Raw genomic sequence first — 50,794 nt, 5'->3', positions numbered from 1 at the left:
GAGCCAGCCGGCCGTGTCGCAGTGGCTGGCCGAGGTCGAGGCGGCGCTGGGCGTGCCGCTGTTCCTGCGGGGTCGGCAGATCCGGCCCAGCCCCTATCTGCCTGTGGCGCTGCGCCATGCGCGGCGCGTGGTGGCGGACTCACGCCAGCTGCAGCAGGAGCTTGCGGCGGTGGCGGCCGGCACGCTGGGCGCGGTGCGCATCGGCAGCATGCTGGTAACCAGCGCCTACCTGCTGCCGCGCGCGCTGCTCGCGCTGGAGAAGCAGCCGCAGCCGCTGCGCATCGAGGTGGTGGAGGATACGGCCGCGGGCCTGTGGGCACGCTTCGAGCGCCGCGAGCTGGACCTGATCGTGGGCCGCCTGGACGAGCGGGCCTTCGGGCCCCACGTGCACAGCGAGGCGCTGTTCAAGGACCCGCATTGCGTGGTGACGGGCCGCAGGCATCCGCTGCTGCGCGCCGCCGGGGTGACGTGGGCGAAGGCGGCGGCCCATCCGTGGATCCTTCCGCCGCGGCACACGGCGCTGCGCCGGGCGATCGACGCCACCTTCGTCGAGCAGGGCCTCGCGCCGCCCGAGCCCTGGATCGAATCGACCTCCCCCACGCTCAACCAGGCGCTGATGCGCGAGAGCCGCTGCATCGGCGTGCTCTCCGGTGCCGCGGCGCACCACTACCAGCGCTTGGGGATGCTGGCGATCCTGGCGCTGTCGCTGGGCTCCGACGTGGGGCCGGTGGGCATGGTGTGGGACCGGCAGGAGCCCAGCCCCGCGCTGGCGCGGGTGCTGCAGGCCCTGCGCGAGGCGGCGTAGATGGCGGCCTGCATCGGGCAGAACCTTTAGCATCGGCAGCTTTGGCCTGATGCTTTCCGCCACTCTCTTCTGCCTGGTCGTCGCCATCAGCGACGGCGACTCCCTCAGGGTCCGCTGCGGCGAGCCTGGCGCCTATCGCCAGCTCACCGTGCGGCTGCATGCCATCGACGCGCCCGAGCTGAAACAGCCCTTCGGCCGGCGCGCCAAGCAGGCGCTGTCCCAGATGGCCTACCGCAAGACGGCGCGGCTGGACTGCAAACACGACGAGGACCGCTACCACCGCCGCGTTTGCCGCGTGCAGGTGGCACCGAACTCCTGTTCCGAGGCCCGCTGCGCGAAGACGCTGGATGCCGGCCTCGCAATGCTCACCGTCGGCATGGCCTGGTGGTCGCGTGCCTATGCCGACGAACAGAGCCTCACCGAGCGCGGCCAGTACGAGTTCGCGGAGTTCGAGGCCAAGGCCCGGCGCGCGGGGCTGTGGGCCGACCGCCGCCCGGTGCCGCCCTGGAGGTGGCGCGCCGAGCATCCGCGGCCGCGCTGAATCGGGGAGAGCCTTCGTTCGCGCTTCCGCCAGCGTGCGCTGTCCTCAGGCCGCCACGTTCTGGGCCGCCGCGGCTATCGAACGGGCCAGCACCCGGTCGATGCGCTTGCCGTCCAGCGCCACGATCCGGAAGCGCCAGCCCTCGCAGTCGATTTCCTCGTTCACCTCGGGCAGGTGGCCGGCCACGAAGATCAGCAACCCGGCCACCGTGTTGTAGCGGCCGCGGTCCTCGTCGGGCAGCTCGCGGATGCCCAGGCGCGCACGCAGCTCGGCCACGGGCATCAGCCCGTCGAGCTCCCACACGCCATCGGGCCGCTTGTGGGCCCACGCGTCGCCCTGGGTGGCGGTCTGCAGCTCGCCGGTGATGGCTTCGAGCAAGTCGCCCGGCGTCATCAGCCCCTGCACCACGCCGTACTCGTCGACCACGAACACCAGGCGCGCGGCGCGCGCGCGGAACTGCTCGAGCAGCTCCATGCCGGTGAGAGTCTCGGGCACGAAGATCGCCGGCTGCGCCGCTTCCTCGATGGTGCCGGTGTGCGCGAGGCCCAGCGCCAGCAGCCGGGCCACGCTGATGGTGCCGACCACGTCGTCCAGCGACCCGCGGCACACCGGGTACCACGAATGGACCTCGTCGCGCACCGCGTCCACCGACACCTTCCGAAGGGCCTCCTCGACGCTGGCGGAAGCTTCCAGCCAGTCGATGTCGGCGCGCGGCACCATCAGCGAGCTGAGGCGCCGGTCGTCCAGGTGGAACACGTTGCGCACCATCTGGTGCTCGTGCATCTCGATGACGCCGGCGTCCACGCCCTCCTCCAGGCTGGCCGAGATCTCCTCCTCCGTCACCATGCGGCCGGCGTTCAGGTCGATGCGCAGCAGCTTGAGGATTGCGGCCGTGGCGCCCGACAGCAGCAGCACGAAGGGCTTGGCTGCGGCGGCCAGCATGTGCATCGGGCGTGCGACGTGGCGTGCCACCGGCTCGGGATAGAGCTGGCCGATGCGCTTGGGCACCAGCTCGCCGAAGATGATGGTGAAGAAGGTGATGCAGCTCACCACCACGGCGGTGGACACGAAGCTGGCTGCCCCCGGACCCATGCCCGCGCCCTCCATCCAGATGGCCAGCGGCCCGGCGAAGGCGGCCTCGCCGACGATGCCGCTCAGCATGCCGATCGAGGTGATGCCGATCTGCACGGTCGAGAGGAACTGCGTGGGCGACTCCATGAGGTCCAGCGCGGCCGCGGCGCCCGCATCCCCCGTTTCGGCCAGCGCGGCAAGGCGCGCCCGGCGGCTGGTGGACAGGGCCATTTCGGACATTGCGAACAACGCGTTGAGCGTGGTCAGCAAGGCCAGGAGAAAAACATCCATGGAGGCGGGGGAGAATGGGGACCCATGGCACTTTACTTGATCGGCGATGTGCAGGGCTGCGACGAACCCCTGGCGCGCCTGCTCGACCGCATCGCCTTCTCCCCCAGCCGCGATCAGCTCGTCCTGCTGGGCGACCTGGTCAACCGCGGCCCCGACTCGCTGGCCGTGCTGCGGCGCATGCAGCGCCTGGACGGCGCCGCGCAGAGCCTGCTGGGCAACCACGACCTGCACTTGCTGGGCGTGGCCCAGGGCGCGCGCAAGCACGGCCGCAAGGACACCCTGGGCGAAGTGCTGGCCGCGCCTGACCGCGAGGCCCTGCTCGACTGGTTGCGCCGGCAACCGATGGCATTGCATCGCGAACTGGCCGATGGCGAGCTGCTGATGGTGCATGCGGGCGTGCTGCCGCAATGGAGCCTTGCGGACACGCTTGCGCTGGCGGCGGAGCTCGAATCGGTGCTGCGCGGCCCCGCCTGGACCGAGTTCCTCCAGACCATGTACGGCAACGAACCCGCGCAGTGGAGCGATGCGCTCAGCGGCAGCGCACGCCTGCGCGTCATCGTCAATGCCCTGACGCGGCTGCGCTTCTGCAGCGCGGAGGGCGTGATGGAGTTCGAGACCAAGGACGGATCAGGCGCGCCCCCCGCGGGCTTCATGCCCTGGTTCGACGTGCCGGGGCGGCGCACTGCGAAGCTCACGGTCGCCTTCGGCCACTGGTCGACGCTGGGCTGGCTGTCGCGGCCCGACCTGCTGTCCACCGACACGGGCTGCGTCTGGGGCGGCTGCCTGAGCGCGGTGCGCATCGGCGCGACGGCGGCGGATCGGGAACTGATCCAGGTGCGCTGCGCGCAGGCGCAGAAGCCCGGCTGAGCGCAGCGCGGGTTCAGTTCGGCTGCGACTCCGAGGCCTTGAACAGCGCCGGGACCTTGCGCTTGCTCTTGATGTTGCTCGAGAGGCCTCGCGCAGGCGTTGCCTTGGCAGCAGCCTCCCAGGAAGGCGCAGCCTCCCGCTCCGGGCTCTCGTAGGGCTTCTCGAAGAACGGATCGCGCGGCGCAGCGGGTGCGCGGTGCGGCCGTGCGCCGCGCCCGAAGCGGGCTTCGCCGTTGCGCTCGCGTGGCTGGTCGAGCACGTCGCGCGCGTCGCCGGCCTCGCCCTCTTCGCGCCAGTGGCGGCGCCCGTCGTTGATGCGCCCGCGCGGTCGGTCTTCCTCGAACTCCACCGGTTCCAGCTCGATCTTCTTCTTGATCAACTTCTCGATGTCGGCGACCAGCCGCACGTCGTTGCCGCCGCTGGCGAAGCTCACCGCCAGGCCCGAGGCGCCGGCGCGGCCGGTGCGGCCGATCCGGTGAACGTAATCCTCGGCGTTGAAGGGGATGTCGAAGTTGAAGACTGCCGGCACGTCCTTGATGTCGAGGCCGCGCGCCGCCACGTCGGTGGCCACCAGCAGGTCGACCTCGCCGGCCTTGAAGGCGGCCAGCGACTTCAGGCGCTCGTCCTGGCTCTTGTCGCCGTGCAGTGCCGTGGTGTTGAGCCCTTCGCGCTCGAGCGAGCGTGCAAGCCGCGCACAGCCCAGCTTGCTGTTGACGAAAACGAAGGCCTGCTTGAGGCCACGCTGCCGAAGGATCTGCTTCAGCGCGCGGCGCTTGTCGTCGTCGCTGACGCTGTAGAAATGCTGCTCCACGGTGGAGGCCGTCTCGTTCGGACGCGCCACCTCGATGGTGACCGGGTTCTGCAGGTAGCTGCCGGCCAGGCGCCTGATCTCGGGAGAGAAGGTGGCCGAGAACAGCAGGGTGGTGCGCTGCTTGGGCAGGTACGAGAGGATGCGCTGCAGGTCAGGAAGGAAGCCGATGTCGAGCATGCGGTCGGCCTCGTCGAGCACGACGTACTCGACCTGGTTGAGCACCGCGTTCTTGGCCTCGATGTGGTCCAGCAGCCGGCCCGGCGTGGCCACGAGGACCTCGACACCCCTCTTGAGCTCCAGCGTCTGCGGCTTCATGTCGATGCCGCCGAACACCACTGTGCTTCGCAGGTTGGTGTACTTGGCGTAGAGCTTGACCTGCTGCGCGACCTGGTCGGCCAGCTCGCGCGTGGGCAGCAGCACCAGCGCACGCACCGGATGGCGCGCCGGCGAAGTCGAGCTGTTCTCGTGCTTGAGCATGCGCTGGAGCAGGGGCAGCGAGAAGGCCGCCGTCTTGCCGGTGCCGGTCTGCGCAGCGCCCATCACGTCCTGACCCGCGAGCACCACCGGAATGGCCTGCTCCTGGATCGGCGTCATGCTCTCGTAGCCCATTTCGGCCACCGCGCGCGCCAGCGGTTCGGCCAGGGAAAGATTGGAGAAGGAACTGGTCATGAAGCCCGCTATTGTCGCACTGCGGCAAAAAACGGGGATGACAGTGCGGTGACTGGTCCGATTGCTCTCTTTTGGATAGCACCCGAGCTCCGCCTCAAAGGCTCCGCGCGGCGAAGGTGTCGCAATCCTGGATCTTGCCGCTCTTGTAGCCCGCTCCGAACCAGCGCTGGCGTTGCGCGCTGGAGCCATGGGTGAAGCTGTCGGGGACCACGGCCCGGCCGGCCGAGCGCTGGAGGGCGTCGTCGCCGATCTTGGCCGCGGCATTCATCGCGGCCTCGATGTCGCCCGGGTCCAGCCAGCGCTTGGACTCCTGGGAATGGTGGGCCCAGACGCCGGCGAAGCAGTCGGCCTGCAGTTCGACGCGCACGCTCAACGCGTTGTTCTGCGCCTGGCTCAGGCGGCCGCGCATCTGGTCGACCTTGCCGGTGACGCCCAGTTCGTCCTGGACATGGTGGCCCACCTCGTGCGCGATCACGTAGGCGCGGGCGAATTCGCCGGGCGCGCCCAGTTGGCGCGAGAGGGTGTCGTAGAAGCTCAGGTCGATGTAGACCTTCTTGTCGCCCGGACAGTAGAAGGGGCCCATGGCTGCCTGGCCGGCGCCGCAGGCCGTGGGCGTGGCGCCGCGGAACAGCACCAGGCGCGTCGGCGTGTACGTGCTGCCGTTCTGGCGGAAGATGCCGCTCCACACCACCTCGGTGTTGCGCAGCACGGTGGAAACGAAGGCGGCCTCGCGATCCTCCGCCGGCGGCTTCTGGGCCGGGCCCTGCTGCTGCACCTGGGCCGGCGGCTCGCCGCCGCTCATCATCCCCAGCAGGGTGAGCGGATTGATGCCGAAGATCCACCCTGCAATAAGGGCGACCACGATGGTGCCCACCCCGACGCTGCGCCCACCGATCGGCAGCCCGCCGAAGCCCCCGCCCCCACTGCGGCGGTCTTCGACGTGGTCCGATTGTTCGTTGCCTTCCCATCTCATGACGCGTCTCCTTGCCGCCCGCGAACGGCTGCTGCTCGCCGATGGTACGCGCTCGATATGGAGCACATCCCTGGCCAAAAATTCTTGCGCAGGCCAGATGGGGCCGCACAGGCGGGGAGGCGCGAGCGCGTGCAGGACAGCGCCGCGAGAATCCGATCAGGCCTTGGGCAGGGTCACGCCGCGCTGGCCCTGGTACTTGCCGCCGCGGTCCTTGTAGCTGATCTCGCAGACTTCGTCGCTCTCGAAGAAGAGCACCTGGGCGCAGCCCTCGCCGGCGTAGATCTTGGCCGGCAGCGGTGTGGTGTTGCTGAACTCCAGCGTCACGTAGCCTTCCCATTCGGGCTCGAAGGGGGTGACGTTGACGATGATCCCGCAGCGCGCGTAGGTGCTCTTGCCCAGGCAGATGGTCAGCACGTTGCGCGGGATGCGGAAGTACTCCACCGTGCGGGCCAGGGCGAAGCTGTTGGGCGGGATGATGCAGGAGTCGCCGTGGAAGTCGACGAAGCTCTTCTCATCGAAGTTCTTCGGGTCGACAACCGTGCTGTGGATGTTGGTGAAGACCTTGAACTCGGGTGCGCAGCGGATGTCGTAGCCGTAGCTGGAGGTGCCGTAGCTGATGATGCGGTGGCCGTCCTGCTCGCGGATCTGCCCCGGCTCGAAGGGCTCGATCATGCCGTTCTTCTCGGCCATGCGCCGGATCCACTTGTCGCTCTTGATGCTCATGTTCGGGGTCCTTCCTTGGGGCCGCTATTCTAGGCAGCGGCTCCCGCCCGCCCGACCGCCTCAAGTGTCCGAGGCTTCGGAGATCACGGTGCGCTCGACCAGCCGATCGTCCCCCAGGACGATCATCGCGAACAGCAGTTCCTCCAGGCTGTCCGCCCGCGCCGTCTTGCGCGCGAGCATCGGCGTGGCCTTGGGGTCGAGCACCAGGAAATCGGCCTCGCAACCCGGCTGCAGGTTGCCGATGACGCCCTCCAGCCCGAGGGCCCGCGCCGCGCCGCCGGTGTGGCGCCACCACAGCTGGGAGGGCGCGATGCTGACGCCCGGCTTGGTCTGGCCCTCGCGGCCCACGTAGTAGGCGGCCAGCATGGTCGAGAAGGGGCTGAAGCTGGTGCCGCCACCGACGTCGCTGGCCAGGCCGTACGCGCAGCCGATGCGGTCGGCCCCCTCGAAGTCGAAGAAGCCGCTGCCGAGGAACAGGTTGCTGGTCGGGCTCACGGCGGCAGCGGTGCCGGTCTCTCGCATCAGGCGCCGGTCGTCGTCGTCGAAATGGATGCAGTGGGCATACACGGCGCGCTCGCGCATCAGGCCGAAGCCCTGGTAGACGTCGAGGTAGGAACGAGCGCCCGGGAAAAGCTCACGCGCCCACTTCACCTCGTCCTTGTTCTCGGCCACGTGCGAGTGGATCCAGGTGTCGGGGTATCTGGCGGCCAGCTCGCCCGCGCCGCGCAGCTGTGCGTCGGTGCTGGTGGGGGCGAAGCGCGGGGTGATCGCGTAGCCCAGCCGGTCCACGTCGTGCCAGCGGCGAATCAGCGATTCGGTGTCGATCAGGCTCTGTTCGGTCTGGTCGCGCACACCGTCGGGCGAATGGCGGTCCTGCAGTACCTTCCCGGTGATCATCCGCAGCGAACGGCGCTGCGCCTCCTCGAAGAAGGCCTGCACCGAGGCCGGATGCGAGGTCGCGAAGGTCAGGGAGGTGGTGACGCCGTTGCGCAGCAGCTCGTCGAAGAAGACCTCGGCCACCTCGGCCGCATGGGCGGGCTCGGCGAAGCGGCTCTCGGCCGGAAAGGTGTAGTTCTCGAGCCAGGGCAGCAGGCCCTCGGAGGGCGCGCCGATGATGTCGGTCTGCGGGAAGTGGATGTGCATGTCCACGAAGCCCGGCGCGATGATGCGGCCCGGCCAGTGCGTGACCGCCACGCCCGGATGGCGGGCGGCGACACTTGCGAAGGCGCCGGCATCCTGCACCCGCTGGCGGCCGGCGTCGTCGGGGCCGACGACCAGGAGGCCGTCCTGGTCGAAAACCGGCTGGCCGGCGGCGTCGAATCGCAAAAGGGAAGCACGGTAGGCTTGCATGGGCTGTGAGGGTAAGGCAGCGAGGCCCGGTACGAAATGTGCGAGCGCATATGGAGGCTATATGACAGCCCCCGCGTCCGTGGTCCACCCCCCAGGGTGCCCCTGCCGCTAGAACATAATTCTTTTTTCACCCCAACAGGAAAAGCGATGACTTCACGCGACGCAGACCGCCGCGCATGTCCAACATGAAAGTGCTCCTCATCGGGAACTACGTCCCCGACGGCCAGACCAGCATGCTGGCCTTCAAGCGCATCCTTGAACGCGAACTTCCCCGCAACGGCTGCGAGCTGCGCGTTCTGACGCCGCCGCGGCGCGTGCTGCGGGTGCCCACCTCCTCGCGGCTGTGGAAGTGGCTGGGATACGTGGACAAGTTCATCCTCTTCATCCCCACTCTCTCGCGCCACCTGCGCTGGGCCGATGTCGTGCACGTCGCGGACCACTCCAACGGCATGTACATCCCCTGGGTGAAGTCCAAGCCCAACGTCATCACCTGCCACGACGTCATCGCGGTGCAGGCCGCCAAGGGCATGGTCGATGGCTGGAACGTGGGCTGGACGGGCCGGCTGTTCCAGCGGCTCATTGCCAAGGGGCTGCGCACGGCCGACCTGGTGGCTTGCGTCTCGCACCTGACCCGGCGCGAGCTGCTGGCGCTGGGACTGGCCGAGGAAGCGCGGGTCACCGTGGTGCTCAACGGGCTCAACGACGATTTCCGGCCGGTGCCGCCCGAAGAGGCCCAGGGCCTGATCCGGCGCTTCGGTATCTCGGCCGGGGACAAGTTCCTGGTCCATGTCGGCTGGGACCTGGCGCGCAAGAACCGCCGCAAAGTGTTGGAGACCTTCATCGCGCTGCGCGAGCGCGCGGCGGCGAGCGGCCGGCCCGCGCCGGTGGAGCAACTGCTGTTCATCGGCCCGGAACTGGTGCCCGAGATGGCCGAGCTGGCTTGCAAGCACGGCGTGGCCGACCAGGTCAAGACCGTGCAAGGCGTCTCGCACGAGGAGTTGCGCGCGCTCTACGCCAGCGCGACCGCCCTGCTCTTCCCTTCGCTGCAGGAAGGCTTCGGCTGGCCGGTCATCGAGGCCCAGGCCTGCGGCTGCCCGGTCTTCACCTCCGACCTGGCGCCGATGAACGAGATCGGCGGCGAAGGCGCGGTCTACGTGGACCCCGACGACGCCGACGCCATGGCCGCCGCCATCGAGAACGCAGCACCGCGCTTTGCCGAGATGCGCCGGCTGGGCATCGAGAACGCCGCGCACTACTCGGCGCAGCGCATGGCCTCGAACTACGTGGCGACCTACCGCCGCGTGCTCGACGAACGGAAGGCCGCCCGGTGAAGCGGCTGCTGGGCCTCCTGGTGGTGTTCCTGCCCTGGACACTGAAGCGCGCGGTGCTGCGCCGCTTCTGGGGCTACGAGATCGCCGACGGCGCGCGCATCGGGCTCTCCTATGTCTTCCCGGGCCACCTGGTGATGGGCGAAGGGGCGTACATCGGCCACTTCAACGTCGCAATCCACCTGGGCCGGCTCGAGTGCGGCGCGCACTCGGTCATCGACCGCTCGAACTGGATCACCGGCCACCCGCCCGCCGGCGCCCATTTCAGGCATCGCACCGACCGCGACCCGACGCTTTCGCTGGGCGAGCATGCGGCCGTCACCAAGCAGCACATCATCGACTGCACCGACCGCGTCGACATCGGCGCCTTCACCACCGTCGCGGGCTACCACTCCCAGCTGATCACCCACGGCATCAACGTGCAGGAGAACCGGCAGGACTGCAAGCCCATCCGCATCGGCGCCTACTGCCTGGTGGGCACGCGGGTGACGGTGCTGGGCGGCGCCGCCCTGCCCGACCGTTCGATGCTGGGAGCGGGGTCGGTGCTCAACAAGGCGCACGGCGAGCCATACGCGGTCTATGCCGGCGCGCCGGCGGTGCAGGTGAAGAAGCTCGACCCCGAGGCTGCGTACTTCCACCGCGAGCGCGGCTTCGTGCACTGAGACGGCACGTCGGCGTCAGCGTGCGACTCGCCCCTCGACGCCCTCGACCAGCCAGTTCATCATGAGGATCTGGTCGTCGCGCAGCCCCGTGCCCTTGGCGATGACGACCCTGCCCTCGTTGTCGCGCACATCCTGGGCCGCGCGGAAGACCTGCAGCTTGCCGCTCGCGATGTCCTGCTGCCGTGCCAGCACCTCTTCCTGCACGGCCTTGGGCACCTTTGTGCCGAAATCGCCGACGCGGATCATTCCTTCCTTCACACCGCCCCAGATGCTGACCGGCTTCCAGGTGCCGTCGAGCACCGCCTTCGCGCGCCGGGTGTAGTAGCCGCCCCACTCGTGGGTGACGGCGACGATCTGCGCATCGGGCGCGACCTTGCGCATGTCGGAGTGGTAGGCCACAGCCAGCTTGCCCCGCTCCTGCGCCGCGGCCATCACGGCGGTAGAGCCGGTGTGGAAGGCGATCACGTCCACGTCCTGGTTGAACAGCGTCATCGCGGCGTCGCGCTCCCTCGGCGGATCGAACCAGGCGTCCAGCCACACGACCTTGACCCGCGCCTTCGGATCGACCGAGCGCATGCCCAGCGTGAAGGCATTGATGCCCTGCAGCACCTCGGGAATCGGAAAGCCCGCGACGTAGCCCGCGACATGGGTCTTGCTCATGCGACCCGCCGCCACGCCCGCCAGGTAGCGGCCCTGGTAGTAGCGGGCGTTCGCGGTGGCGACGTTGGATGCGGGCTTGTAGCCTGTGATGGACTCGAACTTCACGTCGGGGAAGTCGCGCGCCACCTTGAGGGTGGGCTCCATGTAGCCGAAGCTGGGCGTGAAGATCAGCTTGTGGCCCTGCTGCGCGAGATCGCGAATCACGCGCTCGGCATCGGAGCCCTCCGGCACGTTCTCGACATAAGTGGTCTTGACCTGGCCGCCGAGCGCCGCCTCGACGGACTTGCGGCCCTCCTCGTGCTGCCGCACCCAGCCGGCATCGGTGACGGGTGCGACATACACGAAGCCGATCTTGAGCGGATCGGCCCGGGCGTCGGATTGCGAAAAAGAAGGCGAAATGAAAAGACAGGCGGCCGCGAGCGCGGCGGCGAGGTTTTTGTACATGGTGTTCCTCTACATGGCCCCGAACAAAGGATCGGCGCTGCGGGGCAGCAGCGCCGGGGGCAGCATTTTAGGCGACGCGGAGGGCCGTGACTTCGTGTCGCTGCGCGGCCGCTTTGTGGCGCCGAAGCCGCGCGCCGGCGTCCGGGCACGCGCACAATGCGGGCGTGCAGGAATCTGCACCCACGCCCTGCGCCTGCCCCGGGGCACCTGCTCAACCACCGCCCGCGAGGATCATTTCCAGTGACTGCCCCGATCAGAGCCGACGCCGCTTTCCCGGGCGATGACTCGGTCTTCACGATGGCCTTCCAGCCCATCGTCGATCTCGCGCAGCGGGAAATCTTCGCGCACGAGGCATTGGTGCGCGGCATTTCCGGTGAAGGCGCTTCCGAGGTGCTCGCCCGCGTGGGCCCGCAAGACCGCTTTGCGTTCCACGAGGCCTGCCGCGTGAAGGCCATCGAGCTCGCGGCCGCGCTGGGCATGGAGTCCAGGCTGAGCCTCAACGTCATGCCCAACGACGTCGCCGGCCAGGAGGCCTGCTTCCGCACCGCCATGGCCACCGCCGGGCGCTGCAACTTCCCGATCCAGCGCCTGATGTTCGAGATCACCGAAGGCGAGCGCGTCGATGACCTGCCCGGCCTCGCCGCCACCTTCCGCACCTTCAAGCGCTACGGGTTCACCTCAGCGATCGACGATTTCGGCGCCGCCTATGCGAGCTTCGAGCTGCTCGCGGCCTTCCAGCCCGACGTCGTGAAGATCGACATGAGCCTGGTCCGCGACATCCACCTGGACCCGGTCCGCATCGCCATCGTGAAAGGCTTCGTGGCGACCTGCGACGAGCTCCAGATCCGCGTGATCGCGGAAGGGGTGGAGGCCTCGGAAGAAGTCCGTGCGCTGCGCGCGCTGGGCGTGGATCTCTTCCAGGGCTTCCTGTTCGCCAGGCCCGCCATCGCCGCACTGCCCGCCGTGGCATGGGACGCCGCCTAACCCGGCCCCGAGCCGATTGAGAAGGGGCCCGTACCGGCTCAGGCGTTGCTGGTCGCGCGCACCTCGTCGATCGTGGTCTGGCCGGACAGCACCTTGGCGATGCCGTCCTGGCGCAGGGTGCGCATGCCCTCGCGCAACGCCGCCTGCTGCAGCTCTTCCGCGCGGGCGCCGGCCTGCACCAGGCGGCGCAGTCCCTTGGACATCGTCATCAGCTCGTGGATGCCGACGCGGCCGCTGAACCCGGTGTCCTTGCAGTGCTTGCAGCCGGCGCTCGAGAAGCTCATGAGGCGCCCGTCGCTGGCATGGCGGCGCTGCCAGGAAGCGACCACCGCCTCCCGATCGGCCTGCGAGGCCTTCGCCGCGAAGGCATGGAGGTAGTCGGACACCAGCTCATCGATCTCCTCCGCCGTCAGGGGACGGCTGCTGATGCAGTGCGTGCAGAGGCGGCGCACCAGCCGCTGTGCCAGCACCGCCAGCAGCGAGTCCGCGAAATTGAAGGGGTCCATGCCCATGTCGAGCAGCCGCGTCACGGTCTCGGGGGCGCTGTTGGTGTGCAGGGTGGACAGCACGAGGTGCCCCGTCAGCGAGGCCTCGATGGCCATCTTCGCGGTCTCCTCGTCGCGGATCTCGCCGACCATGATCACGTCCGGATCGGCGCGCACGAAGGCCCGCAGCGCCTTGGCGAAGGTCCAGTCGATGCGGGGATTGACCTGCACCTGCCGCAGCCCCGGCTGGGTGATCTCGATCGGGTCTTCCGCGGTCCAGATCTTGCGCTCGGGCGTGTTGATGTGCATGAGCGCGGAGTGCAGCGTGGTGGTCTTGCCCGACCCGGTCGGCCCGACGCACAGCACCATGCCGTAGGGGCGCTCGACAGCCTCGGTGAGCCGCGCCAGGTTGCGCTGCGACAACCCCAGCGCATCGAGGGCGAGGGGTTTCGCCGACACCAGCAGGCGCATCACCACGTCTTCCAGGCCGCCGGTGGTCGGGACGGTCGCGACGCGCAGCTCGATGGGGTGCTGGGGCGAGAACTTGGCGAAATTGATCTTGCCGTCCTGCGGCTTGCGCTTTTCGCTGATGTCGAGGTCGCACATGATCTTCACGCGCGCGACGATCGCGTTGCGGTAGCTGGGCGGGAGCTCGAGGTAGGTGTAGAGCCTGCCGTCCCGGCGAAAGCGGATGCGCGTCTTCTCGCGCCCGGGATAGCTCTCGATGTGGATGTCCGACACGCCCTCGCGGTGCGCCTCCAGGATCATGCTGTTGATCATGCGCACCAGCGAGTTGTCCGACTGCTCGATCGGGGAGTCGTCGTCGACCGGTGGGCGAACCTCCTTCTCGAGGGTCTCCAGCAGTTCGCTGGTGCCCGCCAGGTCGAAGTCGATGCTCATCGGGTCGGCCGCGCCTGCACGCCCTTCGGCCTGGGCGCCGATCTTCTCGTAGGCCTTCTGCAGCACTGCGTCCAGATCGCGGCACTGGCCGATCACCGGCACCACCTTCATCTGCGCAATGAACTCGACCTCGTCGATGGCGGCGTGCCGGCTGGCAGGGTCGTCGAGCGCGAGCACGAGGCGGCCTTCGTGGATCATCAGCGGCATGACCTGCAGGCGCCGCGCGACGCCGTGACCGATCTTGCGCAAGGCCTCGGCCGCGGCCGTGAAGCGCTGGAGGTCGACCAGCGGGTAGCCCATCTTGCGCACCAGCGCAACCTGCAGCTGGGAGCGGTTGACCACGCCCATGCGCACCAGCGTCTCGCCAAGCGGCACGTTGCGATCGAGTTGCTGCTGCGCCAGCGCGGCCTCCAGTTGCTTCTCCGTGACCATGCCGAGCGAGACCAGCGCCTGGCCGATGCGCATGATCGGCATGCGGCTCTGGGCCTCGAGCTCCTTCAACAACTGATCCGGTGTGATGACTTCCGCAGACGACATGGCTTTGACCTCTTGTTCAGTTTTGCCTGGGGGATTCCGAGGTCCCCCGGCACGATTTCAGCACAGCTGCGCACGGCGCACGGGCGCACCCTTCGCGGCCATGAAAAAACTCAGTCCGCAGCGAGTACGAAAGTATTGCGCCCCGCCGCCTTGGCGCGGTAGAGCGCAGCGTCCGCGCGGGCCAGCAGTTCCGCCGTCGTGACGGTGGAGCCGGCGGGCAGATGGAAGGCGACGCCGATGCTGGTGGTGACGTCAAGGCTTCGGCCATCGAGCTGGAAGGCGGCTGCGTTGACGCATGTGATGACTTTCCTGGCCACCGTCGAGGCCGCCTCCGGCCGGTCGAGGTTCTCGAGCACGATCACGAACTCGTCGCCGGCCAGCCGGACCACGGTGTCGGTGCTTCTGACGCTGGCCTGCAGGCGCCGGGCAAACTCGGCCAGCACTTCGTCGCCCATTGCATGGCCGAGCGTGTCGTTGATGGACTTGAAATGGTCGATGTCGAGGAACATCAGGGCGAGCGCGCTTTGCGCGCGCGTGGCGCGTGCGATCGCCGCCGGGAGCAGCTCGTTGAAGGCCAGGCGGTTCGGCAGGCCGGTGAGCGTGTCCACCCGCGCCAGTTCGATCAGCTTGCGCTCCACCGCCTTGAGCTCGGTGATGTCCAGGCTGAGCGAGAAGATGCCATGGGTCGCCCCGTCGGGCCCGATGTCCGGCACGTAGATGACGTGTGTGACGCGATCGAAATCCCCCCGCCGGGTGGCCGCCTCGAACTCGACGCGCTCCCCCGCGAGTGCCCTCTCGATAGTTGCCCTGCGCGATTCGTACAGCTCGGGTCCCGCGACGTCACGGATATGGTGTCCCACCAGCTTGGCGGGATCGAGCCCCAGCCACTCCCGGTAGGTGCCGTTCGCGAAGGTGATCTTCTGCTCCCGGTCGATGTAGGTGATGAGCGCCGGCAGGTTGTCCGTGATGGTGCGCAGGCGCATCTCGCTCTCGGCCAGCAGCATCTCCGCCTCCTTCAACGCGGTGATGTTGAAGGTCATGACGTAGAAGCCCAGCACGCGTCCCTGAAGGTCCTTGTCCGGAATCAGGTTCACCTGGAAGTAGCCGTTCTTGCCGTGCAGCGGCGCCTCGACCGGGAAGCGTGCGGCCTCTCCCGCCAGCACGGTCGGAAGAAAGGGCAGGTGCTGCGCGTACACCGCCTCTCCCACCGCGGCGCGCAAGGTCACGCCGTCGAGCGGCCCATCGCCCAGGCCCGCCATCTGCCGTGCCCGGCTGTTGCCGTAGAGGCAGTTCTCATTGCGATCGAAATACCCCACCAGCGCCGGAATGCTGTCGGTGACGTCGCGCAGCCGCTTCTCCTGCTCGCCCAGGGCCTTGCGGACGTTCACCTCGTCGGTGATGTCGAAGGTCATGGAGAACACGCCTTGAACCATGCCGACATCGTCCTGGTCGGGGATGTAGTGGGCCTTGTAGGTCCGGCCACCGATCCCGAGCGCCGCATCGCCGGCCTTCTCGACGATCACTGTCTCCCCGGCGAGCGCGCGCCGATAGTAAGGCTCGACGACCGCGAAATCCGACGGGCCGCGCACCTGCGACATCGGCAGGCCCACGAACGCGTCGGACTTGTGCAGCGCCTTGACCTTGGCATTGACGAAGGTGTAGCGCAGCGAGGCGTCCACGTGCGAGACCAGCGCCGGAATGTTGTCGGCGATGATGCGGATCTGCGCCTCGCTGTGCGCGAGGCTCAGCTCGATGCGCTTGCGCTCCGTCACGTCGGAGGTCATCGCGTAGTAGCCGCGGACCGTGCCCGTCCGGTCCCGGTCGGGGATGAGCTCGGTCTGGAAGAAGCGGGGCTCCTCGCCCTGCCTGATGGAGCCCCGGCGTTCGAAGGTCACGGGCTCGCCGGCCAGCGCCCGCCGAAGATAGCGCTCCGGGATCACGCTGTAGTCGGCACCGCGCGCGTCCCGCATGGGCTTGCCCAGGAGATCGGCCGCGCTGCGGCCCAGCTTCTCGCACAGGCGGGCGTTGACGAAGGTGTAGCGGCCTTGCGCATCCGCATGCCACACCATCGCCGGCAGGTTGTCCGTGATATCCCGCAGGAATTTTTCGCTGGCTCGCCGCTGCTGCATGAGCTCGTCGAAGGTCCGCCAGAGGTCGCCGATCTCGTCGCGGGCATAGTTGCGGGGCGCGGTGGCCTCCGCTGGCGCGGCCTGCGCATCGAGCATGCGCCGGTGCAACTGCGAAAGCGGCTGCAGCTGACTCCGCACCACGGCCAGCGCGGCCGCGCCAGCCAGCATGGCCAGCACGATCGCCCCGCCCCAGGCCACGCGCTCGATGGCATCGATGTGCGCGAAGGCCTCCTTCTGCGGGTACACGGCACCCAGGATCCAGTCGGCCTGGCGGATGCGCTTGAAGGCGTACAGGGCACGCGCCCCGTCCTGGTCCAGCCCCTCGGTCGCGCCCTCGAACCCGGCGATCGCGCGCTGGATTTCGGTCTTGCCGGCACCGCCGGCGCCGGCTCGATCCAGCACCAGCTCCGGACGTGGATGATCGATCAAGGTGCCGTCCTTGGAGAGAATGAACAGGTGGCCCGTCTTGCCGAACTTGACCTCGGCCAGGTCGCCCAGGATGTTGCGCTCCTTCAGGTTGATGGAGCCGGAGATCACCAGGCGCACCTGGCCGGCGGCGTCCCGAACCGGCTGCGTGATGGCGACCTGTGCCAGGCCGTTGATCCGGTTGCGGTAAGGCGCCGAGATCACACCGGCGCCGGCGGAGAGCGTGTCCGCGAAATAGGAGCGGTCCTTGACGTTCGCGCGTCCGATGTTCTGCGCCCCGTTGAGGTTGGCGACGATCTCGCCGTCGATGTCGATGAACGCGACGTTGTCGAAGGCCTCGCGCAGCGACTGGTGCTTCTCCAGCAGGTGCTGCAGCGGCGCGGCGTTCGGGCCATCGTGCGACTGCACGCTCTCGGCGAGGGCCTTCAGCAAGGTCCGCCGGCCGACGAACTTCTGGTCGACCGCATCGGCGATGGCCGTCACCCGCGCGAACTCCTCGTTCGCGATCGATCCCTGCATGCTGGCCTTGGCAAGGTGCAAGGCAACGGTGGCGATCGCGAACGTCGCGGCCAGCACCACCGCCGCCACGCCGGCGCTCAGGCGCGTGTTCAAGCTGATGCGGAGGTTGCTGAAACCCGATTTCATCGACATGGTGGACCGGGCAGCATAAGCCAGACGGGCACACCGGCCACGGATGGGATGCACGGAGTCCAGGCCTTTGCCCCCGGTCAAGCTGAAAAGCGTGTGCGTGGCGCGGACGCCACCGCACCGATGCGAATCCGCAACTCCGTGGCTGCTCCCGGCACTACTTCACGCCGGTGCGATGCAACTGCCTCGATGCGGCAGTACCATGCCGATGACGAACCCTTCAGCGTTCGTGAAGCGGCAGGTCCTCATGAAAGCGCGTGTTGAATTGGGAGCATTTCTATCGGCGTCCGTCATCGGTATCTCCATGCCGGTCGAGGCCCAGACGGCACGACAGCCGGCGGCGCCCCATGCCGCGGAGCAGCAGGAAGCCGACTACCGCGTGATCGCGGCACGCTGTGGCACGCCAGCCTTCGAGAAAGGCTTCTTCAAGGACTCCAGGGCGGCAGTGGCAGCCGGGCTGGTCAACAAGAACCGGATGCCGGCCGACGTCGAGAAATCGGTCGAGGCGCTGCGGCGCAGCCCCTTCGTGCTGGTGGCGACCAATGCCGACTGCCCGAGCCAGCTGGCGCAGCTGAAGGAAGTGCAGAAGGCGCGCAAGGAAGCCATCCGCACCGGGCGCGCACGCAGGCCGTAGCGGCTGCTCTTCGACTGCGAACTGCCGCAGCGGCAGAAATACACGCTGTACCGAGGCGCTCGAGGCTCGGCCAGCCTGTCCCCTGTCGCATGACCAAAGTGCCTGGCGTTCCCGCAAGCAGAATGTCAGCCGAGGCGGCGCGTTCCTTCAGTTCGGCGTACTGTGTCCTGAATGCCGGCTCCTGCGGGCGGTTCAAGGTGCCTGGTGCAGGACTTCAGTTCCCAACAAGATCCATCTTTATGGGGTAACTTTGAACGCGGGCTCAGCGCGTTCACACCTTCTCACGCCTTGCCGAACTGCGCAAAGCTCTCGTTCAACCGGGCCATCCAGCCTGCCTTGGTCTGCGCATCGACGAAGCTGCCCTCGAAGCTGTTCGCCGCCAGCTGCCACGCATGCTGTGCCGTCAAGCCGGTTGCCGCGAAGGTCTGGACGAAGTTTTCGTTCATGTAGCCGCCGAAGTAGGCCGGGTCGTCCGAGTTCACCGTAGCGACCAGGCCGGCATCGAGCAGTTGGCCGAGGTTGTGCCGTGCCAGGTCAGGAAAGACGCAGAGCTTGAGGTTGGACAGCGGACAGACGGTCAGCGGGATGCGGTCCTGCGCCAGACGCTTCATCAGCGCCGGGTCCTTGGTGCTCTGCACGCCATGGTCGACCCGCTCGACCTTCAGCACGTCGAGCGCGCTCCACACGTAGGCAGGCGGCCCCTCTTCGCCCGCATGGGCGACCAGGTGAAAGCCCAGCTCGCGGCAGCGCGCGAACACGCGCGCGAACTTCTCGGGCGGGTGGCCGACCTCGCTGGAATCGAGGCCGATGCCGACGATCTTGTCTCGAAACGGCAGCGCCTGCTCCAGCGTGGCGAAGGCCTCCTCCTCGCTCAGGTGCCGCAGGAAGCACAGGATCAGCGCGGCGCTCACGCCCAGCTTCGCCTTCGCGTCGACGCAGGCGCGGTGCAGGCCGTCGATCACCGTCTGCATCGCGACGCCGCGCGCGGTGTGCGTCTGCGGGTCGAAGAACATCTCGGTGTGGACCACGTTGTCGGCGGCGGCGCGCTCGAGGTAGGCCCAGGCCATGTCGTGGAAGTCCTGCTCCTTCAGCAGCACGCTGGCACCGGCGTAGTAGATATCGAGGAAGCTCTGGAGATTGGTGAAGGCATAGGCGCGGCGCAGCTCCTCCACGCTGGCATAGGGAAGGGCCACGCCGTTGCGTTGCGCCAGCGCGAAGATCAGCTCGGGCTCCAGCGAGCCTTCGATGTGCATGTGCAGCTCGGCCTTCGGCATGGCGCGCAGCAGCGCGGGGAGGCGGTCGGCGGGGATGGGCGGAAGTGCGGGGGTCGTCATGGTCAGCAGACTCCGAATGTGATGCCGCGCGCCCTCAGGTGCCGGCGGTAGAAGGAGGAAGCCTTGTCGGCCGCAGTATGCAGCTCGGCGTGCAGGTCCAGCGGCAGGCTGCGCGGGCGCTGCGATTCGAGCACGGGCTTGTCCTGCAGGAAGATGGTGTCCTGGAAGGCGCGCAACTGCGCGTCGTCGCGCTCGAAATCGGCCGTGGCGAAGCGGAACCAGACGCGGCAGCGCTCAGGCTCCATCGGGCAGATGAAAAGCGCGATCGACTCCTGGTAGCCCTCGATGCCCACGCTCGCCGCCTCGGGCACCTTGGTCAGCACCGCGGCATAGGGCGCCGTGACCTCGTAGCGGTATTCGACCAGCGCGGGCGCGGTGGAGTTGATGGTCGACTGCGGCTGCCAGGCCTTGCAGCCGGTGGCGAGCAGGCCTCGGGGCGTGGCCTCGACGCGGTAGTCTCCGATGACCGTCATTTCGCGCGCGCCCAGCCAGCCTTCATGGACGAAGCCGAAGTGCGCCATGTCCAGGAAGTTCTCGACCAGCCGCGGCGCGCTGGTCTGGACCTCGTAGGGGCCGCAGTCGAGCTTGCGCAGGCGCGCATCGTGTTCGGCCGGGAAGGCCGGCAGCTCGCCGCCCTCGCCTTCCAGCCGAACCCACACCAGGCCATAGGCCTCCTGCGCCGCGTGGACGGTGGCGCGATGCGTGGCGGGCGGCACGAAGTCCGGCAGCGCCGGCACGTAGACGCTGCGTCCGCCGCTGGCGAATCGCCAGCCGTGGTACGGGCATTCGAGCGTGGCGCCGCCGTCGCAGACGCGCCCGAGCGAGAGCTGTGCGCCGCGATGCGGGCAGCGGTCGGCCCAGGCCTGCACGGCGCCCGCGGCGTCGCGCCACAGCACCAGGCTTTCGCCCAGCAGTTGCACCGCGAAGGGCGCCTGCGCGATCTCTCCGGCCAGTGCGACCGGATGCCAGAGTTCTCTTTCGATCATCGTGGGGAACGGAAATGCAAAAAGGGTTGCCGCTGCGGCAACCCTTCCAGGCGAAATCCGGGCCGGACGCCGCCGGGCCGGGGGGCCATGTCTACTTCTTGTCGCCGCCGGGGACCTTGCCTTCCACGCCCTTGACGTAGAAGTTCACTCCCGACAGGAACTTGTCGTCGGCGGCGGCGCCGGCAGCCACGAGCTCCTTGCCGTCCTGCCCGACGATGGGGCCCTTCCAGATCGAGAAGCTGCCGTCCTTCAGGCCCTTCTTGACCTCTTCGACCTTGGCCTTGGCCTCGGCCGGCACGTCCTCGGCGATGGAGACGATGTCGATCGCGCCTTCCTTCACGCCCCACCACGTCTGGCCGGTGGCCCACTTGCCGTCCAGCGCATCCTGCACCGCCTTGGTGTAGTACGGCGTCCAGTTGATGATGGCCGAAGCCAGGTGGGCCTTGGGGCCGTAGGCCGTCATGTCCGAGTCCCATCCGAAGGCGCGCTTGCCCTTTTCCTGCGCGGTCTTGAGCACGGCCGGCGAATCGGTGTTCTGGAACAGTACGTCGGCACCGCCGTTGATCAGCGCCGTCGCAGCCTCGGTCTCCTTCGGCGGGCTGAACCACTCGTTGACCCATACCACCTTGGTGGTGATCTTCGGGTTGACCGACTGCGCACCCATCGTGAAGGAGTTGATGTTGCGCAGCACCTCGGGGATCGGCACCGAGCCGACCACGCCCAGCGTGTTGCTCTTGGTCATCGAGCCCGCAATGATGCCGGCCATGTACGCGCCCTCGTAGGTGCGGCTGTCGTAGGTGCGCATGTTCTCGGCCGTCTTGTAGCCAGTGGCATGCTCGAACTTGACTTCCTTGTTGTCGTTGGCGACCTTGAGCATCGGCTCCATGTAGCCGAAGGTGGTGCCGAAGATCAGCTTGTTGCCCTGGCCCACCATGTCGCGGAACACGCGCTCGGCATCGGCCGACTCGGGCACGCTCTCGACGAAGGTGGTCTTGATCTTGCCGCCGAATTCCTTCTCGATGGCCTTGCGCGCGTTGTCGTGCGCAAAGGACCAGCCGCCGTCGCCCACCGGGCCCACATACGCGAACGCGACGTTCAGCGGTGCGGCGGGCGCGGGCGCCGCGGCGCTCGGCGCGGGCGCCGGTGCAGCGGGGGCCGGCGCCGGCGCTTCTTCCTTCTTGCCGCAGCCGATGAGCGCGGCGGAGGCCACCGCAGTCAGGGCAGCCATCTTGAGCAGGAGACGTTTGTTCATATCGTTCATTGGGGGAATCCTCGAAGGATGTTTGTCGGAAACAATTGTCAACGCGATTATGAGCCGGGGTAGAAGGGTTTCCCGATGGAAGCCGGCATGTTGATGCGGATGAAGGCGGGGTTGCGCGAGATCAGCGCCAGCACCACGATCGGGGCGATGTACTGCAGCATGCTGAGGAACTGGCTGGGCACGTCGACGCCCGTGCTCTGCAGGTGGAAGCCCAGCATCGAGACCCCGCCGAACAGATAGGCGCCCAGCAGCACGCGCACCGGCCGCCATGTCGCGAAGGTGGTGAGCGCCAGCGCGATCCAGCCGCGGCCGGCCACCATGCCCTCGACCCACAGCGGCGTGTAGACGGTCGAGAGATACGCGCCAGCCAGCCCGCACAGCGCGCCGCCCGCGATCACCGCCATGAAGCGGATGCGCCGCACCGGGTAGCCCAGCGCATGCGAGGACTCCGGCGACTCGCCCACCGAGCGCAGCACCAGCCCGGCGCGCGTGCGGTACAGGAACCAGATCAGCCCGATGGTCAGCAGCACCGCGAAATACACCATCGGGTGATGCCGGAACAACGCCGGCCCGACCAGCGGGATGTCCCCCAGCAGCGGCAGCGCGTAGCTGGTGCTCTCGGGCAGCTTGGCCTGCACGAAGTTGATGCCCGCGAAGGCCGAGAAGCCGACGCCGAAGAGGCTCAGTGCCAGGCCGGTCGCATACTGGTTGGTGTTGAGCCAGATCACCAGGACACCGAAGACGGCCGCCAGCAACGCGCCTGCCGCCATGCCGGCCGCGAAGCCCAGCCAGGGGTTGCGGGTGGTCACGACGGTGGCGAATCCGGCAATGGCGGCGCACAGCATCATGCCCTCGGCGCCGAGATTGACGATGCCGGCCTTCTCGTTGATCAGCAGGCCCAGCGCCGCGATCGCGAGCACGGTGCCGGCGCTGAGCGTGGAGCCCAGGAGGAGTGCGTAGCTTTCCATCATGCCTCCCGCCGGGCCGCCCCAAGGGAGGCATCGGCCCCCTCGGGGGGCAGCCAATACACGAACTGATGAGCGTGGGGGTTCATTAAATTGCTCCTTCCGTAGCCTGGACAGTGACAGGCGCCGTCAGCGGCGTGCTCGCCTGCAGCGACGAGGTGCCTGCAGGCGCGGCCACCGGCTTGGGTGCCGACTTGCGCCGGATGCGGTAGGCGATCAGCGTGTCGCAGGCCAGCAGCGTGAACAGCAGCAGCCCCTGGAACACGCCGGTCAGCGACTTGGGCAGCCCCAGGCGCGACTGCGCCAGCTCGCCGCCGATGTAGAACATGCTCATCAAGATGGCCGAGAAGATCATGCCCACCGGATGCAGCCGGCCGACAAAGGCCACGATGATGGCCGCGAAGCCGTAACCGGCCGGCACGTAGGGCGTGAGCTGCCCGATCGGGCCTGCCACTTCCAGCGCACCCGCCAGCCCGGCCGCGCCGCCCGAAGTGAGCAGCGCGATCCAGATCGCCCGCCGCGCCGAGAAGCCCGCGTAGCGCGCCGCCGCCGGCGCCAGCCCGCCGACCTGCTGTGCGAAGCCGGCCCGCGTGCGGAACAGGAACACCCACAGCGCCGCCGCGCCCAGCAGCGCGATGACGAGTCCGATGCTCACGCGCGAGCCCTTCATGAGCCGCGGGATCTGCGTCACCGCCTCGAAGGTCTTGGTCTGCGGGAAGTTGTAGCCCATCGGGTCCTTCCACGGGCCGTAGACCATGTAGCCCAGCAGCAGCGTCGCCACGTACACCAGCATCAGGCTCACGAGGATCTCGTTGGCGTTGAACCTGTCGCGAAGGAATGCGACGATGCCGGCCCACACCATGCCGCCCAGGATGCCGGCCACCAGGATCGCGGCCACGATCCACGAGCCGGTGGTCTTGTCGGCCATCAAGGCCACGCCGCCGGCCGCGATGGCGCCGAAGACGAACTGGCCCTCGGCGCCGATGTTCCACACGTTGGAGCGGAAGCACACGGCCAGGCCGAGCGCGATGATGAGCAGCGGCGTTGCCTTGACCATCAGCTCGCCCAGCGCATACCCGCTCTTGATGGCCTCCCAGAAAAAGACCGCGAGCCCCTTGACCGGGTCCTTCCCCAGTGCCGAGAACAGCGCCATGCCGATCAGCACCGTGATCAGCAACGCCAGGATCGGCGAGCCGTAGCTCCAGAAGCGCGAGAGCTGCGGACGGGGTTCGAGCTTAAGCATGGGCCACCTCCTCTTTCTTCGTCGCCTGGGGCGGGGCGCTCCAAAGGCCGCTCATCCACTCGCCGATCTGCGGCACCGTGGCGGCGGCGCGATCGACGGAGGGCGAGAGCCGGCCCTTGGCGATCACGTGCAGCCGGTCGCTGATGTCGAACAGCTCGTCCAGCTCCTCGCTCACCACCAGCACGGCGCAGCCGGCGTCGCGCAGGGCCAGGATCTCGCCGCGGATCAGTGCCGCCGCGCCGACGTCCACGCCCCAGGTGGGCTGGGAGACCACGAAGATCTTCGGGTCGGCGTCGATCTCGCGGCCGACGATGAACTTCTGCAGGTTGCCGCCCGAGAGCGAGCGCGCCGCCGCGCCCGGCCCGCCGGCCTTGACCTTGAAGCGCTCGATGATCCGCCCCGCATGCTGATGCAGCGCGCCGGTGCGGATCCAGCCCCCCTTCCCCACCGCGTTGCTGCGCGTGAGCAGCATGTTGTGCGCCAGGCTCAGCGTCGGCACCGCGCCGCGGCCCAGCCGCTCCTCGGGCACGAAGTGCAGGCCCAGCGCGCGCCGCCGGCGCGGACGGAAGTGCCCGGCCGGCTGGCCGAAGACCTCGATCATTCCGGCCTGGGCGCGCGTGTCCTCGCCGGAGAGCGCGTACAGGAGCTCCTTCTGGCCGTTGCCCGACACGCCCGCGATGCCCACCACCTCGCCGGCGCGCACCTCGAGCGAAACGCCGTCGAGGTCGACGCCGAACTGGTCCTCTCGCGGCAGCGTCAGGGCCTGGACCCGCAGAGCCACGGCCCCTGCATGCACCGGCCGGTGCTGCAAGGGCGGTGGTTCCGCACCGATCATCAGGCGTGACAGCGATTCGTTGCTCTCCTGGCGCGGGTCGCACACGCCCGTCACCTTGCCCCCGCGCAACACCGTGCAGGCGGTGCACAGCTCGCGAATCTCGTGCAGCTTGTGGCTGATGTAGAGGATGCTGCAGCCGTCGGCAGACAGCTTCTTCAGCACCACGAAGAGCTTCTGCACGGCCTGCGGCGTCAAGACCGACGTCGGCTCGTCGAGGATCAGCAGCTTGGGATCGGTCAGCAGCGCGCGGATGATCTCGACCCGCTGCATTTCGCCGACCGACAGCGTATGGACCGGCCGTGACGGGTCGATGTCGAGCCCGTACTCGCTTGCCTTGGCCGTGATGCGGCGCGTGACCTCGGCCAGGGTGAGGCTCTTGTCGAGCCCGAGCCAGACGTTCTCGGCGACGGTCAGGGTGTCGAACAGGCTGAAGTGCTGGAACACCATGCTGATGCCCAGCGCCCTCGCCTCCTGCGGGTTGCGCACGCTGACGGGCTGGCCGTTGAACATCACGCTGCCCTCGTCGGGTTTGACCGAGCCGTAGATGATCTTCATCAGCGTGGACTTGCCGGCGCCGTTCTCGCCGAGCACGGCATGGGTCTCGCCCGCCGCAACCGCAAGCGATACGTCGCTGTTGGCGACGACCGAGGGATAGCGCTTGGTGATGTTCGAAAGCTGGAGTCTGTGGATTGTCATGCCTATGCCTGGCCTCTGGGTTTCTGGATCGCCCTGCGTCGCCTTGGGGGCGACCGCGTTATTTTCTGCCGTTCAGTGCCCGCCTATGTAGATGAACTTGAAGAGGAACACGCCGCCGATCAGCCACACCATCCAGTGCACCTGCCTGGCGCGCCCGGTGAACAGCTTGAGCACCGCATAGGTGATGAAGCCGAAGGCCAGGCCGTTGGCGATCGAATAGGTGAAGGGCATGGCCAGGGCGGTCACCGCGGCCGGGATCACCTCGGTCGTGTCGTCCCAATCGAGTTCGGTAATGTCCCTCAGCATGAGGCATGCCACGAAGAAGAGCGCGGGCGCGGTGGCGTAAGCCGGCACGGCGCCGGCCAGCGGCGAGATCGCCAGCGCGGCCAGGAAGAGCACCGCGACCGTCAGCGCGGTGAGCCCGGTGCGGCCGCCGGCCTGCACGCCCGCCGCGCTCTCCACGTAGGCCGTGGTGCTCGACGTGCCCAGCAGCGAGCCGGCGAAGATCGCGCCGCTATCGGCCAGGAGCGACTTGTTGAGCCGGTCCATCTTGCCCGGCACCAGCAGGCCGGCGCGCCGTGCCACGCCCATGAGAGTGCCGGTGGCGTCGAACAGCTCGACCAGGAAGAACACCAGGATCACGTTGAGGATGCCGCCCGACAGCGCCGACTTGATGTCCAGCTGCAGGAAGGTGGGGGCGATCGACGGCGGCGCCGCGAACACGCCGTGGAAGGTGTTGCCGGCGAAGAAGAAGGACAGCACCGTCACCCCGAGGATGCCGATCAGGATCGCGCCGGGCACCTTCAGCCGGTCGAGCACCACGATGGTGAAGAAGCCCAGCGTCGCCAGGACCACCTGCGGCGTGTGCAGGTCGCCGAGCGTGATGTAGGTGGCCTTCGACGGCGCCACGATGCCCGCGCTCTTGAGCGCGATGATCGCGAGGAAAAGCCCGATGCCCACCGTGATCGCCAGCCGTATGGACTGCGGGATGCCCCGGATGATCAGCTCGCGCAGCCGGAACACCGTGACCAGCAGGAACAGGCAGCCCGAGACGAAGACCGCGCCCAGCGCCGCCTGCCAGGTGAAGCCCATCTGCAACACCACCACGTAGGCAAAGTAGGCGTTGAGCCCCATGCCCGGCGCCAGCGCGATCGGGTAGTTGGCGTAGAGCGCCATGATGCCGGTGCCCAGCGCCGCGATCAGGCAGGTGGCCACGAACACCGCGTCCTTCGGCATCCCCGCGTCGCCCAGGATCGAGGGGTTGACGAAGATGATGTAGGCCATCGTCAGGAAGGTGGTGAGGCCCGCCACGATCTCGGTGCGCACCGTGGTGTTGTGCTCCCTGAGCTTGAACAGGCGTTCCGTCCAGCCGGTCGCGGGCTGCTGTCCCTGCGTGGTGATGATCGGCGTGTCGTGCTCGGGCATGCCGAGCACCTGCTCTGTACGGTTCATCGCTTTGTCTCCGAGTCTTTTCTGTCGTGGCGTTGGGGAGATGTCGCGACGCCGGGCGCGAGTCGGTAAGGAGGCCGGCTAGCCGGAGCCGGCCGCGGAAGGTGCGGGCCGGAGCGAGGCCGCCACCGATTTGGTCCGCTCGCGCAGCCAGCGCGCCGAGCTGGAGGAATGGGTGCGCTCATGCCAGAGCTGGTAGTACATGAGGCGCGGCAGCTCGACCGGGCACGGGAGGATCGCGACCGGCAGCCGCTCGACGAAACGCTCGCAGTACTGCCGCCCGGTGGTGAGCACCAGCAGGCTGGAGGCCACCATGTCCGGGATCAGCCCGAAATGCGCGCAGCGCGCCGTGATGTTGCGCTGGCGGCCCACCTCGTCGAGCATCTGGTCGATGATGCCGCGCGCGCCCGGGTGCAGCGGCGTGGGCGCCACGTGCTCGGCCGCGAGCCAGCTCTCCAGGTCCCAGCCGCGGCGCACGGCCGGATGGTCCTGGTTGACCAGGCAGACGATCTCGTCGCCGAACAGCCGCGCCATGTGCAGGTCCTCGGGCGGCTTGAGCCAGTTGCCGATGACCAGGTCGACCTGCCCGAGCGACAGGTGCGCGTGGTAGTCCGAGTCGGACGAGAGCGCATGGATCTCGATGCGGCACAGCGGCGCCTGCGCCTTGACCTGCGCCACCAGCATGGGCAGGAAGAGCGGGTCCAGGTAGTCCGAGGCCGCGATGCGGAAGGTGGTCTGGGCGGTCTGCGGATCGAAGCCCCGCGCGTCGGAGAACAGCATCTCCGCCGCCCGCAGGATGCTGGCGGCCGGGTCGATCATGCGCAGCCCCGCATCCGTGGGCACCATGCCCGAGCCCGAGCGCACCAGCAGCGGGTCGCCCGAGAGCTCGCGCAGGCGCTTCAGCGCGGCCGACACGGCCGGCTGGTACATGCCCAGGCGGATGGCGGCGCGCGAGACGCTGCGGTCTGTCAACACGGTATGAAGCACCCGGATGAGGTGCAGGTCGATCTTGTCCAGAAGCGCTTGGTCTCTCATGAGCTGCCCGCAGGGTGATGCCTATGTCCGGGCAGTTATACAGCGCGGCATTCACATCGATCCCCTTGTTCGACGGGCTGCTTCAGGCCGAGGCCGACTGCACGGCGGTGACCGCGCGCAGGATGGACTCGCTGGTGGCCGGTGCCGTCAGCGGCGGGTCCACCCGGTGCTCGCCCACCGCCGACACCGCATCGCGGATCGCGAAGAAGACCGAGAAGGGCAGCAGGAGCGGCGGCTCGCCCACCGCCTTGCTGCGGTGGATCGAATCCTCGAAGTTCTGGCCCTCGAACAGGCGCACGTTGAAGACCGGCGGGCAGTCGTTGGCCGTCGGGATCTTGTAGGTGCTGGGCGCGTGGGTGGTGAGCAGGCCGGTCTTCGGGTGCCACACCAGCTCCTCGGTGGTGAGCCAGCCCATGCCCTGGATGAAGGCGCCCTCGACCTGGCCGATGTCCACCGCCGGGTTCAGCGACTTGCCGGCGTCGTGCAGGATGTCGGCGCGCAGCAGCTTCCACTCGCCGGTCAACGTGTCGACGATCACCTCGCTCACCGCGGCGCCGTAGGCGTAGTAGTAGAAGGGGCGGCCCTGCATCTTGTCCTTGTCCCAGCTCAGGCCGGGCGTGGCGTAGAAGCCGTCGGACCACAGCTGCACGCGGTCGAGGTAGGCCTCGCCGACGACGGTGCTGAACGACAGCGAGCGACCGGCGACCTCGACCTGGTCGTTGGCGAAGCGCACGTCCTCGGCCTTGCCGCCATGCCGCGCGGCGGCGCAGGCGGCCAGGCGCTCGCGGATCTGTCGTGCCGCATCCTGCGCGGCCTTGCCGTTGAGGTCGGCGCCGGTCGACGCAGCGGTGGCCGAGGTGTTGGCCACCTTCTGCGTGTCGGTGGCGGTGACGCGTACGCTCTCGAAGCTCACGCCCAGCTCGTGCGCCACCACCTGCGCCACCTTGGTGTTGAGGCCCTGACCCATCTCGGTCCCGCCGTGGTTCACCAGGATCGAGCCGTCGGTGTACACGTGCACCAGCGCACCGGCCTGGTTGAAGTGCTTGACGTTGAAGGAGATGCCGAACTTCAGCGGCGCCAGCGCGATGCCGCGCTTGAGCACCGGGCTCGACCTGTTGAAGGCCGCGATCTCCTCGCGCCGCGTGCGGTAGGCGCTGGTGCCTTCCAGCTCGGAGACCAGCTCATGGATGATGTTGTCGGTCACGACCTGGCCGTAGGGCGTGACGTTGCGCTCGCCCTTGCCGTAGAAGTTGACGCGCCGCACGTCCAGCGGATCGCGGCCGAGCTCGCGCGCCACGCTGTCGAGGATGTTCTCGATCGCGATCGCGCCCTGCGGCCCGCCGAAGCCTCGGAAGGCGGTGTTGCTCTGCGTGTTGGTGCGGCCCGAGTAGCCGTGCATCGACACGTCGGGCAGCCAGTAGGCGTTGTCGAAGTGGCACAGCGCCCGCGTCATCACCGGACCCGAGAGGTCGGCCGAGTGGCCGGCGCGCGAGACCATGCTGATCTCGGCGCCGAGGATGCGGCCGTCGTCGTCGAAGCCCACTTCGTACTCGTACCAGAAGCAATGGCGCCGCCCGGTGATCAGGAAGTCGTCGTCGCGGTCCAGCCGCAGCTTGACGGGGCGCTGCAGCTTGCTCGCCGCCACCGCCGCTACGCAGGCAAAGAGCCCCGACTGCGACTCCTTCCCGCCGAAGCCCCCGCCCATGCGCCGGCACTCGACGTGCACCGCGTTGGCATGCAGGTGCAAGGCATGCGCGACCAGGTGCTGCATCTCGCTCGGGTGCTGGGTCGAGCAATGCACGTGCATTGCGCCGCCTTCCTTCGGGATCGCATAGCTGATCTGGCCCTCGAGGTAGAACTGCTCCTGTCCGCCGACATCGAGCGTGGCCTTGAGCCGGCGCGGCGCCTTGGCGATCGCGGCCTGCGCGCCACCCTCGTGGGTGCTGCGCACCAGGTGCATCGGCGGCAGCACGTACTGGCCCTTTTCGTGCGCCTGCTGCGGCGTGATGACCGGCGGCTCGGCCTCGATGTCCAGCGCGTCCTTCGCGCGGGCGGCGGCGCGGCGCGCGGCGTCGCGCGTCTCGGCGACCACCGCGAACACCGGCTGGCCCAGGTAGCGGATGTCGCCGCTGCAGAGGATCGGGTCGTCGTGGACGATCGAGCCGCAGTCGTTGCTGCCCGGGATGTCGTCCGCGGTCAGCACCGCCACCACGCCGGGCATGGCGCAGATCGCCTCCAGGTTCATGTTCTTGAGCCGCCCGTTCGCCACCGGCGACAGGCCGAGCGCGCAATGCAGCGTGCCCGCGAGCTCGGGGATGTCGTCGATGTAGGTGGCCTCGCCGGCCACGTGCAGGTGCGCCGACTCGTGCGGGCGGCTGATGCCCACGCGCGCGCCGTCGTCGTGCGCCTTGGCCTCGGCATGCACGTCGATGCGCGCGGCGGTGTTCTTCAGGTAGTCGGCGAAGGCTTCGGCCGATTGCAGCAGTGCGGGGTCGAGCGGCTTGTTCATGTTCAGACTCCTTCGGAGGCAGCGACTGCGTGCGGCATCACGCTCCACACGCTGGTGGCTTCCACCGGCAGCGGCTCCTGGGTGCGCGTTTCCAGCCACAGGCGCTGCAGCAGGTTCTGCGCCACGAGCAGGCGGTAGTCGGCGCTGGCGCGCATGTCGGTCAGCGGCTTGAAGTCCTGCGCCAGCGCCCGCTTGGCGGCATTGACGCTGGCCTGCGTCCAGGGCTTGCCCACGAGCGCGGCCTCGGCCTGCGCTGCGCGCTTGACGACCGCGGCCATGCCGCCGTAGGCGAGCCTCACTTCCCGGACGATGTCGCCGTCGAGCTCGACCGCGAAGCCGCCGCACAGCGCCGAGATGTCGCAGTCGAAGCGCTTGCTGATCTTGTAGGCGCGCACCTGGCGCTTCATCGCCGCCAGCGGCACCACCAGGCCCTGCACGAACTCGCCGGGCTCCAGCTTGTTCTTCATGTAGTCGACGTAGAACTCGGGAAGCGGCATGCGGCGCACGCGCTCGCCGCGGCGCAGCTCGATCTCGGCATCCAGCGACATCAGCACCGGCGGCGAGTCCCCGATGGGCGAGCCGTTGGCGACGTTGCCGCCCATGGTGCCGGCGTTGCGGATCGGCGGCGAGGCGAAGCGCAGCCAGACGTCGGTGAGTGCGGGCACCCGCGCCGCCAGCGCGCGGAAGGCGTTCTCGAGCGAGGCGCCAGCGCCGATGTAGAGGGCGGGGCTGCCGTCTACCTCGCGCTCCTCCACCACCTTCATCTCGGACACATCGCCCACGTAGATGATGTCGCCCAGGTCGCGGAACTGCTTGTTGACCCACAGGCCGACATCGGTGGAGCCGGACAGCAGCTGGGCGGCCGGCTTGGCCTCGCGCAGCGCAGCCAGCTGCGCGAGCGTCGTCGGCGCATGGAAATGGTCCAGCCGCTGGCCCAGCGGCGCGACGTAGTCGAAGCTCGCCTGGTGCTTGAGGCTCTGGAGCGCGGCCACCACCGGTTCGGTGTCCAGGCGAACCGCCGGCAGGTCGAACATGCGCTGGCCGGCGTCGAGGATGGGCCGGTAGCCGGTGCAGCGGCACAGGTTGCCCGAGAGATCGTCGGCCAGTCGCTGGCGTGTGGGCTGCGTGCCCGCGTTCCGGTGGTGCTCGTAGGTGGACCACAGCGACATCACGAAGCCGGGCGTGCAGAAACCGCATTGCGACCCATGGCAGTCGACCATGGCCTGCTGCACCGGATGCAGCTGGGTCGCCGCCTGCTTGTCGCGCGGAGCCCGGTCGCGCCGGCCGGTGCACTGCGCCTTGAGGTCTTCGACCGTGAACAACGCCTTGCCGTTGAGCGTGGGCAGGAACTGGATGCAGGCGTTGACTGTCTGCAGCCGCAGGCCACCGACCGCGTCCTTCTCGCCGGGCTCGGCCAGTTCGCCGATCGCCACCGTGCATGCACCGCAATCGCCCTCGTTGCAGCCTTCCTTGGTGCCGGTGCAGCGCGCGTCCTCGCGCAGCCAGTCCAGTACGGAGCGGGTGGGATGCACGCCGCTCACGTCGACGATCCGGCCGCGGTGGAAGAAGCGGATGGGTTGGGTGCTGGCGTTCATGCTCATGGCTGGTGGGGCGGTCTTCTTGGCGATCAAAAATCGTGCCTGCAAAGGTATTCCTTTGCGAGGGCGTACGCATACGGACGCGCCCATACGGCCTATGTGGGGCTTGCTATATAACGGCCGGGAAAACCCTGGTTTCAGGGTGTCCGGACGCCGCAGGCGGCACACTGGGCAGGTCCGACGGAATCCAGCATGAGCCTGAGCACGCAACAAATCAACTTCCAGGTCGGCGACCATGGCACCGTCTCGGGACTGGTGCAGGCGCCGGCCGATCCCCTCGCCTGCTACGTCTTCGCCCACGGCGCGGGTGCGGGCATGGGGCACGCGTTCATGGGCGCGGTGTCCGAGGGGCTCGCGGCACGCGGCATCGCCACCCTGCGCTACCAGTTTCCGTCGATGGAGCTCGGCAAGAAGCGGCCCGATCCGCCGCCTGTCGCCCATGCCGCCGTGCGCGCGGCGGTGGCGCAGGCGGTGGAGCGCTTCGGATCGCTGCCGCTCTTCGCCGGGGGCAAGTCGTTCGGCGGGCGCATGACTTCGCAGGCGCAGGCGCTCGATCCGCTGCCACGGGTGGCCGGCCTCGTGTTCGTCGGCTTTCCGCTGCATCCGGCGGGGACGCCCTCGACCGCGCGCGCCGACCATCTGTCGGATGTGCACGTGCCGATGCTGTTCGTGCAGGGCACGCGCGACGAGCTGGCCGACCTGGCCAGCATCCGCGCCGTGGTCTCGAAGCTGGGCGCCTCGGCGACGCTGATGGAAATCGCCGAGGCGGACCATGCCTTCCACGTGCTGCGCCGTTCAGGCCGCAGCGACGAGGAGGTCCTGGTGGAAATGCTCGACGGCATGGCGGCCTGGATGCGGGCATAGCCGATGTTCGCCTGCAACTCGCACGCGCAGTCCGCGCTCTTCGTCGTCTTCAACGTCCATTCGGGGCGCGGCAGCGCGCAGGCCGTGCGCGAAGCGATCGCGCGCGCCTGCGCTGCGCAGGGCCGGACGTATCGGCTGTTCGAGGTCTCGCGCCTGCACCGCCTGTCCGACCGGATCCGCGAGGCGGTCGACGCGGCCCGAGCCGAAAGCGGCGTGGTTGTCGCGGCCGGCGGCGACGGCACGATCAACGCCGTCGCGCAGGCGGTGCTGGGCAGCGGCTGCGCGATGGGCGTGCTGCCGAAGGGCACCTTCAACTATTTCGGCCGCACGCATGCCATTCCCACCGACATCGACGAGGCGCTGCGGGTGCTGCTCGACGGGCAGCCGGTGCCGGTGCAGGCAGGCCTGGTCAACGATCGCGTCTTCCTTGTCAATGCCAGCCTCGGCCTCTACGCGCGCGTGCTGGAAGACCGTGAGATCTACAAGTCGCGCTATGGCCGCAGCCGGTGGGTCGCGCTGTGGGCGGCGATGGTGACCGCGATGCGTCCCCACCCCGGCTGGGATCTGCGTATCCAATGGCGCGGCGAGGAGCGCCTGGTGCGCACACCGACGCTCTTCGTCGGCAACAACGCGCTGCAGCTGCAGCAGGTCGGCATGCCGCGGCCCGAAGCGGTCGAGCAGGGCGAGCTCACGGCCATTGCCCTTCGGCCGAGCAGCCGTCTCGCCATGCTCGCGTTGATGCTGCGCGGCGCGATGGGACGGCTCGGCGAGTCGGACAACGTCATGCACACCTCCTTCCGGTCGATGTCCGTCAGCCCGGTCAAGACCACGCGGCGCCACGCCAAGGTCGCGGCCGACGGGGAGGTGCTGCGCATGGCCATGCCGCTGCACTTCCGGGTCGCGCCCGAGCCGCTCTGGCTCATCAAGCCGGCCCGCGACGAGCAGGAGGATGCGGCTCGATGAGCTGTTTGCTGCACATGTCCGATCCGCATTTCGGCACCGAGCAGCCCGAGGTGATGCGGGCGCTGGCCATGCTGGTGCAGACCGAGCGGCCAAGTGCGCTCGTGCTCTCCGGCGACATCACGCAGCGAGCGACGCGCGCGCAGTTCGCGCGGGCTCGCGCCTTCGTGGACAGCCTGGCCATTCCACGGCTGCTGGCCATACCGGGCAACCACGACATTCCCCTGTTCGCGCTTTCCACCCGCCTGCTGGCGCCGTATTCGCGATACAGCGCAGCCTTCGGCGACGATCTCGAGCCGGTCGTGGATGTGCCGGACTTCCTCGTCGTCGGCGTCAACACCACGCGCTGGTACCGGCACGAGAACGGCGCCACCTCGGCGCAGCAGGCTGAACGTGCGGCGCGCCGCCTCGCGAAAGGCTCGGCCCGGCAGCTTCGGGTCGTGGTGGTGCACCAGCCGGTCGCCGTCACGCGCGAGGAGGATCACAAGAACCTGCTCATCGGCCGCCGGGAGGCCATCAGGATCTGGGCCGAAGCCGAGGCCGACCTGGTGCTCGGCGGGCACATCCACCTGCCCTTCGTGCTCCCGCTGCACGAAGGCGCCGGCGCGACCGCGCGCAGGATGTGGTGCGTGCAGGCAGGCACCGCCGTGTCGACCCGGCTGCGCGCGGGCGCCCCGAATTCGGTCAACCTCATCCGCTTCGAAGGCGGGGACGGCGAACGGCGCTGCACCGTGGAGCAATGGGACTGCGGCGTCGGCGTCGCGCAGTTCAGGCGCGCCCACGTCCACAGCCTGGCGCTCGGCAACGCAAGGCCCAGGGCCCACTAGTTGCGGCGTGATCGCGAAGAGTTCACCCCTGCTGTTCAAGAAAGCGCTGGGCATCCAGCGCCGCCATGCATCCCGTGCCGGCACTGGTGATGGCCTGCCGATACACATGGTCCTGCACGTCGCCCGCGGCGAACACGCCCGGCACGCTGGTCATCGTCGCCAGGCCCTGCAAGCCCGAGCGCGTGATCAGGTAGCCGTCCTTCATCTCCAGCTTGCCCTTGAAGAGGTCGGTGTTCGGGTGGTGGCCGATGGCGATGAAGCAGCCGTGCAAGCCCAGCGCCTCGGTCTCGCCGGTCCGCTCGTCCTTCAGGCGCACACCGCTCACGCCCTGGTCGTCGCCCGTCACCTCGGCCAGGGTCTTGAACAGCTTGAGCTCGATGGTGCCGGCCGCGACCTTCTCCATCAGCTTGTCGACCAGGATCGGCTCGGCCTTGAACTTGTCGCGGCGGTGCACCAGGTACACCTTGCTGGCGATGTTCGACAGGTACAGCGCCTCCTCCACGGCGGTGTTCCCCCCGCCCACGACGCAGGTGACCCGGTCGCGGTAGAAGAAGCCGTCGCAAGTCGCGCAACCCGAGACGCCCCGGCCCATGAAGGCCTGCTCCGATGGAAGACCGAGGTACTTGGCCGATGCGCCGGTTGCGACGACCAGGGCATCGCAGGTGTACCGGGCACTGTCACCCTGCAGCACGAAGGGCCGGCTGCCAAGATCCACCGTGTGGATATGGTCGAACACGATCTGGGTCTTGAAGCGCTCGGCATGTTCGTGAAAGCGCTGCATCAGCTCAGGCCCCTGCACGCCATGCACGTCGGCGGGCCAGTTGTCCACTTCGGTGGTCGTCATGAGCTGGCCGCCCTGGGCCATGCCGGTCACGAGCAGCGGTTGAAGATTGGCGCGCGCGGCATACACCGCTGCGGTATAGCCGGCGGGGCCGGAGCCGAGGATCAGGACTTTGGCGTGCATGGTGCAAGGGATCGTGGAGTCATCAGCCATTTTGGAAGCGGCAGCCCGGCGCTTCGACGAAGTTTTGCGAAGTCAGTTTTCGCGCGGCAGGCGTTGGCGCTGCAAGTCCGGGAGGGCAAAGTCCTTTCATGGACATTGCCGTACTCATCAGCGGCGTTGCCGACCCCAAGTGGCCCCTTCCCCACGAACTCTCGGTCGCCTCGCTGCAAATCCACGCCGCCCGATACGCCGCGCTCAGCCCTTTCGATGAGGCAGCCCTCGAACTCGCGCTCGCCCTGCGCGACGCGAACCCGGACATCCGCATCACGACGCTGGTCGCCGCCGACGACGCCCTGACACGGCGCGTCGCCGGGTGGCGCCCCGACACCGTCTGCCGTGTCGATCTCGAAACCATCGCCCGCTGGGACGGCGCCGCGGTCGCGGTCGCGCTGGCGCAGGCGCTGCTGGAGCGTGCGCCCGAGGCATCACTCGTGCTGGTCGGCCGGGAGTTCGGCGACTACGACGATGGCTCGGTACCCGCGGCGCTCGCGCTTGCGCTGGAGATGACCTACGTTCCGCTGGCCCTCAACGTCCGCAGGCAGGCGGAAGGCTTCGCCGCGCTGCGCCAGGGCCCGGGCGCCCTGGAACGCGTGCAGCTTTCCGCACCCGTGCTGCTGGGCGCAACCAACGACCCCGGCAATCGGCTGCGCCATCCGCTCATGAAGAACGTCATGCTGTCGAAGAAGGCCGTGTTCGAGGTCCTGCAGGCGGCATCGTCCGCGCCGTGCGGCGTGCTGCGCCTGGACACGGTCGCGCCCGCGCAGGCGCCGGTCCGCCGGGCGGATTGCGAATGGCTGGAAGGCTCGCCCGAGCAGAAGGCGCGTGCGCTGGCGCAGGTGCTCATGGCGGCGGCTGCCACATGAGCGGCCTGCACGTCACCGTCGTGCTGCATCCGTGGCAGACCGGGCGCGAAGAGCGCGATCGTCTCGTCGGCGAAGCATCGGCGCTGGGCGCGCCGGCCGAGCCCGAGGTGCTGGACTACAAGGGCGCCACGCATCCCGCGGCCATCGCCGGGCACCTGTCGGACCGGCTGCGCGAACGCGATGGCCGGCAGCTCGTGCTGCTGCCCACGGGCACCGAAGGCGAGACGATCGCCGCGCTCCTGGCCGGGCGGCTCGATGGCATCAGCCTCGGGCGCTGCCACGCGCTGGCCGTCGCCGATGACACTGTCACGGCCAGGCGCGCCGCTTTCGGCGGCCGGGTCGAGCTGGCCCTGCGCAGCGCAGCCCGGGTCACCTGCGCGACGCTCCGGCCGCAGGGCGAAGGTACCGGCGGGGCTGGGCGCGCCACGGTAACGCAGGTGGCCCTGCACGAGCCGCCGCCCTATCCGGTCGAAGCGCAGGCGGCGGACAACGGTCGACCGCGCGTGGAAGGTGCGAGCGTGGTGGTCGCGGGCGGGCGCGGCATCGGCGGGCCGGAAGGCTTCGAATGGCTGGCACGCATCGCCTCCGCGCTCGGGGCCGGCCTGGGCGGAAGCCTGCCCGCGGTGGATGCCGGCTGGGTGCCGGTGGCGCACCAGGTGGGCCAGTCGGGCAAGTTCGTCACGCCCAAGGTGTACTTCGCGGTGGCCATCTCCGGCACCCCGCAGCACATGGCGGGCATCTCGCCCGCCGCGCGCATCGTGGCCCTCAACAACGACCGTGACGCGGACATCTTCTCGCGCTGCGACGTCGCCGTCGAAGGCGACTGGCACGAGATCCTGCCCCTGCTGGCGCAAGAACTGGAGCGCGGGGAAACGCCAGTGTGAGGCCGCGGGCGGAATGGTCCAACCGATCTAGAATTTCCCCCATCCAACATCTACAAGGAGACAGACATCGACAGGCTTTGGGGCATGGAGGTCTTCGTGCGCGTGGCCGAATGCGGCAGCTTCTCGCGAGCCGCCGAATCACTGGACCTCGCGAACGCGACCGTGACGACGTGCGTGCGCAATCTCGAGCGCCACCTGGACGTCACCCTCATCAACCGCGACACCCGCCGGCTGCGGCTGACGGAGGAAGGCCAGACCTTCCTGCTGCGCGCGCGCGAACTGCTCGAAGCCGTCTCGCGCACCGAAGACGAGATCCGCAGCCAGGTCGGGCAGTTGCGCGGCCGGTTGCACGTCGAGATGCCCATCTCGCTCGGCCACGCGCTCCTGTGCCCCGCCCTGCCCGAGTTCGCCAAGCGCTACCCGGAGATCTCGACGGCGCTGACCCTCACCAACCAGCGGCACCATGTGATCGAGCGCGGCATCGACCTTGCGATCCGCATGGACCAGGTCGAAGACGCCGACCTGATCGCGCGGCCCATCTACGAAGGCCGCTATGTCGTGTGTTGCGCGCCCGAGCTGGTGGCGAGCCTGCCGGCGCACCCAGGCGACCTGGATCGCCGCAAGTGCATCGGCATCCTGCCGGAGGAGCGCCGCTTCGTGAACCCGTGGCCGCTGAAGAAAGGCGAAGAGGAGATCGAGATCCGCCCCGACGGCCCGCTTCACTACAACAGCAGCGACGCGCTCCTCATCGCAGCGGAGCGCGGCGTCGGCGTGACCTGCGTGCTCGACGTGTTCGTGAACAGGCAGCTCGCCGACGGCACGCTGGTGCAGGTCTATCCCGAATGGGACACCGCGGTGAAGACCTTCTACGTGGTCATGGCCAAGTCGCGCGTCGGTTCGGCCAAGGTGAAGGCCTTCACCGATTTCCTCTTCGAGGTGTTTGCCTCGCAGCGCCGGCCGAGCGGACGCAGCGTGGTCAGCGTGCGCGCGATCGGTTCTCGCTGAATTCGTTAGCTCGCATCGGGGGGGGGGGCAAACTACCCGGACGGCGTGAATCCGCAGCTGCCGCCGGCCTACGACATCGTGGCGCACCATCTGTACATCCATGCGACTGGCCACGCGCTTCTCATCTTGCCGGCGCCTGAACAGAAGGCACTGGAGGATCAAGCGAAAGCGCCTAGCAGGCCACGCAGTCGCTGCGTCCCGTTGTTCGTTCCCGTACTCCCCGCGTGCCGCAGGCGTCTACAGCTGGGCACCGGCTTGACATCGCGATCGGCGATGCGTAACCTTCCGGTTATATAACTAATTGATTTTACGAACGGCATGGACACATTGAGCCTCACCTTCTCCGCGCTGGCCGATCCCACGCGCCGCGCCATCCTCTCGCGCCTGGCCATCGGGCCGGCGAACGTGACGGAGCTGGCGCTGCCGTTCACCATCAGCCAACCTGCCATCTCCAAGCACCTCAAGGTTCTCGAGCGCGCCGGCCTGATTGCCCGCTCGCGCGAGGCGCAAAACCGCCCGTGCAGCATCCAGGCCGCTCCCCTGAAGGAGGTGCTCGACTGGGCCGGCGCCTATCGGCAATTCTGGGAAGCCAGTTTCGACCGCCTCGATGCTCATCTTCAACACGTCCAGAAGAAGGAGGCCACTCGTGCCAAGCGCCAATGACATTTCCACCGCAGATGAACTCGTCATCACCCGGGTATTCAGCGCGCCGCCCGCGCTGGTGTTCGCAGCCTGGACCGAGCCGGAGCACCTGGCGCACTGGTCCGGCCCCAAGGGATTCACGACGCCGCATCACGAGATGGACCTGCGTCCCGGCGGCCGCTATCGCGCGTGCCTGCGCTCGCCCGAGGGCGAGGACAACTGGGTGGGCGGTGTGTACCGGGAGATTCAGCCGCCCGTGCGGCTGGTGATGACGCATGCATGGGAAAGCGCCGACGGCCGGCCGGGTCCCGAGACCCTGGTCACCGTCACTTTTGCCGAGGAAGGCCCGGGCCGCACGCGAATGCACTTTCGGCAAACCGGCTTCACCTCGAAGGTATCACGCGATGGGCACGAGGGCGGCTGGTCCAGCAGCTTCGACAAGCTCGCGGCGCACCTCGAGGGGGCGACGGAATGAAGCTGTATTTCTCAGAAACCATCAACCCGCGCAAGGCTTGCGCGGTGGCCCGGCACCTGAACGTGCAAGTGGAACTCGTGCGGGTGGACCTGGGCCGGGGAGAACAACACTCGCCGGCGTTCCTGGCGATCAACCCGAACGGCAGGGTTCCGGTGCTGCACGATGGCGACCTGGTGCTGTGGGAAGCCAACGCCATCATGTGCCACCTGTCCAACGTGGCGGGCGCCGACCTCTGGCCGAGGGACCCGCGAGCACAGATCGAGGTGCAGCGCTGGTTGAGCTGGGACGCGAGCCACTTCACGGCCCACGGCGGCACCCTGTATTTCGAGAACTTGATCAAGCCCGCGATCGGCATGGGTGCGCCCGATGCCGCGGCGGTGGAGGGTGCGACACGGATGTTCGTCGCGTCGGCCGCCGTGCTGGATGCGCATCTGGGCTCGCGCAAGTTCCTGCTAGGCGATGCCTTGACCGTGGCGGACTTCGCCGTGGGCGCGGCGCTTCCGTACGCCAAGGACGCGTACATTCCGCTGGCCGATTTCCCGGCCGTCGCCAGATGGCATGAACGCTTGAATGAACTGCCGGCTTGGCGTGCGCCGTTCGGAAGCTGAAGGCCCGCCCAGCCCGCGACCTAGGCGCCCCCGCAGGCGGTACGCACCGCCACGCGCCCGAACACGACCGCCTTGCCCAGCGCCGACCCGGTCATGTACGCCCCGCCATGGAAGCCGCCCACCACTTCGCCCGCTGCGTACAGGCCGGCGATGGGCTCGCCGAACACGTCGATGACGCGCATGTCTGCGTCGATGCGCAGCCCGCAATAGGTGCCGAACACGGCGGCCGTCGACGGGTAGGCATAGAACGGCGCCTCCTCGATCCGGCGCAGCGCGCCCTGGCGATGCACCAGCGTCTTGCGGCCGAATTCGGCATCGTGCCCTTCGTCGACGAAGCGGTTGTAGCGCTCCACCGTCTCGCGCAGCGCGTCCGGAGGCACCTCGATCTGCCGCGCGAGCGCTTCGAGCGTGTCCGCCTTCACGATGAGCCCCTCCTCCATGCGCCGGCCGAAGTCGAGGATGCGCACGCGGTCGTCGCCGCTCTGGAAGGTCGGCTCGTCGAAGATCTGGTAGCTGGTGTGATACGGCTGGCGCATGACGGCGTCGCCGAGCAGCTTGTATGAGATCGATTCGTCGACGAAGCGCTTGCCGTCCTGGTTGACCGCGATGGCGCCCTTGTAGACCGCCAGGCAGCTGTGGTTGTTGTGGACGTCGGTCGGATGCTTGCCGAAGGTGCCCTTGATGTAGGCCATGTCGCGCAGGTCGGCGCCCAGCTTCCAGGCCATGAGCAGGCCGTCGCCCACGTTGCCTTCGCCGCCCACGAACACCGCCTCGGCGTATTGCGGCGCGAAGCGATGCACCAGTTCCGCGTTGCGGCAGAAGCCGCCGCTCGCCAGCAGCACGCCGCGATCGGACTCTATCGCGAAGCGGCCTTCGGGGCCTTCGGCGAGCACGCCGGTCACAGGCGAGGTCTCGCCCTGCCGCAGCAGCCGCTCGGCGCGGGTCGACATCATCACCTCGACCCGGCCGGTTGCTTCGCAGCGGGCGGCGAGCAGGCGCACCATGTCCGCCGGGTCGACGGTGTGCACGCGCGGCACCGACTGGCCAGAGGATGACTCGAGCGATGGGCTGAACTGCAGGCCGAGCCCGCGCAGCCAGCGATAGGTGTCGAGCTGGTTGCGCACATAGGCGTCGACCACGGCCGGGTCGTTGTCGTGCTGGCCGACCTCGATGAGATCGCTGCGCAGCAGTTCGGCGGAATCCTCCACGCCCTCGGCCTCCTGCAAGTCGGTGCCGGCGAACGCGAGGCAGCCGCCGCTCATGGCGGACGAGCCCCCGATGTCCGCCGTCTTCTCCAGCAGCGTCACCTGGACGCCGGCCGTCGCGGCCTCGAGCGCCGCGGCGAATCCGGCCGCGCCGCCGCCGACCACCAGCAGGCCCGTTCGCACCGCCTTCATGCAGCGCTCCCGCGGCCATAGAAAGCCATGAGCTCGTCGATACGCTCGCGGGTGGGCGGCTCGTTCCAGTAGCCGCGCTGGCAGCGTTCGACGCCGCTCTGGCGCTTCAGGTCGACCAGCATCTCGGCGTGCTTCACCCAGCATGACAGCGAATCGAGCACCGGCACCCCCTCCACACTGGCGACGCCCTGGCTCGCCAGCAGCACGCACAGCGGGGCCTCGCCGGGAATGATGACCTCGGCGCCGGCGGCGATGCGCTGGCGCGCCGCTTCGCGGAAGCGGTCGATCAGCGGGCCAGGCGTGCCGAAGCCTTCCAGCACGTCGTTGAAGCGAAAGCCCACATCGGTCACACCGGCAAAGCGGCTGCCCAGGCCGTACTTCGCCGCGTTGTCGGCAATCAGGTCGGTCAGCTCGCTGATGAACACCATCACCGCGAAGCGCGCACCGAGCAGGCACGAGCTCAGCATGGCCGACTCCCCGTAGCCGACCACCGGGATGCGCAGCATGCTCCGGATCTCCCGCAGGCCCGGGTCGGGCAGCGTGCTGATCGCGTAGGCATCGAAGCCCTCGCGCTCCGCCGCCAGTCCGGCCTCGATGAACTGGATCGAATGCAGGTGCTGCAGGCTGGCATGGCGAATGTCGTTGCCCGGGTAGTTGCTGCGGTAGGTGCCCGGGCGCATGCCGTGCATCACGACCTCGGTGTCGGCCCGGGCCACGCGCTTGAAGTGTGCCTTGAGCGCATCGTCATAGGCGCCCAGATCGGAGAGCACCGTGAAGCTCTGGTGCCAGATCTTCGTTGTCATCGGTCGCTTCCAGTGGCGTTCAGGACGAAAAATCGACGGCCGCGCTCGTCGTCGTCTTGCAGAAGCGGCCGAGGCTGCCGATCGAGTTGGCATGCTCCTCGACGGAGTGCGCGCAGCAGCAGTCTTCGAGCACGACCATCTCGAAGTCGCGATCGTGGCCGTCGCGCACGGTGGCCTGCACCACCGCCTGCGTCGACACGCCGGAGCAGTAGATGCGCTCGATACCCAGCGCGCTGAGCTGCGCCTCCAGAGTGGTCGAATAGAAGGGACTCACGCGGTGCTTGGTCACCTGCACGTCGCCCGGCCGCTGTTCGAGCGCCTCGTGGATGGCCGTGCCCCACTGGCCAAGCTGGAAAAGCCCGGCCTTCGGCGCGCCCGAGAACACTGGCGAATTCTTCGGGCACTCGGGGTAGCCTTCGGAGAAGCCCACGCGCACGAAGCCCACCGCGATGCCAGCCTGCCGCGCCTTGGCCAGGGCTGCGGCGGTGTTCTCCACGACGCGCCGCGCGCGGACCTGTTCGCCCAGCGGCGACTTGCCGTTCGGGCCGTCTGCATGCACCAGGTCGTTCTGCATGTCGAGAATGAGGTAGATCGATTTCACGTCGTTTCCAGGGAGAGGTGAGAGAAAGGAGAGAAGAAGAAAAGAAGAAAAGCGTGCGGGCCGGTCAGTCGCACAGCATGCCGCCGTTGATGTCCATCACCTCGCCGGTGATGAAGGAGGCCTCGCGCGCCGCCAGGAACAGTGCCGCGTTCGCGATGTCCGCGGCCTCGCCCATCCGGCCGGCCGGGATCAGTGCCCTGAGCTGTTCCGGGAAGCTGGTGGTCATCGGCGTCGCGATCGGGCCGGGGGCGATCGCGTTCACGGTGATGCCGTGCTCGGCCAGTTCCTTGGCAAGGAAGCCGGTCATCGCGTGAATACCGGCTTTCGACACACCGTAGGCCACGTTGCCGGCGCGCTGCTGTTCGGCCCTGTCGATCCACGGCCGCGCGTTGCCCGCGTTCTTGCCGACGACCGACCCGATGTTGATGATGCGGCCGAACCCCGCGCCCTTCATGCCGGCCATCACCGCCTGGCAGGCGAGAAAGCTGCCCTTGAGGTTGATGGCCATGACCCGGTCCCATTCGGCTTCCGGCAGATCCTGTGCACTGCCGAAAGAGACCACGCCCGCGACATTGACCAGCAGGTCCACCGGGCCGAGCAGCTGCTCGATGCGTGCCACCAGCGCGACGATCGAGGCGCGGTCCGTCACGTCCAGCCGCAGCGTCGCCTCGGCGAGCGCCGTGGCATCGGCCTGCGGCGCATCGAGCGTGCCGCCGCTGTCGGCGCACACCGCGGTGGCGCCGCGGCTGCGCAGGGCATCGATGATGGCGCTGCCGATCACGCCCCGCCCACCCGTGACCAGGGCGATGCGCCCGGCGAAGCCTTGATGCGGGTCGAGGCTCATGAACGCGAAGCTGCCGCGAAGGCGCCGGCGATTCGGCCGAACACCAGTCCCCGGAGCACGGAGGTGGCGCCTGTGTAGTTCCGGTAGTAGATGCCGGCCGTCTCGCCGGCGGCGAACAGGCCCGCGATAGGCTCCCCGTCCCCATCCACCACACGCGCGGAAGCATCGGTCTTCAAGCCGCCGAAGGTGAACACGTTCGACGAGATGATCGGATAGGCGTGGAACGGGCCCTCTGTCAGGGGCGTCGCCCAGTTCGACTTGGGTGGCGCAAGACCACGGGTCGCGAGGCCGTCGAGTTCCAGCGGCCGCCACTCGCCCTCGGCGCAGGCGGCGTTGTACTCGTTCACCGTCGCTTCGAGCGCGTCGGCCGGCACGCCGATCTTGCGAGCCAGCTGCGACAGGGTGTCGCCAACCACCGGCGGCTTGTCGGTGCGAATGCCCAGGCGGTAGTTGGGAATGCGCGTGTGGCGCGCATCGAGCACCACCCAGGCGGTGCCCTCGCGCTGCTCGTAGATGCGGCGGGTGACGCGCTCGTAGTACGCATCGACGGTTCCGGGCGCCTCGTCGGTGAAGCGCCGGCCTTCCAGGTTGACGAGGATGCCGTAGGGAAAGATGAAGATCGACGGCTCGGCGATACCGGAGCGCGGGTCCACAGGCTCGGCGTGATAGCTGCCGAAATCCCCGCTGGCCGCGGCGCCGGCGTCCAGCCCCATGGCGATCCCCTCGCCGCGGTTGTAGTAGCCGCCCTTGCAGACCGGTCGCAGATAGGTCGAGCGCGGCCCCACGTAGCGAGTCATCATTTCGGCGTTGCCCTCGAAGCCGCCGCAGGCCAGCACCACCTGCCCGCCGAGCAACTGCGTGCCCGCGCTGCGGGTGCGGACCTTCAGGCCCACCACCCGCCCGTCCGCATCCTGCTGGAGCGCGGATGCCGTGGTTTCGTAGAAGAAGCGCACATTCAGTTGCTCGGCGCGCGCCGCGAGCGCTTCCACCAGCGCCGCGCCGCCGCCGACGGGCAGCAGCCGCGGCTGGGACTTGGTGAGGAACTGGGTCGGCAGGAAGTCGAAGCGCACGCCCATGCCCTGCAACCACGCGATGGTCTCGCCGGCACCGGCCGACAGTCGCTCGATCACCGAAGGATCGGCGATGCTCAATGCCTTGGCGAGGGCGCCACGTTGCGAATGCACCGCCTCCTCGACCAGTTCGGGATCGATCGCGCCGGACCCGTTCTCTGCCAGGTGCGTCTCGAAGTCGTCCGTCACCTCCGTCAGGCTCTTCATCCGGAGGTAGGCCTCGGTGTACCGGCTCTGCCCCCCGCGCTCGTCTCGCGTGGCGCGCTCGATCACCGCCACCTTCGCGCCGGCCTCGGCGGCGGCCACCGCCGCAGAGAGGCCGGCCACGCCGCAGCCTGCTACCACCAGGTCAAACTGTTGTTCCGCCATGTGCGCCTTTTCTCCAGATCAGTTGCAGAGATGATGGCCCCGCAAGGCCCGCCCGAAGACTGCAAAAACCGAAAACTGGTTTCGCCGAATCGCGCTTCTGCCGCGCGGTGCGGCCTTCTACAGTGGGCCGAACTTCCAAAGGAGATGACATGCGCATGGCCGACAGGTTCGGGATCGTCACGGCCGGAGCTTCCGGCATGGGCCGCGCGGGCGCGCTGCGCTTCGCGGCCGAGGGGGCGGCGGTGGCCGTGGTGGACCTCGACGAGGCAAAGGCCAACGAGGTCGCCGAAGCGATCAAGGCCGCGGGCGGCAAGGCCTTCGCGCTGGCCGGGAACCTCATGGACGAAGCCTTCGCCCGTGGCCTGGTGCACGAGACCGCGAAGCGCTTCGGCAAGCTCGACTTCCTGTGGGCGCACGCGGGCCATGCCTCGGTGTCGAAAGTCGAGGGCCTGGACCTGCGCGAGTTCGACATCGCGATGAACCTCAACGTGCGCGCCGCGCTGGCAAGCGCGATCGAGGCGATCCCGCTGATGCGCACGGCCGGCGGCGGCAGCATCCTGTTCACCTCGTCCACCTCCGGCGTGGTCGGCTCGCCCTTCAGCCCGCTGTACTCGGTGGCCAAGTGGGGCGTGATCGGCCTGGCCCGCTCGCTGGCCAAGCGCTACGGCCCGGACAACATCCGCGTGAACGTGGTCTGCCCCGGCACCACCGACACGCCGATGCTCGACACGCTGGTCTCGCGCCCCGACGAGGAAGAGACCAAGGGCAAGGACCTGAACGAGCTGAAGCGTATCCGCGCTTCCGGCAATCCCATGGGGCGTGCCGCGAGGCCGGAGGAAGTCGCCAATGCCGCGCTGTTCCTGCTGTCGGACGAAGCCTCCTACGTCAACGGGGCGTCGCTGCTGGTCGACGGCGGCAAGACGGCCTGAGTGAGCACCATGCTCCTGCAGGGTTACCACACCGTCGTCACCGGCGCAGCGCGCGGATTGGGCGCGGCTACCGCACGGCGCTTCGCGGCGGAGGGCGCGCGGGTGGTGATCTCGGACATCGACGGCGATGCCGCGATCGACTGCGCGAAGGCGATCGATGCGAGCGGCGAGCGCGCCACGGCCCTGGCCTGCGACATCGCCGACCCGGAGGCCTGCGCGCGGCTGGTCGCCCACGCCGAAGCCTTCTTCGGCGCCCCGATCGACGTCTTCCTCGCGCATGCGGGCATGGGCTTCGCGGGTTCGCTCACCGAGGCCGACACGGCCCACATCCGCCGCGTGGTGGAAGTCAACGTGCTGGGCACCATCTATTCGGCCCAGGCCGCCTTGCGCAGCCTGGTGCGCAGCCCTCACGCCAGCCTTCTTTTCACGAGTTCGCTGCAGGGCGTGACGGCGCGGGCCGGGCGCAGCATCTACACCACATCCAAGCACGCGATCGTCGGGCTGACCAAGTCGCTCGCACTCGAATACGGGCCGCGGGGCGTGCGCGTGAACGCCATCGCGCCCGCCTCCACCGACACGCCCTTCCTGCGCACCCAACTCGAAGTCGCCGGCGCGAAGGACGTGGAGCAGGCCGTGCGCGATGTCGCCGCATCGATGCCGCTCGGCTGGCTGCCCACGCCGGAGGACTTCGCGGACGCAGCGGTGTTCCTCGCCTCGACCGCCGCGCGGTCCATCACGGGGCACAACCTGCTGCTGGACAGCGGCGCGGCGGCGGGGATCTTCAAGCGCTGAGTGCCGTGGGAACCGGCTTTGATCGCCGGGGTGCGGAGGCGTGCGGTAGGCGCTGGGCCGCCCTCCCCCGGAGGGGAGGGAGTAAGGCAGGGCACTCGCAGCTTTTTTTTCTGACGCGCAGTGGTTCGGCTCCCTCCCCCTCCGGGGGAGGGTTGGGGTGGGGTCGACCGGCCCGCACCGCATGCCGGGCGTGCATCCAACGAAGGGCCCTTCGCTCTCACAGGCTTGCAGCGTGCACAGACCCTCGGCGCTGGATCACCACCCCGCCCTCGCACAGCGCATCGATGCGGCTGGCCGCAACACCCCATTCGGCCAGCGCGCTGCGCGAGCTGGTGCCGGCCGGCTCCGGCGGTGTCGGCATGGCGCTGGGCGTCCGGCCGAAGCGCGGGGCCGGCCCAGGCTGCACGATGCCGTCGGGCGCGACGAAGGTGCCGCGCGCGCGGTTGTGCGGATGCGCGGGCGCCTCTTCCATGGTGAGCACCGGCGCCACGCAAGCATCGGTGCCTTCGAACAGCCGCGTCCAGTGATCGCGGTCGTGCCCGGCGAAGATCCCGGCCAGCACGGCGCGGGCCTCCTCAGGGGGCAGCGTGTCCAGTGCCGGCGCGTGACCCGCCAGGCCGAGCTTGTCGATCAGGATCGCGCGGAACTTCGGCTCGATCGGTGCGACCGAGACGAAGCCGCCGTCCGCGCAGCGGTAGGTGTCCCAGTAGTAGGCGCCGCCATCGAGCACGTTGGTGCCGCGCTCGACGTTCTGCACGCCGCAGGCGACCGAACCGTAGAAGAGCGTCATGAGCGAGGCGGCGCCATCGACGATGGCGGCATCGACCACTTGGCCCTCGCCGGTACGGCGCGCATGCAGGATGGCGCTGATCGTGCCGAGCGCGGCGTACAGCGCCCCGCCGGCGAAATCGTCCAGGAGGTTCAGCGGCAGCGCGGGCGGCTCGCCCTTGCGCCCCAGCGCGGCGGCGGCGCCGGTGATCGCCAGGTAGTTGATGTCGTGCCCGGCGGACATCGCCAGCGGGCCGTCCTGGCCCCAGCCGGTGATACGCGTGTAGACGAGCGCCTTGTTGCGCGAGAAGCAGTCTTCCGGCCCCAGCCCCAGGCGTTCAGTGGTGCCGGGGCGGAACGGATCGAACAGCGCCTCGGCCGACGCCGCGAGGTCCAGGACCAACGCAATGCCCTCGGGATGCTTCAGGTCGATGATGACGGAGCGCCGGCTGCGGTTGAGCAGCATGAAGCGGTCCGGCCTCTGCACGCCCAGGCCGCTCGGGGTCGGCCGCTCGATGCGCAGCACCGTGGCGCCCAGGTCGGCCAGCAGCATCGCCGCCATCGGCGACGGCCCGACTCCGCCGAGCTCGAGGATGCGCACGCCGGCCAGCGGGCCGGCGTTCTTCAGCATTCGCCCGCTCCTTGTGTCGCAGGTCGCAGCGTCATGCCCATGGGACCGGGCTTGTACAGATCGTCCGGCATCGTGCGCAGCGAATCGGCCAGCGGCAGCTCGAAATCCAGGAAAGGCGCGATGTCGCGCGCCACGTCGATGCCGGGCGCCACTTCCAACAGCGTGAGGCCCGTCGCGCGCACCTCGAAGACGCAACGCTCCGTCACCACCAGCACCCGTTGGCCACGCTCCGCGGCCCGCGCGCCGCACAGGTCGACGTGCGCGGTGCGGAGCGGGAACTTGCGATGCCGGCCTTCGCGCACGATCTGCACGCCGCCGTCCAGGCGCGCCTCGAGCCCGCCGCTGGTGAGCGTGCCGCAGATCAGCACCAGCGGCGTGCGGTGCGTGATATCGACGAAGCCGCCAGGCCCGCGCAGCGAACCGGTGTAGGCGCCGCCGACATTGACGTTGCCTTGCGCATCCACCTCGGCGAAGCCGAGGATCGTCGCGTCCAGCCCACCGCCGTGATAGAAGTCGAACAGGTCGGTCGGGTCCACGATCGCGCTGGGGTTGTAGTGCGCGCCGAACGCCCCTTTCATGCACGGGATGCCGCCGATGGCGCCGTGCTCGACGCTGAAGCGCAGGCGCTCCAGGAAGCCTTCCTCGCGCGCGAGCGCCGGCAACTGCGTGCCCATGCCGAACCCGAGATTGACGATGTCTTCTTCGCGCAGCTCCATGGCCGCGCGGCGCAGGATGATCTTGGGCAGGCCCATCTCGAGCGCAGGCAGCGGAACGTCGGGCTTGCGCAGCTCGCCGGTGAAGGCGGGTTCGCGCGGATCCTGCGACTGCCGCCCATCGGGATCGACCACCACGGCATCCACGAAGATGCCCGGTACCTGCACCATGCGAGGGTGCAGCGTGCCGGCCTCGGTCATGGCCTTGACCACGGCGATCACCTTGCCGCCCGAGGTGCGCGCCGCCATCGCCATCTGCAGCGCGCCGCCGTTGAGGGGCTCGTCCGCCAGGCTGATGTTGCCCTCGGTGTCAGCGACGGTGCCGCGGATCAGCGCCACGTCGATCTTCATGCTGGGCAGGAAGAGGCAGTCGCGCCCGCCCGCCTGCACACGCTGCGCCATCCGGCCGGGCCGTGCGACCACGGATCCTTCGCGGTCGGGCGTCGCCGCGCTCACCGCCGGATCGAAGAAGGTACCGAGGCCGACTTCGGTCAGCAGGCCGGGGGACTGCGCCGTGCACTCGCGCAGCCAGCGGAACAGCAAGCCCATCGGCACCACACTGGCGGCGACGCAGCCGTCCATCACCAGCGCCATGAACTTCGGCGATACCGGCGCATTGAACGTGGAGGTAATCACGTGCGCCACCATGCCGCTGTGTGCAAAGTGCTCGACGCCGTGCGGCAGGTCGCCTTCGCTCCAGCCAGTTCGGTTGGGGCAGATGATGGTGAGATTCGACGGCGCACCGTCGCGCACGAAGCGCTCGCCCATCGCCTTCATGACGGCCTCGGGCGCGACCATCGACACCACGCCGCCTACCAGCACCGTGTCGCCGCTGCACACCATGGCCGCCGCCGCGGCGGCGTCGATCACGCGCACGGCCATCGGCTCATTCCACCTTGATGTTGGCGCTCGTGATCAGCTCCTTCCACCTTGCCGTCTCGCTGCCGATGTACTTCGCGAAGTACTCCGGCCCCAGCGGCGGCACGTAGGAGCCCATGTCGGCCACGGCCTTGCGGATCTCGGGCAGCTGCATGATCGCGGTGAACTCGGCGACCAGGCGCTTGACGATGGGCTCGGGCGTTCCCTTGGGCACGAGCACGCCCACCCAGCCGGTCACCTCGAAGCCCGGCAAGCCCTGCTCGGCGACCGTGGGCACCTGCGGCAGCAACGGCGAGCGTTCCGGCGACGTGACGGCCAGCGCGCGCAGCTTGCCGCCGTTGACCAACGGGATCGAGGAGGACATCGGGTCGATGACCATCGGCACCACGCCCGCCATGGCGTCGACCAGCCCCGGCGGCCCACCCCGGTAGGGCACGTGCGTGAGCTTGATGCCCGCGCGCTTGGCGAGCATCTCGCCGGTCAGGTGCAGCGAGGTGCCGACGCCGTTGCCGGCGTAGGAGACGTTGTTCGTCTTCGCGTACGCCAGCAGGTCCTTGAGCGTCTTCGCCTCGAAGTCGTTGTTGACCATGATGACGTTTCCATAAGCCATCAGCAGGCTGATCGGGACGAAATCCCGCTCGGGGTCGTAGGGCAGGTTCTTGGTCAGCGTACGGTTGACCGCCATCGGCCCGATGTTGCCCAGCAGCAGGGTGTAGCCGTCCGGCGGCGCCTTCGCAACGAAGTCGCTGCCGAGATTGCCGCCTGCTCCGGCCTTGTTCTCGATCACGATCGGCTGCCCCAGGCGCTCGCCGAGCTTCTGCCCCACGATGCGCGTGAGCGTATCGGAGGTGCCGCCCGCTGCGTAGGGAATGATCCACTTGATCGGCCGCTCCGGCCAGCCCTGGGCCATGGCCTGTGCAGAGCACAGGAGCATGGCCAGAAATCCCAGTACCGCTGCCTTCGTCATGCGTTCGAATGTCATGGTTGTCTTATATGGACGCCTCCCGTGTGGCAAGCG

Annotated in this window: 46 protein-coding genes; 19 read left to right on the top strand and 27 right to left on the bottom strand. The window is 68.6% G+C overall.

Annotated features, from left to right (window positions below):
- Positions 1–805, top strand: an 805-nt coding sequence (locus APY03_RS09920) for a LysR substrate-binding domain-containing protein (RefSeq protein WP_157103396.1), incomplete at its 5' end; no start/stop codon positions are given.
- A gap of 49 nt (positions 806–854) precedes the next feature.
- Positions 855–1,346 carry a thermonuclease family protein gene (locus APY03_RS09915; protein WP_068676304.1) on the top strand — a complete coding sequence of 164 codons (492 nt, stop codon included), beginning with the start codon at positions 855–857 and terminating at the stop codon, positions 1,344–1,346.
- 45 nt (positions 1,347–1,391) lie between these two features.
- Here APY03_RS09915 and APY03_RS09910 read toward each other — a convergent pair whose 3' ends face one another.
- Positions 1,392–2,708 (bottom strand): hemolysin family protein, encoded by a 1,317-nt coding sequence (locus tag APY03_RS09910; protein WP_068676302.1) that lies wholly within the window; start codon positions 2,706–2,708, stop codon positions 1,392–1,394.
- Positions 2,709–2,732: 24 nt separating this feature from the next.
- Between APY03_RS09910 and APY03_RS09905 the strand changes: the two genes are divergently transcribed.
- The gene (locus APY03_RS09905) at positions 2,733–3,575 is read left to right on the top strand and encodes a symmetrical bis(5'-nucleosyl)-tetraphosphatase (protein ID WP_068676300.1); all 843 of its coding nucleotides are present in this window, start codon (positions 2,733–2,735) and stop codon (positions 3,573–3,575) included.
- Positions 3,576–3,588: 13 nt separating this feature from the next.
- Here APY03_RS09905 and APY03_RS09900 read toward each other — a convergent pair whose 3' ends face one another.
- The 4 genes from APY03_RS09900 to guaD form a co-directional block, all read right to left on the bottom strand.
- Positions 3,589–5,055, bottom strand: coding sequence for a DEAD/DEAH box helicase (locus tag APY03_RS09900; protein WP_068676298.1), 1,467 nt, complete (start codon positions 5,053–5,055; stop codon positions 3,589–3,591).
- 94 nt (positions 5,056–5,149) lie between these two features.
- Complete coding sequence (gene ypfJ, locus APY03_RS09895; protein WP_068676296.1) at positions 5,150–6,028, bottom strand: KPN_02809 family neutral zinc metallopeptidase; 879 nt, start codon at positions 6,026–6,028, stop codon at positions 5,150–5,152.
- 156 nt (positions 6,029–6,184) lie between these two features.
- Positions 6,185–6,751, bottom strand: coding sequence for a dCTP deaminase (gene dcd, locus APY03_RS09890; protein ID WP_068676294.1), 567 nt, complete (start codon positions 6,749–6,751; stop codon positions 6,185–6,187).
- Positions 6,752–6,811: 60 nt separating this feature from the next.
- A complete protein-coding gene (gene guaD, locus APY03_RS09885; protein WP_068676292.1) occupies positions 6,812–8,101 on the bottom strand; it encodes a guanine deaminase in 1,290 nt (429 codons plus the stop codon).
- Positions 8,102–8,277: 176 nt separating this feature from the next.
- Here guaD and APY03_RS09880 point away from each other — a divergent pair, with 176 nt between their 5' ends.
- On the top strand, positions 8,278–9,432 hold the full coding sequence (locus APY03_RS09880) for a glycosyltransferase family 4 protein (RefSeq protein ID WP_083944251.1): 1,155 nt from the start codon (positions 8,278–8,280) through the stop codon (positions 9,430–9,432).
- The gene (locus tag APY03_RS09875) at positions 9,429–10,091 is read left to right on the top strand and encodes an acyltransferase (RefSeq protein ID WP_068676290.1); all 663 of its coding nucleotides are present in this window, start codon (positions 9,429–9,431) and stop codon (positions 10,089–10,091) included. Before APY03_RS09880 ends, APY03_RS09875 begins: the two co-directional genes overlap by 4 nt.
- A gap of 15 nt (positions 10,092–10,106) precedes the next feature.
- Here APY03_RS09875 and APY03_RS09870 read toward each other — a convergent pair whose 3' ends face one another.
- Positions 10,107–11,195 (bottom strand): BMP family ABC transporter substrate-binding protein, encoded by a 1,089-nt coding sequence (locus tag APY03_RS09870; RefSeq protein WP_068676288.1) that lies wholly within the window; start codon positions 11,193–11,195, stop codon positions 10,107–10,109.
- Here APY03_RS09870 and APY03_RS09865 point away from each other — a divergent pair.
- Positions 11,194–11,439, top strand: a complete 246-nt coding sequence (locus APY03_RS09865; RefSeq protein WP_068676286.1) for a hypothetical protein — start codon at positions 11,194–11,196, stop codon at positions 11,437–11,439. The two genes, APY03_RS09870 and APY03_RS09865, sit on opposite strands and share 2 nt — an antisense overlap.
- A complete protein-coding gene (locus APY03_RS09860) occupies positions 11,436–12,179 on the top strand; it encodes an EAL domain-containing protein (protein ID WP_232081266.1) in 744 nt (247 codons plus the stop codon). Before APY03_RS09865 ends, APY03_RS09860 begins: the two co-directional genes overlap by 4 nt.
- A gap of 38 nt (positions 12,180–12,217) precedes the next feature.
- Here the strand turns inward: APY03_RS09860 and APY03_RS09855 are convergent, their stop codons facing one another.
- Together APY03_RS09855 and APY03_RS09850 are read right to left on the bottom strand one after the other, a co-directional pair.
- The gene (locus APY03_RS09855) at positions 12,218–14,101 is read right to left on the bottom strand and encodes a GspE/PulE family protein (protein WP_068676284.1); all 1,884 of its coding nucleotides are present in this window, start codon (positions 14,099–14,101) and stop codon (positions 12,218–12,220) included.
- A gap of 110 nt (positions 14,102–14,211) precedes the next feature.
- A complete protein-coding gene (locus tag APY03_RS09850; protein ID WP_232324215.1) occupies positions 14,212–17,307 on the bottom strand; it encodes a sensor domain-containing diguanylate cyclase in 3,096 nt (1,031 codons plus the stop codon).
- Between the two features lie 244 nt (positions 17,308–17,551).
- On the opposite strand from APY03_RS09850, the gene APY03_RS09845 reads away from it, so the two are divergent.
- Positions 17,552–17,938: a hypothetical protein gene (locus APY03_RS09845; protein WP_146039688.1), complete on the top strand. Its 387-nt coding sequence runs from the start codon at positions 17,552–17,554 to the stop codon at positions 17,936–17,938.
- A 281-nt stretch (positions 17,939–18,219) separates the two neighbouring features.
- Here the strand turns inward: APY03_RS09845 and APY03_RS09840 are convergent, their stop codons facing one another.
- The 10 genes from APY03_RS09840 to xdhA all read right to left on the bottom strand — a co-directional run bounded on the left by APY03_RS09840 (position 18,220) and on the right by xdhA (position 31,852).
- Positions 18,220–19,272, bottom strand: a complete 1,053-nt coding sequence (locus tag APY03_RS09840; RefSeq protein ID WP_068676280.1) for an adenosine deaminase — start codon at positions 19,270–19,272, stop codon at positions 18,220–18,222.
- 2 nt (positions 19,273–19,274) lie between these two features.
- A complete protein-coding gene (locus APY03_RS09835) occupies positions 19,275–20,258 on the bottom strand; it encodes an aromatic ring-hydroxylating oxygenase subunit alpha (RefSeq protein WP_068676278.1) in 984 nt (327 codons plus the stop codon).
- Positions 20,259–20,349: 91 nt separating this feature from the next.
- Positions 20,350–21,519: a BMP family ABC transporter substrate-binding protein gene (locus APY03_RS09830; RefSeq protein ID WP_068676276.1), complete on the bottom strand. Its 1,170-nt coding sequence runs from the start codon at positions 21,517–21,519 to the stop codon at positions 20,350–20,352.
- A 47-nt stretch (positions 21,520–21,566) separates the two neighbouring features.
- Entirely contained in the window at positions 21,567–22,487 is a 921-nt protein-coding gene (locus APY03_RS09825; protein WP_068676339.1) for an ABC transporter permease, read from the bottom strand.
- Between the two features lie 85 nt (positions 22,488–22,572).
- Positions 22,573–23,727: an ABC transporter permease gene (locus tag APY03_RS09820; protein WP_068676274.1), complete on the bottom strand. Its 1,155-nt coding sequence runs from the start codon at positions 23,725–23,727 to the stop codon at positions 22,573–22,575.
- Complete coding sequence (locus APY03_RS09815) at positions 23,720–25,258, bottom strand: ABC transporter ATP-binding protein (protein WP_068676272.1); 1,539 nt, start codon at positions 25,256–25,258, stop codon at positions 23,720–23,722. The genes APY03_RS09820 and APY03_RS09815 overlap by 8 nt, the downstream gene beginning before the upstream one ends.
- Positions 25,259–25,330: 72 nt before the next feature.
- Positions 25,331–26,683 carry an NCS2 family permease gene (locus APY03_RS09810; protein ID WP_068676337.1) on the bottom strand — a complete coding sequence of 451 codons (1,353 nt, stop codon included), beginning with the start codon at positions 26,681–26,683 and terminating at the stop codon, positions 25,331–25,333.
- Between the two features lie 105 nt (positions 26,684–26,788).
- Positions 26,789–27,742 (bottom strand): LysR family transcriptional regulator, encoded by a 954-nt coding sequence (locus APY03_RS09805; RefSeq protein WP_068676270.1) that lies wholly within the window; start codon positions 27,740–27,742, stop codon positions 26,789–26,791.
- An 82-nt stretch (positions 27,743–27,824) separates the two neighbouring features.
- A complete protein-coding gene (gene xdhB, locus APY03_RS09800; RefSeq protein ID WP_068676268.1) occupies positions 27,825–30,251 on the bottom strand; it encodes a xanthine dehydrogenase molybdopterin binding subunit in 2,427 nt (808 codons plus the stop codon).
- A gap of 2 nt (positions 30,252–30,253) precedes the next feature.
- On the bottom strand, positions 30,254–31,852 hold the full coding sequence (gene xdhA / locus APY03_RS09795) for a xanthine dehydrogenase small subunit (protein ID WP_068676335.1): 1,599 nt from the start codon (positions 31,850–31,852) through the stop codon (positions 30,254–30,256).
- Positions 31,853–32,041: 189 nt separating this feature from the next.
- Between xdhA and APY03_RS09790 the strand changes: the two genes are divergently transcribed.
- The 3 genes from APY03_RS09790 to APY03_RS09780 are packed head-to-tail and all read left to right on the top strand — an operon-like array spanning position 32,042 to position 34,500.
- Entirely contained in the window at positions 32,042–32,713 is a 672-nt protein-coding gene (locus APY03_RS09790; protein ID WP_068676266.1) for an alpha/beta hydrolase family protein, read from the top strand.
- Positions 32,714–32,716: 3 nt separating this feature from the next.
- Positions 32,717–33,676: a diacylglycerol/lipid kinase family protein gene (locus APY03_RS09785; RefSeq protein ID WP_068676264.1), complete on the top strand. Its 960-nt coding sequence runs from the start codon at positions 32,717–32,719 to the stop codon at positions 33,674–33,676.
- Positions 33,673–34,500: a metallophosphoesterase family protein gene (locus APY03_RS09780; protein ID WP_068676262.1), complete on the top strand. Its 828-nt coding sequence runs from the start codon at positions 33,673–33,675 to the stop codon at positions 34,498–34,500. The genes APY03_RS09785 and APY03_RS09780 overlap by 4 nt, the downstream gene beginning before the upstream one ends.
- Positions 34,501–34,522: 22 nt before the next feature.
- Here APY03_RS09780 and trxB read toward each other — a convergent pair whose 3' ends face one another.
- Positions 34,523–35,494 carry a thioredoxin-disulfide reductase gene (gene trxB, locus APY03_RS09775; protein ID WP_102906200.1) on the bottom strand — a complete coding sequence of 324 codons (972 nt, stop codon included), beginning with the start codon at positions 35,492–35,494 and terminating at the stop codon, positions 34,523–34,525.
- Positions 35,495–35,592: 98 nt separating this feature from the next.
- Here trxB and APY03_RS09770 point away from each other — a divergent pair, with 98 nt between their 5' ends.
- The 6 genes from APY03_RS09770 (at position 35,593) to APY03_RS09745 (ending at position 39,980) form a co-directional block, all read left to right on the top strand.
- Positions 35,593–36,366 (top strand): hypothetical protein, encoded by a 774-nt coding sequence (locus APY03_RS09770; RefSeq protein ID WP_068676258.1) that lies wholly within the window; start codon positions 35,593–35,595, stop codon positions 36,364–36,366.
- Entirely contained in the window at positions 36,363–37,250 is an 888-nt protein-coding gene (locus tag APY03_RS09765; protein WP_068676256.1) for an electron transfer flavoprotein subunit alpha/FixB family protein, read from the top strand. Before APY03_RS09770 ends, APY03_RS09765 begins: the two co-directional genes overlap by 4 nt.
- 84 nt (positions 37,251–37,334) lie before the next feature.
- Positions 37,335–38,255 carry a LysR family transcriptional regulator gene (locus tag APY03_RS09760; protein WP_083944249.1) on the top strand — a complete coding sequence of 307 codons (921 nt, stop codon included), beginning with the start codon at positions 37,335–37,337 and terminating at the stop codon, positions 38,253–38,255.
- Between the two features lie 318 nt (positions 38,256–38,573).
- Positions 38,574–38,918, top strand: coding sequence for an ArsR/SmtB family transcription factor (locus tag APY03_RS09755; protein ID WP_068676252.1), 345 nt, complete (start codon positions 38,574–38,576; stop codon positions 38,916–38,918).
- The gene (locus APY03_RS09750) at positions 38,863–39,372 is read left to right on the top strand and encodes an SRPBCC family protein (protein WP_083944248.1); all 510 of its coding nucleotides are present in this window, start codon (positions 38,863–38,865) and stop codon (positions 39,370–39,372) included. The genes APY03_RS09755 and APY03_RS09750 overlap by 56 nt, the downstream gene beginning before the upstream one ends.
- Positions 39,369–39,980, top strand: a complete 612-nt coding sequence (locus APY03_RS09745; RefSeq protein ID WP_068676248.1) for a glutathione S-transferase family protein — start codon at positions 39,369–39,371, stop codon at positions 39,978–39,980. Before APY03_RS09750 ends, APY03_RS09745 begins: the two co-directional genes overlap by 4 nt.
- Positions 39,981–40,000: 20 nt before the next feature.
- Here the strand turns inward: APY03_RS09745 and APY03_RS09740 are convergent, their stop codons facing one another.
- The 5 genes from APY03_RS09740 to APY03_RS09720 form a co-directional block, all read right to left on the bottom strand.
- The gene (locus APY03_RS09740) at positions 40,001–41,377 is read right to left on the bottom strand and encodes an FAD-dependent oxidoreductase (protein WP_068676247.1); all 1,377 of its coding nucleotides are present in this window, start codon (positions 41,375–41,377) and stop codon (positions 40,001–40,003) included.
- Positions 41,374–42,180 (bottom strand): aspartate/glutamate racemase family protein, encoded by an 807-nt coding sequence (locus APY03_RS09735; RefSeq protein WP_068676244.1) that lies wholly within the window; start codon positions 42,178–42,180, stop codon positions 41,374–41,376. Before APY03_RS09735 ends, APY03_RS09740 begins: the two co-directional genes overlap by 4 nt.
- A gap of 19 nt (positions 42,181–42,199) precedes the next feature.
- Positions 42,200–42,781: a cysteine hydrolase gene (locus APY03_RS09730; protein WP_068676242.1), complete on the bottom strand. Its 582-nt coding sequence runs from the start codon at positions 42,779–42,781 to the stop codon at positions 42,200–42,202.
- A 64-nt stretch (positions 42,782–42,845) separates the two neighbouring features.
- A complete protein-coding gene (locus tag APY03_RS09725) occupies positions 42,846–43,625 on the bottom strand; it encodes an SDR family NAD(P)-dependent oxidoreductase (protein WP_068676240.1) in 780 nt (259 codons plus the stop codon).
- Positions 43,622–45,064 (bottom strand): FAD-dependent oxidoreductase, encoded by a 1,443-nt coding sequence (locus APY03_RS09720; RefSeq protein WP_068676238.1) that lies wholly within the window; start codon positions 45,062–45,064, stop codon positions 43,622–43,624. Before APY03_RS09720 ends, APY03_RS09725 begins: the two co-directional genes overlap by 4 nt.
- Before the next feature lie 149 nt (positions 45,065–45,213).
- Between APY03_RS09720 and APY03_RS09715 the strand changes: the two genes are divergently transcribed.
- Both APY03_RS09715 and APY03_RS09710 read left to right on the top strand, forming a co-directional pair.
- Entirely contained in the window at positions 45,214–45,993 is a 780-nt protein-coding gene (locus APY03_RS09715) for an SDR family NAD(P)-dependent oxidoreductase (protein ID WP_068676236.1), read from the top strand.
- 9 nt (positions 45,994–46,002) lie between these two features.
- Positions 46,003–46,785 carry an SDR family NAD(P)-dependent oxidoreductase gene (locus APY03_RS09710; protein ID WP_068676234.1) on the top strand — a complete coding sequence of 261 codons (783 nt, stop codon included), beginning with the start codon at positions 46,003–46,005 and terminating at the stop codon, positions 46,783–46,785.
- 217 nt (positions 46,786–47,002) lie between these two features.
- Here the strand turns inward: APY03_RS09710 and APY03_RS09705 are convergent, their stop codons facing one another.
- From APY03_RS09705 to APY03_RS09695, 3 genes are read right to left on the bottom strand one after another with little or no spacing between them, the layout of a single operon-like run.
- The gene (locus APY03_RS09705) at positions 47,003–48,184 is read right to left on the bottom strand and encodes a CaiB/BaiF CoA transferase family protein (protein WP_068676232.1); all 1,182 of its coding nucleotides are present in this window, start codon (positions 48,182–48,184) and stop codon (positions 47,003–47,005) included.
- On the bottom strand, positions 48,178–49,779 hold the full coding sequence (locus APY03_RS09700; RefSeq protein ID WP_083944247.1) for a CoA-transferase: 1,602 nt from the start codon (positions 49,777–49,779) through the stop codon (positions 48,178–48,180). The genes APY03_RS09705 and APY03_RS09700 overlap by 7 nt, the downstream gene beginning before the upstream one ends.
- 4 nt (positions 49,780–49,783) lie before the next feature.
- Positions 49,784–50,758 carry a Bug family tripartite tricarboxylate transporter substrate binding protein gene (locus APY03_RS09695; RefSeq protein WP_068676231.1) on the bottom strand — a complete coding sequence of 325 codons (975 nt, stop codon included), beginning with the start codon at positions 50,756–50,758 and terminating at the stop codon, positions 49,784–49,786.
- Positions 50,759–50,794 lie beyond the last annotated feature (36 nt).

Origin of the sequence: Variovorax sp. WDL1 (assembly GCF_001541225.1) — a bacterium.
Lineage (GTDB): Bacteria > Pseudomonadota > Gammaproteobacteria > Burkholderiales > Burkholderiaceae_C > Variovorax.
The sequence above is the reverse complement of the archived record's forward strand: the minus strand, read 5'-3'. Positions and strand labels throughout refer to the sequence as shown.

Bases quoted from the DNA above. Each gene is read 5' to 3' on its own strand.
- APY03_RS09725 (WP_068676240.1), bottom strand. From the start codon at position 43,625: ATGAGCCTCGACCCGCATCAAGGCTTCGCCGGGCGCATCGCCCTGGTC.
- APY03_RS09720 (WP_068676238.1), bottom strand. From the start codon at position 45,064: ATGGCGGAACAACAGTTTGACCTGGTGGTAGCAGGCTGCGGCGTGGCC.
- APY03_RS09835 (WP_068676278.1), bottom strand. From the start codon at position 20,258: ATGATCGAAAGAGAACTCTGGCATCCGGTCGCACTGGCCGGAGAGATC.
- APY03_RS09905 (WP_068676300.1), top strand. From the start codon at position 2,733: ATGGCACTTTACTTGATCGGCGATGTGCAGGGCTGCGACGAACCCCTG.
- APY03_RS09825 (WP_068676339.1), bottom strand. From the start codon at position 22,487: ATGGAAAGCTACGCACTCCTCCTGGGCTCCACGCTCAGCGCCGGCACC.
- APY03_RS09910 (WP_068676302.1), bottom strand. From the start codon at position 2,708: ATGGATGTTTTTCTCCTGGCCTTGCTGACCACGCTCAACGCGTTGTTC.
- APY03_RS09760 (WP_083944249.1), top strand. From the start codon at position 37,335: ATGGAGGTCTTCGTGCGCGTGGCCGAATGCGGCAGCTTCTCGCGAGCC.
- APY03_RS09750 (WP_083944248.1), top strand. From the start codon at position 38,863: ATGCTCATCTTCAACACGTCCAGAAGAAGGAGGCCACTCGTGCCAAGC.
- APY03_RS09820 (WP_068676274.1), bottom strand. From the start codon at position 23,727: ATGCTTAAGCTCGAACCCCGTCCGCAGCTCTCGCGCTTCTGGAGCTAC.
- APY03_RS09785 (WP_068676264.1), top strand. From the start codon at position 32,717: ATGTTCGCCTGCAACTCGCACGCGCAGTCCGCGCTCTTCGTCGTCTTC.
- APY03_RS09710 (WP_068676234.1), top strand. From the start codon at position 46,003: ATGCTCCTGCAGGGTTACCACACCGTCGTCACCGGCGCAGCGCGCGGA.
- ypfJ (WP_068676296.1), bottom strand. From the start codon at position 6,028: ATGAGATGGGAAGGCAACGAACAATCGGACCACGTCGAAGACCGCCGC.
- APY03_RS09830 (WP_068676276.1), bottom strand. From the start codon at position 21,519: ATGAACGATATGAACAAACGTCTCCTGCTCAAGATGGCTGCCCTGACT.
- APY03_RS09765 (WP_068676256.1), top strand. From the start codon at position 36,363: ATGAGCGGCCTGCACGTCACCGTCGTGCTGCATCCGTGGCAGACCGGG.
- APY03_RS09865 (WP_068676286.1), top strand. From the start codon at position 11,194: ATGGTGTTCCTCTACATGGCCCCGAACAAAGGATCGGCGCTGCGGGGC.
- APY03_RS09735 (WP_068676244.1), bottom strand. From the start codon at position 42,180: ATGACAACGAAGATCTGGCACCAGAGCTTCACGGTGCTCTCCGATCTG.
- APY03_RS09840 (WP_068676280.1), bottom strand. From the start codon at position 19,272: ATGACGACCCCCGCACTTCCGCCCATCCCCGCCGACCGCCTCCCCGCG.
- APY03_RS09900 (WP_068676298.1), bottom strand. From the start codon at position 5,055: ATGACCAGTTCCTTCTCCAATCTTTCCCTGGCCGAACCGCTGGCGCGC.
- APY03_RS09700 (WP_083944247.1), bottom strand. From the start codon at position 49,779: ATGGCCGTGCGCGTGATCGACGCCGCCGCGGCGGCGGCCATGGTGTGC.
- APY03_RS09745 (WP_068676248.1), top strand. From the start codon at position 39,369: ATGAAGCTGTATTTCTCAGAAACCATCAACCCGCGCAAGGCTTGCGCG.
- xdhB (WP_068676268.1), bottom strand. From the start codon at position 30,251: ATGAACAAGCCGCTCGACCCCGCACTGCTGCAATCGGCCGAAGCCTTC.
- APY03_RS09850 (WP_232324215.1), bottom strand. From the start codon at position 17,307: ATGTCGATGAAATCGGGTTTCAGCAACCTCCGCATCAGCTTGAACACG.
- APY03_RS09810 (WP_068676337.1), bottom strand. From the start codon at position 26,683: ATGCCCGAGCACGACACGCCGATCATCACCACGCAGGGACAGCAGCCC.
- trxB (WP_102906200.1), bottom strand. From the start codon at position 35,494: ATGGCTGATGACTCCACGATCCCTTGCACCATGCACGCCAAAGTCCTG.
- APY03_RS09845 (WP_146039688.1), top strand. From the start codon at position 17,552: ATGAAAGCGCGTGTTGAATTGGGAGCATTTCTATCGGCGTCCGTCATC.
- APY03_RS09755 (WP_068676252.1), top strand. From the start codon at position 38,574: ATGGACACATTGAGCCTCACCTTCTCCGCGCTGGCCGATCCCACGCGC.
- APY03_RS09880 (WP_083944251.1), top strand. From the start codon at position 8,278: ATGTCCAACATGAAAGTGCTCCTCATCGGGAACTACGTCCCCGACGGC.
- APY03_RS09915 (WP_068676304.1), top strand. From the start codon at position 855: ATGCTTTCCGCCACTCTCTTCTGCCTGGTCGTCGCCATCAGCGACGGC.
- APY03_RS09815 (WP_068676272.1), bottom strand. From the start codon at position 25,258: ATGACAATCCACAGACTCCAGCTTTCGAACATCACCAAGCGCTATCCC.
- xdhA (WP_068676335.1), bottom strand. From the start codon at position 31,852: ATGAGCATGAACGCCAGCACCCAACCCATCCGCTTCTTCCACCGCGGC.
- guaD (WP_068676292.1), bottom strand. From the start codon at position 8,101: ATGCAAGCCTACCGTGCTTCCCTTTTGCGATTCGACGCCGCCGGCCAG.
- APY03_RS09770 (WP_068676258.1), top strand. From the start codon at position 35,593: ATGGACATTGCCGTACTCATCAGCGGCGTTGCCGACCCCAAGTGGCCC.
- APY03_RS09870 (WP_068676288.1), bottom strand. From the start codon at position 11,195: ATGTACAAAAACCTCGCCGCCGCGCTCGCGGCCGCCTGTCTTTTCATT.
- APY03_RS09780 (WP_068676262.1), top strand. From the start codon at position 33,673: ATGAGCTGTTTGCTGCACATGTCCGATCCGCATTTCGGCACCGAGCAG.
- APY03_RS09805 (WP_068676270.1), bottom strand. From the start codon at position 27,742: ATGAGAGACCAAGCGCTTCTGGACAAGATCGACCTGCACCTCATCCGG.
- APY03_RS09790 (WP_068676266.1), top strand. From the start codon at position 32,042: ATGAGCCTGAGCACGCAACAAATCAACTTCCAGGTCGGCGACCATGGC.
- dcd (WP_068676294.1), bottom strand. From the start codon at position 6,751: ATGAGCATCAAGAGCGACAAGTGGATCCGGCGCATGGCCGAGAAGAAC.
- APY03_RS09740 (WP_068676247.1), bottom strand. From the start codon at position 41,377: ATGAAGGCGGTGCGAACGGGCCTGCTGGTGGTCGGCGGCGGCGCGGCC.
- APY03_RS09705 (WP_068676232.1), bottom strand. From the start codon at position 48,184: ATGCTGAAGAACGCCGGCCCGCTGGCCGGCGTGCGCATCCTCGAGCTC.
- APY03_RS09715 (WP_068676236.1), top strand. From the start codon at position 45,214: ATGCGCATGGCCGACAGGTTCGGGATCGTCACGGCCGGAGCTTCCGGC.
- APY03_RS09695 (WP_068676231.1), bottom strand. From the start codon at position 50,758: ATGACATTCGAACGCATGACGAAGGCAGCGGTACTGGGATTTCTGGCC.
- APY03_RS09855 (WP_068676284.1), bottom strand. From the start codon at position 14,101: ATGTCGTCTGCGGAAGTCATCACACCGGATCAGTTGTTGAAGGAGCTC.